The organism is Pseudomonas sp. Cab53, from assembly GCF_018325965.1.
In the GTDB taxonomy this organism is placed as follows: domain Bacteria; phylum Pseudomonadota; class Gammaproteobacteria; order Pseudomonadales; family Pseudomonadaceae; genus Aquipseudomonas; species Aquipseudomonas chlororaphis_E.
In genome coordinates this window covers 3,530,711-3,586,059 of record NZ_AP021902.1, presented here as the reverse complement: position 1 = coordinate 3,586,059, position 55,349 = coordinate 3,530,711, and the positions used below count along the sequence as shown (strand labels likewise).

The 55,349-nt window shown below is 63.5% G+C and carries 55 protein-coding genes (2 of these 55 running past the window's edge); 21 read left to right on the top strand and 34 right to left on the bottom strand.

Translation table 11 applies throughout. From position 1 onward, the window contains the following. The 4 genes from modC to KI241_RS15480 form a co-directional block, all read right to left on the bottom strand. Positions 1-458, bottom strand: the beginning of a protein-coding gene (modC, locus tag KI241_RS15495; RefSeq protein ID WP_042730356.1) for a molybdenum ABC transporter ATP-binding protein. It extends 622 nt beyond the left edge of the window; 458 of the gene's 1,080 nt are visible here — the first part of the coding sequence; the start codon lies at positions 456-458; its stop codon lies beyond the left edge, outside the window. Between the two features lie 3 nt (positions 459-461). After that, the gene (modB, locus tag KI241_RS15490) at positions 462-1,142 is read right to left on the bottom strand and encodes a molybdate ABC transporter permease subunit (RefSeq protein ID WP_042730357.1); all 681 of its coding nucleotides are present in this window, start codon (positions 1,140-1,142) and stop codon (positions 462-464) included. Then, positions 1,143-1,895 carry a molybdate ABC transporter substrate-binding protein gene (modA, locus tag KI241_RS15485; protein ID WP_042730358.1) on the bottom strand — a complete coding sequence of 251 codons (753 nt, stop codon included), beginning with the start codon at positions 1,893-1,895 and terminating at the stop codon, positions 1,143-1,145. Between the two features lie 205 nt (positions 1,896-2,100). Next, positions 2,101-3,180, bottom strand: coding sequence for a nitronate monooxygenase family protein (locus KI241_RS15480; protein ID WP_047738902.1), 1,080 nt, complete (start codon positions 3,178-3,180; stop codon positions 2,101-2,103). Positions 3,181-3,327: 147 nt separating this feature from the next. Between KI241_RS15480 and KI241_RS15475 the strand changes: the two genes are divergently transcribed. Continuing rightward, positions 3,328-3,816, top strand: a complete 489-nt coding sequence (locus KI241_RS15475) for a GyrI-like domain-containing protein (protein WP_042732069.1) — start codon at positions 3,328-3,330, stop codon at positions 3,814-3,816. On the opposite strand, the gene ada is transcribed toward KI241_RS15475, so the two are convergent. The 5 genes from ada to KI241_RS15450 form a co-directional block, all read right to left on the bottom strand. Further along, positions 3,780-4,853 carry a bifunctional DNA-binding transcriptional regulator/O6-methylguanine-DNA methyltransferase Ada gene (gene ada, locus KI241_RS15470; RefSeq protein WP_212802691.1) on the bottom strand — a complete coding sequence of 358 codons (1,074 nt, stop codon included), beginning with the start codon at positions 4,851-4,853 and terminating at the stop codon, positions 3,780-3,782. The genes KI241_RS15475 and ada overlap by 37 nt on opposite strands. Before the next feature lie 88 nt (positions 4,854-4,941). Beyond that, positions 4,942-5,622, bottom strand: coding sequence for a DNA oxidative demethylase AlkB (gene alkB, locus KI241_RS15465; protein WP_212802690.1), 681 nt, complete (start codon positions 5,620-5,622; stop codon positions 4,942-4,944). Next, positions 5,609-6,331: a 2OG-Fe(II) oxygenase gene (locus KI241_RS15460; RefSeq protein ID WP_042732072.1), complete on the bottom strand. Its 723-nt coding sequence runs from the start codon at positions 6,329-6,331 to the stop codon at positions 5,609-5,611. The genes alkB and KI241_RS15460 overlap by 14 nt, the downstream gene beginning before the upstream one ends. Positions 6,332-6,453: 122 nt before the next feature. Beyond that, positions 6,454-6,639: a hypothetical protein gene (locus KI241_RS15455; protein WP_042732066.1), complete on the bottom strand. Its 186-nt coding sequence runs from the start codon at positions 6,637-6,639 to the stop codon at positions 6,454-6,456. A gap of 16 nt (positions 6,640-6,655) precedes the next feature. After that, positions 6,656-6,958 carry a DUF1883 domain-containing protein gene (locus KI241_RS15450; RefSeq protein ID WP_030142225.1) on the bottom strand — a complete coding sequence of 101 codons (303 nt, stop codon included), beginning with the start codon at positions 6,956-6,958 and terminating at the stop codon, positions 6,656-6,658. A gap of 198 nt (positions 6,959-7,156) precedes the next feature. On the opposite strand from KI241_RS15450, the gene KI241_RS15445 reads away from it, so the two are divergent. Continuing rightward, positions 7,157-7,507: a hypothetical protein gene (locus tag KI241_RS15445; RefSeq protein WP_047738900.1), complete on the top strand. Its 351-nt coding sequence runs from the start codon at positions 7,157-7,159 to the stop codon at positions 7,505-7,507. Between the two features lies 1 nt (position 7,508). Here KI241_RS15445 and KI241_RS15440 read toward each other — a convergent pair whose 3' ends face one another. Together KI241_RS15440 and KI241_RS15435 are read right to left on the bottom strand one after the other, a co-directional pair. Next, a complete protein-coding gene (locus KI241_RS15440; protein ID WP_042732071.1) occupies positions 7,509-7,790 on the bottom strand; it encodes a hypothetical protein in 282 nt (93 codons plus the stop codon). A gap of 116 nt (positions 7,791-7,906) precedes the next feature. Continuing rightward, on the bottom strand, positions 7,907-8,119 hold the full coding sequence (locus KI241_RS15435) for a hypothetical protein (RefSeq protein WP_042732064.1): 213 nt from the start codon (positions 8,117-8,119) through the stop codon (positions 7,907-7,909). 233 nt (positions 8,120-8,352) lie between these two features. Between KI241_RS15435 and galU the strand changes: the two genes are divergently transcribed. The 4 genes from galU to ahpF all read left to right on the top strand — a co-directional run bounded on the left by galU (position 8,353) and on the right by ahpF (position 13,341). Further along, positions 8,353-9,192 carry a UTP--glucose-1-phosphate uridylyltransferase GalU gene (gene galU, locus KI241_RS15430; RefSeq protein WP_003182953.1) on the top strand — a complete coding sequence of 280 codons (840 nt, stop codon included), beginning with the start codon at positions 8,353-8,355 and terminating at the stop codon, positions 9,190-9,192. Positions 9,193-9,537: 345 nt separating this feature from the next. Then, the gene (gene gorA, locus KI241_RS15425; protein WP_042731982.1) at positions 9,538-10,893 is read left to right on the top strand and encodes a glutathione-disulfide reductase; all 1,356 of its coding nucleotides are present in this window, start codon (positions 9,538-9,540) and stop codon (positions 10,891-10,893) included. Positions 10,894-11,090: 197 nt separating this feature from the next. Then, entirely contained in the window at positions 11,091-11,654 is a 564-nt protein-coding gene (gene ahpC, locus KI241_RS15420) for an alkyl hydroperoxide reductase subunit C (protein ID WP_212802689.1), read from the top strand. Positions 11,655-11,778: 124 nt separating this feature from the next. Then, positions 11,779-13,341: an alkyl hydroperoxide reductase subunit F gene (gene ahpF / locus KI241_RS15415; RefSeq protein ID WP_212802688.1), complete on the top strand. Its 1,563-nt coding sequence runs from the start codon at positions 11,779-11,781 to the stop codon at positions 13,339-13,341. A 90-nt stretch (positions 13,342-13,431) separates the two neighbouring features. Here the strand turns inward: ahpF and gloA are convergent, their stop codons facing one another. Next, the gene (gene gloA / locus KI241_RS15410) at positions 13,432-13,953 is read right to left on the bottom strand and encodes a lactoylglutathione lyase (protein WP_042731980.1); all 522 of its coding nucleotides are present in this window, start codon (positions 13,951-13,953) and stop codon (positions 13,432-13,434) included. A 193-nt stretch (positions 13,954-14,146) separates the two neighbouring features. Here gloA and KI241_RS15405 point away from each other — a divergent pair, with 193 nt between their 5' ends. Then, positions 14,147-14,680, top strand: coding sequence for a DUF4946 domain-containing protein (locus KI241_RS15405; protein ID WP_123578936.1), 534 nt, complete (start codon positions 14,147-14,149; stop codon positions 14,678-14,680). A 91-nt stretch (positions 14,681-14,771) separates the two neighbouring features. Here KI241_RS15405 and KI241_RS15400 read toward each other — a convergent pair whose 3' ends face one another. Next, entirely contained in the window at positions 14,772-15,137 is a 366-nt protein-coding gene (locus KI241_RS15400) for a histone-like nucleoid-structuring protein, MvaT/MvaU family (protein WP_042731978.1), read from the bottom strand. A gap of 280 nt (positions 15,138-15,417) precedes the next feature. After that, positions 15,418-16,314, bottom strand: coding sequence for a LysR family transcriptional regulator (locus KI241_RS15395; RefSeq protein ID WP_212802687.1), 897 nt, complete (start codon positions 16,312-16,314; stop codon positions 15,418-15,420). Between the two features lie 124 nt (positions 16,315-16,438). On the opposite strand from KI241_RS15395, the gene KI241_RS15390 reads away from it, so the two are divergent. Both KI241_RS15390 and hppD read left to right on the top strand, forming a co-directional pair. After that, entirely contained in the window at positions 16,439-17,383 is a 945-nt protein-coding gene (locus KI241_RS15390; RefSeq protein WP_047738898.1) for a DMT family transporter, read from the top strand. A gap of 246 nt (positions 17,384-17,629) precedes the next feature. Continuing rightward, complete coding sequence (gene hppD, locus KI241_RS15385) at positions 17,630-18,706, top strand: 4-hydroxyphenylpyruvate dioxygenase (RefSeq protein WP_123578939.1); 1,077 nt, start codon at positions 17,630-17,632, stop codon at positions 18,704-18,706. 121 nt (positions 18,707-18,827) lie between these two features. Here the strand turns inward: hppD and rarD are convergent, their stop codons facing one another. The 3 genes from rarD to KI241_RS15370 all read right to left on the bottom strand — a co-directional run bounded on the left by rarD (position 18,828) and on the right by KI241_RS15370 (position 22,381). After that, complete coding sequence (gene rarD, locus KI241_RS15380; RefSeq protein WP_042729398.1) at positions 18,828-19,715, bottom strand: EamA family transporter RarD; 888 nt, start codon at positions 19,713-19,715, stop codon at positions 18,828-18,830. A gap of 152 nt (positions 19,716-19,867) precedes the next feature. After that, positions 19,868-20,881 carry an aldo/keto reductase gene (locus KI241_RS15375; RefSeq protein ID WP_042729399.1) on the bottom strand — a complete coding sequence of 338 codons (1,014 nt, stop codon included), beginning with the start codon at positions 20,879-20,881 and terminating at the stop codon, positions 19,868-19,870. Positions 20,882-21,070: 189 nt separating this feature from the next. Further along, positions 21,071-22,381: an MFS transporter gene (locus tag KI241_RS15370; protein ID WP_053143671.1), complete on the bottom strand. Its 1,311-nt coding sequence runs from the start codon at positions 22,379-22,381 to the stop codon at positions 21,071-21,073. A gap of 194 nt (positions 22,382-22,575) precedes the next feature. Between KI241_RS15370 and KI241_RS15365 the strand changes: the two genes are divergently transcribed. From KI241_RS15365 to KI241_RS15350, 4 genes are all read left to right on the top strand, one after another. Continuing rightward, positions 22,576-23,700, top strand: coding sequence for a sugar diacid recognition domain-containing protein (locus KI241_RS15365; RefSeq protein WP_212802686.1), 1,125 nt, complete (start codon positions 22,576-22,578; stop codon positions 23,698-23,700). A gap of 294 nt (positions 23,701-23,994) precedes the next feature. Further along, positions 23,995-25,131, top strand: coding sequence for a glycerate kinase (locus tag KI241_RS15360; protein WP_212802685.1), 1,137 nt, complete (start codon positions 23,995-23,997; stop codon positions 25,129-25,131). Between the two features lie 138 nt (positions 25,132-25,269). Further along, positions 25,270-26,895: a methyl-accepting chemotaxis protein gene (locus tag KI241_RS15355; RefSeq protein WP_042729403.1), complete on the top strand. Its 1,626-nt coding sequence runs from the start codon at positions 25,270-25,272 to the stop codon at positions 26,893-26,895. Between the two features lie 41 nt (positions 26,896-26,936). Next, on the top strand, positions 26,937-28,124 hold the full coding sequence (locus KI241_RS15350; protein WP_212802684.1) for an aminotransferase class I/II-fold pyridoxal phosphate-dependent enzyme: 1,188 nt from the start codon (positions 26,937-26,939) through the stop codon (positions 28,122-28,124). A gap of 151 nt (positions 28,125-28,275) precedes the next feature. Here the strand turns inward: KI241_RS15350 and KI241_RS15345 are convergent, their stop codons facing one another. Together KI241_RS15345 and KI241_RS15340 are read right to left on the bottom strand one after the other, a co-directional pair. Next, a complete protein-coding gene (locus tag KI241_RS15345) occupies positions 28,276-31,374 on the bottom strand; it encodes an efflux RND transporter permease subunit (protein ID WP_212802683.1) in 3,099 nt (1,032 codons plus the stop codon). 14 nt (positions 31,375-31,388) lie between these two features. Then, complete coding sequence (locus tag KI241_RS15340) at positions 31,389-32,546, bottom strand: efflux RND transporter periplasmic adaptor subunit (RefSeq protein ID WP_212802682.1); 1,158 nt, start codon at positions 32,544-32,546, stop codon at positions 31,389-31,391. A 271-nt stretch (positions 32,547-32,817) separates the two neighbouring features. Here KI241_RS15340 and KI241_RS15335 point away from each other — a divergent pair, with 271 nt between their 5' ends. Both KI241_RS15335 and KI241_RS15330 read left to right on the top strand, forming a co-directional pair. Then, positions 32,818-33,519, top strand: coding sequence for a response regulator transcription factor (locus tag KI241_RS15335; protein WP_042729407.1), 702 nt, complete (start codon positions 32,818-32,820; stop codon positions 33,517-33,519). A 4-nt stretch (positions 33,520-33,523) separates the two neighbouring features. Further along, on the top strand, positions 33,524-34,828 hold the full coding sequence (locus KI241_RS15330; RefSeq protein ID WP_042729408.1) for an ATP-binding protein: 1,305 nt from the start codon (positions 33,524-33,526) through the stop codon (positions 34,826-34,828). Positions 34,829-34,890: 62 nt separating this feature from the next. Here KI241_RS15330 and KI241_RS15325 read toward each other — a convergent pair whose 3' ends face one another. Next, complete coding sequence (locus tag KI241_RS15325; protein WP_042729409.1) at positions 34,891-35,532, bottom strand: DUF1345 domain-containing protein; 642 nt, start codon at positions 35,530-35,532, stop codon at positions 34,891-34,893. 258 nt (positions 35,533-35,790) lie between these two features. On the opposite strand from KI241_RS15325, the gene KI241_RS15320 reads away from it, so the two are divergent. Next, entirely contained in the window at positions 35,791-37,869 is a 2,079-nt protein-coding gene (locus KI241_RS15320; protein WP_212802681.1) for an EAL domain-containing protein, read from the top strand. A gap of 217 nt (positions 37,870-38,086) precedes the next feature. Beyond that, positions 38,087-38,395, top strand: a complete 309-nt coding sequence (locus KI241_RS15315; RefSeq protein WP_042729411.1) for an RcnB family protein — start codon at positions 38,087-38,089, stop codon at positions 38,393-38,395. Between the two features lie 4 nt (positions 38,396-38,399). On the opposite strand, the gene KI241_RS15310 is transcribed toward KI241_RS15315, so the two are convergent. Continuing rightward, positions 38,400-38,723 carry a protealysin inhibitor emfourin gene (locus KI241_RS15310; protein WP_047738894.1) on the bottom strand — a complete coding sequence of 108 codons (324 nt, stop codon included), beginning with the start codon at positions 38,721-38,723 and terminating at the stop codon, positions 38,400-38,402. Next, the gene (locus KI241_RS15305) at positions 38,723-39,784 is read right to left on the bottom strand and encodes a M4 family metallopeptidase (protein WP_042729413.1); all 1,062 of its coding nucleotides are present in this window, start codon (positions 39,782-39,784) and stop codon (positions 38,723-38,725) included. Before KI241_RS15305 ends, KI241_RS15310 begins: the two co-directional genes overlap by 1 nt. Before the next feature lie 170 nt (positions 39,785-39,954). Here KI241_RS15305 and KI241_RS15300 point away from each other — a divergent pair, with 170 nt between their 5' ends. Beyond that, complete coding sequence (locus KI241_RS15300; protein ID WP_042729414.1) at positions 39,955-40,296, top strand: FKBP-type peptidyl-prolyl cis-trans isomerase; 342 nt, start codon at positions 39,955-39,957, stop codon at positions 40,294-40,296. Between the two features lie 90 nt (positions 40,297-40,386). Further along, positions 40,387-41,139: a metalloregulator ArsR/SmtB family transcription factor gene (locus tag KI241_RS15295; RefSeq protein WP_042729415.1), complete on the top strand. Its 753-nt coding sequence runs from the start codon at positions 40,387-40,389 to the stop codon at positions 41,137-41,139. A gap of 51 nt (positions 41,140-41,190) precedes the next feature. Here the strand turns inward: KI241_RS15295 and KI241_RS15290 are convergent, their stop codons facing one another. The 5 genes from KI241_RS15290 to KI241_RS15270 form a co-directional block, all read right to left on the bottom strand. Then, complete coding sequence (locus tag KI241_RS15290) at positions 41,191-42,210, bottom strand: branched-chain amino acid aminotransferase (RefSeq protein ID WP_042729416.1); 1,020 nt, start codon at positions 42,208-42,210, stop codon at positions 41,191-41,193. Between the two features lie 286 nt (positions 42,211-42,496). Then, on the bottom strand, positions 42,497-43,882 hold the full coding sequence (gene lpdA, locus KI241_RS15285; protein WP_123578948.1) for a dihydrolipoyl dehydrogenase: 1,386 nt from the start codon (positions 43,880-43,882) through the stop codon (positions 42,497-42,499). Between the two features lie 14 nt (positions 43,883-43,896). Beyond that, positions 43,897-45,174 (bottom strand): dihydrolipoamide acetyltransferase family protein, encoded by a 1,278-nt coding sequence (locus tag KI241_RS15280; protein WP_212802680.1) that lies wholly within the window; start codon positions 45,172-45,174, stop codon positions 43,897-43,899. Then, positions 45,175-46,233 (bottom strand): alpha-ketoacid dehydrogenase subunit beta, encoded by a 1,059-nt coding sequence (locus KI241_RS15275; RefSeq protein WP_042730815.1) that lies wholly within the window; start codon positions 46,231-46,233, stop codon positions 45,175-45,177. Position 46,234: 1 nt separating this feature from the next. Continuing rightward, positions 46,235-47,470 (bottom strand): 3-methyl-2-oxobutanoate dehydrogenase (2-methylpropanoyl-transferring) subunit alpha, encoded by a 1,236-nt coding sequence (locus KI241_RS15270; RefSeq protein WP_042730814.1) that lies wholly within the window; start codon positions 47,468-47,470, stop codon positions 46,235-46,237. Between the two features lie 193 nt (positions 47,471-47,663). Here KI241_RS15270 and bkdR point away from each other — a divergent pair, with 193 nt between their 5' ends. Next, complete coding sequence (gene bkdR / locus KI241_RS15265; RefSeq protein WP_003202929.1) at positions 47,664-48,152, top strand: Bkd operon transcriptional regulator BkdR; 489 nt, start codon at positions 47,664-47,666, stop codon at positions 48,150-48,152. A 172-nt stretch (positions 48,153-48,324) separates the two neighbouring features. Here the strand turns inward: bkdR and KI241_RS15260 are convergent, their stop codons facing one another. Further along, entirely contained in the window at positions 48,325-49,188 is an 864-nt protein-coding gene (locus tag KI241_RS15260; RefSeq protein WP_212802679.1) for an MBL fold metallo-hydrolase, read from the bottom strand. Between the two features lie 137 nt (positions 49,189-49,325). Here KI241_RS15260 and KI241_RS15255 point away from each other — a divergent pair, with 137 nt between their 5' ends. Next, a complete protein-coding gene (locus KI241_RS15255; RefSeq protein ID WP_212802678.1) occupies positions 49,326-50,126 on the top strand; it encodes a sulfite exporter TauE/SafE family protein in 801 nt (266 codons plus the stop codon). A gap of 44 nt (positions 50,127-50,170) precedes the next feature. On the opposite strand, the gene KI241_RS15250 is transcribed toward KI241_RS15255, so the two are convergent. From KI241_RS15250 to KI241_RS15225, 6 genes are all read right to left on the bottom strand, one after another. Then, complete coding sequence (locus tag KI241_RS15250) at positions 50,171-51,040, bottom strand: aldose 1-epimerase (protein WP_212802677.1); 870 nt, start codon at positions 51,038-51,040, stop codon at positions 50,171-50,173. Positions 51,041-51,238: 198 nt separating this feature from the next. Continuing rightward, positions 51,239-52,519, bottom strand: a complete 1,281-nt coding sequence (locus tag KI241_RS15245; RefSeq protein WP_042730809.1) for a TRAP transporter large permease — start codon at positions 52,517-52,519, stop codon at positions 51,239-51,241. Continuing rightward, entirely contained in the window at positions 52,519-53,046 is a 528-nt protein-coding gene (locus KI241_RS15240) for a TRAP transporter small permease (RefSeq protein WP_042730808.1), read from the bottom strand. The genes KI241_RS15245 and KI241_RS15240 overlap by 1 nt, the downstream gene beginning before the upstream one ends. Before the next feature lie 76 nt (positions 53,047-53,122). Further along, positions 53,123-54,091: a TRAP transporter substrate-binding protein gene (locus KI241_RS15235; RefSeq protein WP_042730807.1), complete on the bottom strand. Its 969-nt coding sequence runs from the start codon at positions 54,089-54,091 to the stop codon at positions 53,123-53,125. 58 nt (positions 54,092-54,149) lie between these two features. Then, positions 54,150-55,055, bottom strand: a complete 906-nt coding sequence (locus KI241_RS15230) for an SMP-30/gluconolactonase/LRE family protein (RefSeq protein ID WP_123578952.1) — start codon at positions 55,053-55,055, stop codon at positions 54,150-54,152. 42 nt (positions 55,056-55,097) lie between these two features. Next, on the bottom strand, positions 55,098-55,349 hold the 3' end of the coding sequence (locus tag KI241_RS15225; RefSeq protein ID WP_047738886.1) for an NAD(P)-dependent oxidoreductase. 570 nt of this gene lie beyond the right edge of the window; only the last 252 of its 822 coding nucleotides appear in the window; its start codon lies beyond the right edge, outside the window; its stop codon occupies positions 55,098-55,100.

Genomic DNA, 55,349 nt, shown 5'->3' with positions numbered 1-55,349 from the left:
AGTTGCGGGCTGGTCAGCAGGGCGCGGGCAATGCCGACCCGCTGGCGTTCACCGCCGGACAGGTTGTGTGGCTGGCGATCGAGCAAGTGACCGATGCCCAGCAGCTCGGTTGCCTGTTCCATCACCACGCGGCGCTGGCCGGGGGCGATGCGCTTGAGGCCGAACGCCAGGTTGTGCCGCACCGACAGGTGGGGGAACAGGCTGGCTTCCTGGAACACGTAGCCCAGGGCTCGTCGATGAGGCGGCACGAACACCCGGCGTGCGGCGTCTTGCCAGACCTCGCCGTTGACCTCGATGAACCCCTGTGCCGGTCGCTCCAAACCGGCGATGCAGCGCAGGCAGGTGGTCTTGCCGGAGCCGGATTGGCCATACAGCGCAGTCACGCCACGGCCTGGCAGTTGCACATCCAGGTCGAGGGAAAAGTCCCCGCGATCGAGCTGAAAACGCGCGTGGATCATCGATCAGCTCCAACCGGCACGGCTGCGGCGGCTGGAGTACAGCGCCAGCAGCACCACGAATGAAAACACCAGCATGGCCGCGGCCAGCCAGTGGGCCTGGGCATATTCCAGGGCCTCGACATGGTCGTAGATCTGCACCGAGACCACTCGGGTCTTCTCGGGAATGTTGCCGCCGATCATCAGCACCACGCCGAACTCGCCGACGGTGTGGGCGAAGCCGAGGATCGCGGCGGTCACGAACCCGGGCCGGGCCAGCGGCAGGATGACGCTGAAAAACGTGTCCCAGGGCCCGGCCCGCAGCGTGGCGGCGACTTCCAGGGGGCGGCTGCCGATGGCGGCAAAGGCGTTTTGCAACGGCTGCACCACGAACGGCATGGAATAGATCACCGAGCCGATGACCAGCCCGGTGAAACTGAAGGTGAGGGTGCCCAGCCCGAGGGCCTGGGTGAACTGGCCGATCCAGCCGTTGGGCCCCAGCGCCAGCAGCAGGTAGAAGCCGATTACCGTGGGCGGCAGCACCAACGGCAGTGCCACCACCGCACCCACCGGCCCGCGCAGCCAGGACTGTGTCCGTGACAACCACAGGGCAATGGGTGTACCGACGAGCAACAGGATCACCGTGGTCAACGACGCCAGTTTCAGGGTCAACCAGATGGCGGCGAAGTCGGCGGTGGTCAGTGGCATTTAGCGTTGGTAACCGTAGGCTTGGATGATGGCGGCGGCTTTCGGACCCTTGAGGTAATCCACCAGCGCGGCGGCGGCGGGGTTATCCCGGCCCTTGCTGAGGATTACGGCGTCCTGTTTGATCGGGTCGTGCAACTCGGCTGGGACGATCCACGCCGAACCGCCGGTCACCTTGCCATCCTTGTAGATCTGCGACAAGGCCACGAAGCCGAGTTCGGCGTTGCCGGTGGAGACGAACTGATAGGCCTGGGTAATGTTCTGGCCTTCGACGATCTTGCCCTTGACCTGGGCGGTCAGCCCCAGCTTGTCCAGCACCTGGGTGGCAGCCAGCCCGTAGGGCGCGGCTTTCGGGTTGGCGATCGACAGGTGTTGGAACGCGTTGTCCTTGAGCACCTGGCCCTTGGCGTCGACGTAGCCGTCCTTGGCCGACCACAGCGCCAGGGTGCCAATGGCGTAGGTGAAGCGCGAGCCCTTGACGGTATCGCCTTCGCTTTCGAGTTTGGCCGGGGTGGTGTCGTCGGCGGCAAGAAAGACTTCGAACGGCGCACCGTTCTTGATCTGCGTGTAGAACTGGCCGGTTGCGCCATAGGCCGCCACCAGTTTGTGGCCGGTGTCTTTTTCGAAGTCGGCGGCCATGGCCTGGATCGGCGTGGTGAAGTTGGCGGCGACCGCCACTTGTACTTCATCGGCCTGGACGGTGCCGACGGCCAGGAAGGTGCTCAGCAACAACGGCAGTAAAGGGGTGGGACGCATTGAAGACTCCAAGGGGTGGGGTGAGTTCGCTGTATACGGAAATATATAGCGAATGCCCGACAAACGGAATGCGACTTTTTGCGACAGGTTCGTAAGCAGCGGCGCAGCTTTCGCGAGCAAGCTCGCTCCCACAGGGAGGGTGTTGGATTCAACCGGTCCCTTGTGGGAGCGAGCTCGCTCGCGAAGCAGCTCTACCCGGCGACGCTCAACCCAAGACGCGACCCGGGCCGTGGAGCCGCGCCAGCGTCTCATCGGCCAGTCGCCGGGTCAGTTCGCCCGCCGGTAACTCGCGGCCCAGGGGAAACGCCTGGCCGGCCCAGAGGTTGCTGAAATCGGCCTCATCCTTGGCGCGCAGCGGCATCAGTGCGCCACCGGCGAGGGGGAAGGCCGGGGCCAGCGGGCTCATCGGGCCCACTTCGCGCATCACCCGATTGACGATGCCCCGAGCCGGGCGGCCGGTGAACAGGTTGGTCACGGCGGTCTGGCTTTCCTTGGCGGTACGCAACGCGCGGTGATGGGACGGGCTGACCTTGGCCTCCGGCGTGAACAGGTAGGCGCTGCCCAGTTGCACCGCCGAGGCGCCCAGGGCAAACGCCGCGACGATCCCGCGCGCATCGCCAATGCCACCGGTGGCGATCACCGGCACCTTGACCGCGTCCACCACCTGCGGCAGCAAGGCGAACAGGCCAACCTGGGTGTTGAGGTCATCGCTGAGGAACATGCCGCGATGGCCGCCGGCCTCGTAGCCCATGGCGATGATCGCGTCGCAACCTTGCTGTTCCAGCCAGACCGCCTCTTCGACGGTGGTGGCCGAAGAGAGGATTTTCGCGCCGGTGGCTTTGACCCGCGCCAACAGGGATTTTTCCGGCAGGCCGAAGTGAAAGCTGACCACCTTGGGCCGCATCTGCTCCAGCACGCGGCAGGCCGCGTCGTCGAATGGCGTGCGGTTGGACACCGGCGTCGGCGCGTCGAAGTCGGCGCCCAGTTCCTGATAGTAAGGTTTGAGCCGCTGCTTCCAGGCCTCGGCGCGTTGTGCGTCGAACGCCGGCGGCTGGTGGCAGAAGAAGTTCACGTTGAACGGTTTGTCGGTCTGTTCGCCGATGCTCGTCAGCGCCTGGCGCAGTTGCTCGACGTCGAGCATCGCCGCCGGCATCGAGCCCAGGCCGCCGGCATTGCAGGTGGCGACCACCATGGCCGGCCCGGTAACCCCGGCCAGTGGCCCCTGGATGATCGGCAGCTCGATACCGAGCAGGTCAAGGATGCGAGTGTCTGGCCACTGGCTCATGGTGCGGGTCTCCGACGGCAGAAGGAAACAGCGGTTTTAACAGGTGTGAGCGGGCCAGGGCCAGTCGAGTTTTTCAATCCGGCCCTGGCGCTTGATCCCGATGGCGAGCGGGTTACCATGCAGGTTCACTTTCAAGGAGCCCGAGGCATGGACGTAAAACTCAAGACTGTCGAACCCTTCAGCGTCGCCGGCCTGCAGGTGCGCACCCGCAACGCCGACGAGCAGCAGCCCGACACCGCCAGGATCGGCCCGATGTGGCAGCGGTTCTTCACCGAAGGCTTGTTCGACGCGATCCCGGCCAGGCAGTCGGAGTCGTTCGTCTACGGCGTGTATTCCAACTATGAGTCCGACGCCACTGGCCACTTCGATGTGACGGCGGGCGTGCAGGTCGATGCGACGAGCGCCGGCTACCCCGCCGTGGACATCGAGGGCGGGGATTACCTGGTGTTCTCGGCCAAGGGGCCGATGCCCGATTGCGTGATCCAGACCTGGGGCCTGATCTGGGCGTATTTCGCCGACAACCCGCAAGCGGTACGCCGTTTCACCACCGATTTCGAGGTCTACAGCGGTCCTGAATCGGTGGCGATCTACATCGGCGTTCAATCCCCCGACGAGCGTTCGCGCGCCAGCAACTGACGCTTGCGCTCCACGCCCCAGCGATAGCCCGACAGGTTGCCGTCGCTGCGCACCACCCGGTGGCAAGGGATCGCCACCGCCAGGCTGTTGGCACCGCAGGCCTGGGCCACCGCCCGCACGGCCTTGGGCAGGCCGATGCGCTGGGCGATCTCGGCGTAGCTGGCGGTGCTGCCGGGTGGAATGTCCCGCAGGGCTTGCCAGACCCGCTCCTGGAACGCCGTGCCGCGCAGGTCCAGGGGCAGGTCCAGGCCCAACGCCGGCGCTTCGACGAAGCCCACGACCTGGGCGATCAACTGCTCGAACGCCCGGTCGGCGCCGATGAAGTTGGCGCGGCGGAATTTGTCTTGCAGGTCCCGCACCAGGGCATCCGGGTCATCGCCCAGGAGGATCGCGCACACGCCACGCTCGCTCTGTGCTACCAGGATCGCGCCAAGGGAGCATTGGCCGACGGCAAAGCGAATGTCGGTGTTCTGGCCGGCGGCGCGGTAGTCGGTGGGTTTCATGCCGAGGAGTTTGTCGGCCGCCTCATAGAAGCGGCTGTTGGAATTGAACCCGGCGTCGTACAGCGCGTCGGTGACGCTGCTGCCGTCGGCCAGGCGTTCACGCAGCTTGCGTGAGCGGTGGGCGGCGGCATACGCCTTGGGTGTCAGGCCGGTGACCGCCTTGAAGACTCGATGAAAATGAAATGGGCTCAGGCCCGCGTGCTGCGCCAGTTCGCTCAGGCTCGGCAGCGTCTCGGCCGTCTCGATCTGCCGGCACGCGCTGGCGATGCGCGCGGCGTGCTGGGCGGCGACCTGGGTCTGGTCCCGGGCGGTGCGCTTGCTCGGACGGTAGCCCGCGGCCTCGGCCTGTTGCGCGGTGTCGAAGAACTCGACGTTGCGCGGGTTGGGCCGGCGCGACAGGCTGCTGGGGTGGCAATAGATCCCGGTGGTCTTCACGCCATAGACGAATTGCCCATCGGCGCGAGGGTCGCGGGCGAGCACGGCGGCCCAGCGTGGATCCTGTTCGGCGGCGAGGTGTTTCGAAGTGCTGTTCATGGTCGTTCTGTCCATTGGCCCGTTTTGCCTACAGTAGCGAGCCTGCGAGGCGACGACACTCCGGGTCTTGCGGTCGAATTCTGCACCCTCAACCAGCGGTGCGGAAGGTCAGGTTGATCCGCTGGGCGCCCAGGGCCGGGTGCAGACCTTCCTTGAGCGCGAGCACGCCGTGATAGCGCAACCGGTCGACGCCGCCCCAGACCACGATGTCGCCATGGAGCAGGGCGATGCGCTGACACTTGTCGCCACGCTCGAACCCGCCGAACTGAAACACCGCCGGCAAGCCCAGGGAGACCGAGACGATGGGCGCATCGAGGGCACGTTCGTCCTTGTCCTGGTGCAAGGACATCCGCGCGCCGGGTACGTAGCGGTTGATCAGGCAGGCGTCCGGCTCGAAGCCTTCGAACCGGGCGTGGCGGGCGGCCGCTTGGGCCAGCTCGCGGAACACCCCCGGCATCTCGGGCCAGGGCTGGCCGCTCTGCGGGTCGTGGGCGGTGTAGCGATAGCCCCTGCGGTCGGTGGTCCAACCCAAGGCACCGCAACTGGTCAAGGCCACCGACATGGTAAAGCCACCGGGAGTGACCATCTGCCGGAAGGGCGCAGCCTGCAATACCTTTTCCAGTGCGGGCAGCAGACGCTCCAGCCATGGCAGGGCGAACCCGCGCAACACGAACGATTGCTGGCCGATCGGCTCGGTCCGCCCGGACGTGGTGGGGGCCTGGTCCGCGAACAGGTCCAGGGTGACCGGCGTGTCGTTACTGCGCATCATGAAAGATGATTCCCAAGGTGTGGCGGCGGCCGCTGTGCACGCGGCTGACGCCATGGCGCATGTTCACCCGATAATACCCGCGAACGCCCTGGACCGGTCGCTGGTGCACGGCAAACACCAGTGCATCGCCCTGTTTCAGATCGACGACCTGGGGCCGTGACTGTTGGCGCGGGCGCTGTTCGGTCAGGACGAACTCACCGCCGGTGAAGTCGCGGCCCGGCTCCGACAGCAGGATCGCCACTTGCAACGGGAACACGTGCTCGCCGTACAGATCCTGGTGCAGGCAGTTGTAGTCCTGGGGGTCGTATTGCAATAACAGCGGTGTAGGGCGCTGCTGCCCGGCGGCATGGCAGCGCTGGATGAAGTCGCCGTGGGTGGTGGGGTAGCGCACCGTCAGGCCCATGTGTTCATTCCAGCGGTTCGCCAGCGGCACCAGCAGCGGGTACAACGATTCGCGCAGTGGCTGGACGATGTCGGGCAGCGGGTAACGGAAATACTGGTATTCGCCGCGGCCGAACCCGTGACGGGCCATGATCACCCGGGAGCGGAACAGCGCGGGCTGCGCGTACAAGTCGCTGAGTTGTCGGCATTGCGTTACGGATAACAGATTGCGCACGACAGCGCTGCCGTCCTGATCGAGGCTGTCTGTCAGGGCTGGCCAGTCGATTGCGGCGAGGGAGTGGGCGAGCGAAGGGGGGAGAGGGTGCATGATGACCAACCTGAACGCGTAGGATGGGCCAGTTTGCCGAGCGTTCCATCGCCTGCCACCCCGGATCTTGCGTTGACAATCCTCGCCACACCTCTCTCCCGGACCACTAACTGCACAGGTGCCTACAGCGCCTTGCTGACCTTGACGTCGGTGATCACATCGTCGGTCTTGCCGTGCAGCGCCTGCAGAGCGGCCAGGGCTTCTTCTTGGGTGCCGGTTTCCAGTTGCGCGAATTCGAAACGACGTTCGTCGTTGAGCTTGTACTTGATGACGTATTTGGTCGTCTGGGCCACGGTTTTGCCTGTCATGAAGGTGGGGGATGCTTCAGCTCAGCTTGGAGCTGGAGCGCCGGATGATCTTGATCTTGTGGGTCAGGGTCGGCTTGCGCGTGACGCTGATGGCCCGGCGGCTGACGGTGTCGATGGTAATGTTCCAGAAACCGGTGCTCGGGGCGGTAATCCGCGCCGGGAAGGTATCGAACGCACCGCCGTGGTAGGTGTGCCGGCCGCCGTTCTTGAAGCTGCGGAAGTTGGCGTCGTTCATCAGCCGGATGTTGCACATTTGGGAGCATTCGATGACGACGATGTCGTCTTCGTTCAGGTGCTCGCGCTGGTGGATGAATTTCATGGGCGCCTCCAGAAGGGCTTTTTCTACAAAATCAAACGATAGCAAGGACAATGGTGTGCAGTTTATCAGCCTCAAGGGGTAATATCCGGCCCGCGTCCCAGGCTTTGGTCATTTATTGCAGGAAGCGCAAAAAAAGACAGTGGGCGCTGGAGAAAAACAGCGTTTGCACTGTCCGACGATCTTTATCGGAGGAAACATATGAAGCGCAGCGTGTGGGTGTTGGCATTGGCCTTGGGTGGATGTGCGTCCGTATCGGACATCAACCAGACGCCGCCCACCATGAGCGTCATCTCCGGCAAGAAACCCCACGAATACGCCAAGTGCGTTGCCGACCACCTGGCCAACAGCCGTGGCCCGTTGCAGATGGAACCGCACAAGAACGGCATGCGCCTGATCGTTCCTGGCAAGCTGTCGTCCCTGCCGGCCGCGGTGTTCGACATCGACGAGCGTTCCAGCGGCAGCAGCATCAAGTTGCACGAAAGCATGTCCAACGTGCCGGTGCGTCCTGGCGATGTGCAGGACGCGGCCAACGCCTGTATTTCCGGCTGAGTTACTTACACACCACCACGACACTGCGGCTGGTGTAGTTGCCGACATCGACCCCCAGGGTCTTTTCGCTTTCCTTTGCCTGTGGTGTGCCATCGGTGCCGACGATGCGGTAGCCGGTGCCCGCGCACGACGCATCGGCTTTTTCATAGCATGTGGCCCAGGAATTGGCTTCGCCCGAGCAGTCGATGCTAAGGCCTTGCTCGCCGTTGGCGAGGTAGGTTTTTTCCGCCGAGGCACAGCCCGCCAGGGCCAGGACTGTAAACAGCGCCAGAAGTGTTTTCATCGGGATCGTCATCGAGAGGGAAAGGGCAGTCGCGAGGTTATAGCGAATGGCCATTTCGGTACAGCTAAACCAGCCTCGTTCGATGCCCGGTAGGCATCTACTTGAGGCTGGGCTGCTTATTTCTTGCGGCGAGGGCGGGCCGGGGCGCTCTCACGCTCTTTGGCCGCGGGAGCAGGGCGCTCGTCCTGGAACACTGCGGCCACTTCCACGGCCATCGTCTTGGTCGGCAAGGGGCCGGCCACCTGTTCACCGTGGTAGTTGATAATCCACCACTGGCCGTCCTTGCCCTGGCTGACCGAATAACCGTTTGCGTTTCTTGTTGCCGACATCTAGCTGCCTCATTGGCGGGATCAAGGTCGCCATGATACGTCAAATGCTCGCAAACAGGGCTCATGAGCGTAGAGTGGAGCCCCGCAGCCATCGAAATGAAAGACGATTGAACTATCCGCCGTTTTTTATTTCTCTATGATGGCATCGGTTGGCCAGCGTGGGCATTGTAAGGTTCCCGCCGCCTGATTAGACTGCGCCGAAACTCGTACACACCGCCTTTTCAAGGACTTATATGATCAAGAAATGCTTGTTCCCAGCAGCCGGTTACGGTACTCGCTTCCTGCCAGCGACTAAAGCCATGCCTAAAGAAATGCTGCCGGTGGTGAACAAGCCACTGATCCAGTACGGCGTCGAAGAGGCCCTCGATGCGGGCCTGACGGAAATCTCCATTGTGACTGGCCGTGGCAAGCGCGCGCTGGAAGACCATTTCGACATCAGCTACGAGCTGGAAAACCAGATCAAGGGCACCGACAAGGAAAAGTACCTGGTCGGTATCCGCAAACTGCTGGACGAGTGCTCGTTCTCCTACACCCGCCAGACCGAAATGAAAGGCCTGGGCCACGCGATCCTGACCGGTCGCCCGCTGATCGGTGACGAACCGTTCGCCGTGGTCCTGGCGGACGACTTGTGCGTCAACCTCGAAGGCGACGGCGTGCTGACCCAGATGGTCAAGCTGTACAAGCAGTTCCGCTGCTCCATCGTTGCAATCCAGGAAGTCGACCCGCAGGAAACCAACAAGTACGGCGTCATCGCCGGCGAAATGATCCGCGACGACATCTACCGCGTACACAGCATGGTTGAAAAACCAAAGCCAGAAGACGCCCCGTCGAACCTGGCGATCATCGGCCGCTACATCCTGACCCCGGACATCTTCGACCTGATCGAACAGACCGAGCCAGGCAAGGGCGGCGAAATCCAGATCACCGACGCCCTGATGAAGCAGGCCCAGAACGGCTGCGTCATGGCCTACAAGTTCAAGGGCAAGCGTTTCGACTGCGGCGGCGCCGAAGGCTACATTGACGCGACCAACTTCTGCTTCGAGAACTTCTACAAGACGGGCAAGGCTTACTGATCGTCTGCGCCACGCCTTGAAAAAACGCCCCGACTGGTTCGGGGCGTTTTTTTTTGCCTGGTGAAAGGCGCTCCCCATACAAAATGTGGCGAGGGGATTTATCCCCGTTGGGCTGCGAAGCAGCCCCAGGCTGTCAACGCAATCTACCGGTTCATCTGGTTCAGGGCCGCTTCGCGCCCCAACGGGGATAAATCCCCTCGCCACAATTGATTCGGGATTGCTACCTGAGCGGTGGGCCTCGTCTGCTCGGGCTGGCATTTTTTATTTTCCATCCCCATAACTATCGAAACGCAACGCTGGCCAGTAACAGCAGGTATGCTGATGGCCTGCCGAAGGAGATAGAAAATGGCCTACGATTTTGACTTGTACGTGATTGGCGCCGGTTCCGGTGGGGTGCGGGCCGCGCGGTTCGCCGCCGGTTTTGGCGCCAAGGTGGCCGTGGCGGAGAGCCGTTACCTGGGCGGGACCTGTGTGAACGTCGGCTGTGTGCCGAAGAAGCTGCTGGTCTACGGCGCACACTTTGCCGAGGACTTCGAACAGGCTTCGGCCTATGGCTGGACCGCCGGCGAGGCAAGCTTCGATTGGGCCACGTTGATCGCCAACAAGAACCGCGAAATCAGCCGTCTGAACGGCATCTACCGCAATTTGCTGGTCAACAGCGGCGTGGTGCTGCACGAAGGCCATGCACGGCTGACCGGGCCCAATGAAGTCGAGATCAATGGCCAGCGCTACACCGCCAGGCACATCCTGATTGCCACGGGCGGCTGGCCGATGATCCCGGACATTCCCGGGCGCGAGCATGCCATCAGTTCCAACGAGGCCTTCTTCCTCAAGGAACTGCCCAAGCGGGTCATCGTGGTCGGCGGTGGCTACATTGCGGTGGAGTTCGCCGGGATTTTCCATGGCATGGGCGCGCAAGCGTCGCTGCTCTATCGCGGCGAGCTGTTCCTGCGCGGCTTTGACGGCGCGGTGCGCAAGCACCTGGCCGAAGAGCTGACGCGCCGCGGCCTGGACCTGCAGTTCAACGCCGATATCGAGCGCATCGACAAGCTGGATGACGGCAGCCTCAAGGTCACGCTCAAGGACGGTCGTACCTTGCTCACCGATTGCGTGTTCTACGCCACCGGTCGACGTCCGATGCTCGACAACCTCGGCCTGGAAAACACCGGCGTGACCCTGGACGACAAAGGCTTTGTGCAGGTGAACGAACAGTACGAAACCGCCGAGCCTTCGATTCTGGCCATTGGCGATGTGATCGGTCGCGTCCAGCTCACGCCGGTCGCCCTGGCCGAGGGCATGGCCGTGGCGCGGCGGCTGTTCAAGCCTGAGCAGTATCGCCGGGTGGACTACCGGATGATCCCCACGGCCGTGTTCAGCCTGCCGAACATCGGCACGGTGGGCCTGACCGAGGAACAGGCCCGAGAGGCAGGCCACCCGGTGCAGATTTTCGAAAGCCGTTTCCGGCCGATGAAGCTGACCCTGACCGACTGTCAGGAACGCACCCTGATGAAACTGGTGGTCGATGCCCACACCGACAAGGTGCTGGGCTGCCACATGGTCGGCCCGGATGCTGGCGAGATCGTCCAGGGCCTGGCCATCGCGCTCAAGGCCGGCGCCACCAAGCGTGATTTTGACGAAACCATTGGCGTGCATCCGACGGCCGCCGAAGAGTTCGTTACCCTGCGTACGCCCACCGCCTGATGCGCCAACAAGGCTGCGATCTTTCGTGCAAGCACGTCGGATCGCAGCCTTCGCCGTCGCCCACAGATTTCTTCTATCTATAGCGTTTCCTGATAGCCAAAACCAATCATTCGCATGAGCTTTGCCAATGAGCCAGGCCGGGAATGAGTGGGTAAGATTCTCTCCATCAACTTTTCAACCCTGACGGAGAAACATCGATGCCTATCATCAACAGCCAAGTTAAACCGTTCAAAGCTACCGCCTTCAAAAACGGCGCATTCGTTGAAGTCTCGGACGCTGACCTGAAAGGCAAGTGGTCTGTCGTATTTTTCTACCCAGCCGACTTCACCTTCGTTTGCCCAACCGAACTGGAAGACCTGGCCGACAACTACGCCGAGTTCCAGAAACTGGGCGTCGAGATCTACAGCGTGTCCACCGACACTCACTTTGCCCACGCAGCCTGGCACAACACCTCGCCAGCCATCGGCAAGATCCAGTACACCATGATCGGCGACCCGACCCTGGCCATCTCCCGCAACTTCGACGTGCTGATCGAAGACGCTGGCCTGGCTGACCGCGGTACCTTCGTGATCAACCCGGAAGGCCAGATCAAGATTGTTGAAATCAACGACGGCGGCGTAGGCCGTGACGCTTCCGAGCTGCTGCGCAAGATCAAGGCTGCCCAGTACGTTGCCGCTCACCCGGGCGAAGTCTGCCCAGCCAAGTGGAAAGAAGGCGAGGCCACCCTGGCTCCGTCCCTGGACCTGGTCGGCAAGATCTAAGTCCATGCATCATCCGAGGGCGAACCAGCTCTTGATCTAAGTAAGCCGCTTCGCCCCCAAAAACGCCCGGGCGAGATTCGCTCGGGCGTTTTTTTTCTGAATTCAAAACATGGAAATCGCCCGTATGTTGGACGCCAATCTTAAAGCTCAGTTGAAGTCATACCTGGAACGGGTCACCCAGCCGATCGAGATCGTCGCATCCCTCGACGACGGTGCGAAATCCCAGGAAATGCTCGCCTTACTCAAAGACGTTGCCAGTCTTTCCGACAAGATTACCTTGCTCGACAACGGCACCGATGCGCGCAAGCCATCGTTCTCGTTGAATCGCCCGGGAGCCGAGATCAGCCTGCGCTTTGCCGGTATCCCCATGGGCCATGAATTCACTTCGCTGGTACTGGCCTTGCTGCAAGTCGGCGGCCACCCGTCGAAGGCCAGTGCTGAAGTCATCGAACAGATTCGCGCACTCAAGGGCGAATTCAACTTCGAGACGTATTTCTCGCTGTCGTGCCAGAACTGCCCGGACGTGGTCCAGGCGCTGAACCTGATGGCGGTGCTGAACCCGAATATCCGCCACGTGGCCATCGACGGTGCGCTGTTCCAGGCTGAGGTTGATGAGCGTCAGATCATGGCCGTGCCGAGCGTGTACCTCAACGGCGTGAACTTCGGCCAGGGCCGCATGGGCCTGGAAGAAATCCTGGCCAAGATCGACACCAGCGGCATCGAACGCCAGGCTGAGAAAATCAGCGCCAAGGACGCTTTCGATGTATTGGTGGTCGGCGGTGGGCCGGCTGGCGCTTCGGCGGCGATCTACGCGGCTCGCAAAGGCATCCGCACGGGTGTGGCGGCCGAGCGCTTCGGCGGCCAGGTGCTCGACACCATGGCGATCGAGAATTTCATCTCGGTCCAGGAAACCGAAGGGCCGAAACTGGCGGTCGCCCTGGAGGAGCACGTCAAGCAATACGACGTGGACATCATGAACCTGCAACGCGCCGAGGCGCTGGTGCCGGGGCAGGACGGCGCGCTGCACGAAGTCAGGTTCGCCAGTGGCGCGAGCCTCAAGGCCAAGACGGTGATCCTGGCGACCGGTGCCCGCTGGCGCGAAATGAACGTGCCGGGCGAGCAGCAGTACCGCAACAAGGGCGTGGCGTACTGCCCGCATTGCGACGGTCCGCTGTTCAAGGGCAAGCGTGTGGCGGTGATCGGCGGCGGTAACTCCGGTGTCGAAGCGGCCATCGACCTGGCCGGTATCGTCGCCCACGTCACCTTGCTGGAGTTCGATGTGCAATTGCGGGCCGACGCGGTGTTGCAGCGTAAACTGCACAGCCTGCCGAACGTGACCGTGATCACCAACGCCCAGACCACTGAAGTGACGGGCGACGGCCAGAAGGTCAACGGCCTGCGCTACAAAGATCGTCCAAGTGGTGACGTGCGGGACGTGGCGCTGGAAGGGATCTTCGTGCAGATCGGCCTGTTGCCTAACACCGACTGGCTCAAAGGCACTGTGGAGCTGTCCCCGCGTGGCGAGATCATCGTCGATGCCCGAGGGGAAACCTCGATCCCGGGCGTGTTCGCCGCCGGTGATGTGACCACCGTGCCGTACAAGCAGATCGTGATCGCGGTGGGCGAGGGCGCCAAGGCCTCGCTGAGTGCCTTCGACCACCTGATCCGTACCTCTGCGCCGGCGTAGGTTGTCGCTGGAAAAAACAAAACCCCATGGGCCTGGCCCATGGGGTTTTGTTTTGGATCATGCATCACCCAGTGGGAGCGGTGGTGAGGTTCACAGCGGCGCCGGCTGGATGATTTCGACCCAGTAGCCATCCGGGTCCTTGATGAACGCGAGGCTTTTCATGCGACCATCGCTCAGGCGCTTCTGGAAGTCGCAGCCCAGTGCTTCAAAACGCTCGCAAGCCGCGACGACGTCCGGCACCGAGATGCAGATATGGCCGAACCCGCGAGGGTCGGTGTTGCCATTGTGGTAGGCGAACGCCGGGTCGTTTTCGGTGCCATGGTTGTGGGTCAGTTCGAGGATGCCAGGGATCGACTTCATCCATTCGGTGCGCGCCGCGGCATCTGCCGGGATCTGTTTCTTGTCCACCAGGGCCAGGAAGTACAGGCTGAATTCGGCCTCCGGGAAGTCGCGTTTCTCCACCAGGGAAAAACCCAGCACACGGGTGTAGAAGTCCAGGGACCTGGTGATGTCCTTGACTCGCAGCATGGTGTGGTTGAAGACGAATTGGGCCGTGGCGGCGTCCGGTTGGGCGGTGACGCCAGGGAAAGTATCGAGTTCGTGCAGGCTCATGGGCCCTCCGGAAAATAAGTGGGGCAAACGCCGTCGCAGCAGGCCGCGACGGTTCCTGGGCTTGCGTAAAACGGCTTCCTTGCAGGCGTGCCCATGATACGCAAGGGGCGCGGCATCGCCAAACCGCGCGTGGCTATTGCCTGGTCCGGCGGCGGGCTTCAGACTTTACGCTTCGTCCTTGAGTGCCAACGCAATGATTCGACCGTTCCTTTCGCTGTTTGTCCTGCTCATTGCCACCGTTGCGGGCACCGGCGTCCAGGCGGACGAGCCGCAGGTGGCGTGGCCCCAGGGCTGGGTCGTCGAACCGCTGCCCGCCGCCACCGATGCTCCGGCAGCAGTGGGCACCCTGCGCCAGCGAGCCACTAAAAACGATTCGGCCGGCAATGCAGTGATGGTTATGGAACTGACCACGACCCCCGTCGAGCTTGATCATCAGGTCAACTTGCAAGGCGTGTTGCTGGAAATGCGCAAGTCCATCCAGAAGGATTTTTTCCAGGGCGGTTACCAAAGTGTCTGCAATAAGATCCATGCCGCCATGTTGGGTGGAGTAACAGCATTGGAAACCACTTGCACCATCACCCAGAACGGACGACACGTATTGTCCCAGGCTCTCGTTGCGGCACTAAATGGGGGTAAGGCTTATGTGCTGTCCTATGCGGGACAGGCACAGGTATTTGTTGAAAGCCAGGATGAAGTGCAGTCGGTACGAAACAGCCTGAAACTATAAGGCGTTCAGCGCAATGTGCCGGTGTTAAACAAAAGTGTGCTCCATAAAAAAGCCCTGAATGATTCAGGGCTTTTTTGCAGGCCGTTTGCTGTCAGCCACGCAACCAGGAATCGACAGTGGCCGCGCCATACTGTTCTTTCCAGGCTTTCAGGCCGCGGTGGTTGCCGCCCTTGGTCTCGATCAGTTCGCCCGTGTGCGGGTTCTGGTAGACCTTCACCACTCGCGCACGGCGGGTCTTGGTGGGTTTGTTCGATTGCAGGCTGGCCTTGGACGGGTTCGGGTCGAGGATCGCGACGATGTCGCGCAGGCTCTTGCCGTAGGTTTTCATCAGTCCCTGGAGCTTTTCTTCGAATTCGATTTCTTTCTTGAGCCCGGCGTCGTTCTTCAGTGATTCCAGCTGCTTGAGCTGTTCTTGAAGGGCCTTTTCGGCTGCACGAAATTCAGCGAGTCTGGACAAAATCGTTACTCCAATCAGAATGTTTGGCTGATATCAACCGCAAACAAAGCCACAAGCCAAGCGCTTGAAGCGACTCGGTGATAAATGACTCTCCTGCTATCTAGCACAGGTAAAAAAATTGTAGTAGTTAATCCCGAAAGTGTAAATCGTAACTTTTTCTCCATGTAACAATAGCGCCGGTATTTATGAATGAAACGCTGGCGTCAATGTCTCGACGGTGGGCAGTTAGCCTTATGCCGGGTGCTTCAAGTAGTCTTGATGGCTAATCAATTGCAAGTAGTTAAGGTTGTGGAAGTTGCCCGCGCGGACCGCGCAATGATTGCCTCGCCAGTTCGATGAACGCCAGGGTGGCCGGTGACGCCTGGCGACTGTCCAGGACCGCCAGGCCAATCTGGCGGGGGATCGGCGGTGCCAGGGGGCGAGCGACAAAACCCGGGTTTCCGCTCGCCGGCAGCGAGCCTTCGGATACCACGCTCAGCGCTTCGCCCCGTCGTACCACGTCCAGGGTGCTGAGCAATTGCGAGCAGCGAAAGCGCACGTTCGGCGTGAGCCGGGCGGCATTGAACAGCCGCATGACCAGTTCCGACGAGCCAGCCTCGGTGAGCACGAACGGGTCGTTGCACAAATCCTTGAGGCTCAGGCTGGCATGGGCGGCCAAGGGATGCTGCGTGGGCAGCAGCGCGACCATCTGGTCTTCCAGCAATTGAACGGTGTCGAAGCGGTCTTCGGGAAGCACCACGAAGCCGACGTCGATCCGCCGCTCGTCCAGCCATTGAATGACCTGGCGGTCCGACCCTTCGTCGATGTGTACTTCGATCCCCGGATGCAAGGCACGGTAGCGCTGCAGGAGGGCGGGCAGCAGTTTCATGGACGACGTCGGCCCGAACGAGCCGATGCGCAACGTGCCACGGCGCATGCCCCGGGCATCGGCGGCTTCCTGGCGCAATGTGTTGGCCAACCCGAGCATGGCCCGTGCCCGCGGCAGTAACTGCTGACCGATGTCGCTGAGCTCCACCGGGGCCTGGTGACGTCGGAGCAGTTCCACCCCCAACTCCTGCTCCAGCGCCTTGATGGCGTGGGATACCGCCGACTGGCTGATGCCCAGGCGGGTAGCCGCAGCGGTAAACCCCCTCAGCTCGGCGACCACGGAGAAGATTTCCAGTTGGGTGAGGGTCATGAGTGAATGCTCATTTTACGATGATCAGGCATGAGGCAAACAATACGGCATCCCAGCCCCGTCCGATACCGTGGTGAGGAAGCAAGCGCCCCTCGACACGGTTCGATTGACCTCCAGGTGAACCATGAACGCGTTGGAACAAACCGTCTCAACCCCCTCCGACCTGCCGGTCTACTTCAAGCTCGCCATGGTCACCATGATCTGGGGCGGCACGTTCGTGGCTGGCCGGATCCTCTCTGATGCATTGGCGCCGCTGTTCGCGGCCAGCTTGCGTTTCCTGCTCGCCAGCCTCGCGCTGCTGTCGTTTCTCGCCTTGGCGCGGATTCCCCTGGCCAGGCCCAGCTTCAAGCAAGGGCTGCAATTGGCCGCGCTGGGCTTTTTTGGCATCTTCTTCTACAACCTGTGTTTCTTCTACGGCTTGCAGTCCATCAGCGCATCGCGGGCCTCGTTGATCGTCGCCCTGAACCCGGCGGTGATCGGGTTGGCGTCCTGGGGCCTGTTCAAGGAACGCCTTGGGGCGCTGAAAGTCGCAGGCATCGTGCTGTGCATCGGTGGGGCGGGGCTGGTGATTGTGAGCCGTGACCCTGCCCTGTTACAGGGGGCGACGCAAAGCTGGCTGGGCGACGGGCTGATTTTTGGCTGTGTGCTGGGGTGGGGCATCTATTCGCTGTTTTCCAGGGACCTGAATGAGCGCCTGGGGCCGCTGCAAACCGTGACCTGGTCGATTCTGCTGGGCACGTTGATGCTGTGGCTGGCCTGCGCCATCGGCGGGGAGGTTCGCCTCGACACCCTGCGCGCGCTGGACCTGAAGCAGTGGTTGAGCCTGTTGTACCTGGGCGTGTTGGGCTCGGCCCTGGCCTACATTGCCTGGTACGACGGCATCCGGCGGATTGGTGCGACCCGTTCCGGGGTGTTCATCGCCCTCAATCCGCTCACGGCGGTGCTGCTCGGAGCACTGCTACTGGACGAGCGGTTCACCGCCATGATGAGCCTGGGCGGCGGGTTGATCCTGGGCGGCATTTTCCTGTGCAACAAACCTCTTGCGCGGTCGAGGAAAAAGGCGATTTGATACGGAAGGCGGACAAATCTGGTTACGCTGTGTAGAATCGATTTACGCATATAAGAATAACGTCTTCTGGCAGCAGAAGCCTCGCCCGCAAAAGCCTTGGGTCGACAATGAAGATACTTGGGTTTCAACTGATCTACGGCGATTTCCTCGCCCGCAGCGTTCGCGGCATTTCCTGCGCGCCACCGCGTGCCCTCGCATGACTGGCAACTAACGTTTGTTAATTGATAAGCATGATGAGGCGCCGACATGGCAGATCTATACGAAAACCCAATGGGCCTGATGGGCTTTGAGTTCATCGAGTTCGCATCACCGACCCCCAACACCCTGGAGCCGATCTTCGAGATCATGGGCTTCACCAAGGTGGCGACCCACCGGTCCAAGGACGTGCACCTGTATCGCCAGGGCGCGATCAACCTGATCCTCAACAATGAACCCCACAGCGTGGCGTCGTACTTCGCGGCCGAGCATGGCCCGTCGGTGTGCGGCATGGCGTTCCGGGTCAAGGATTCGCAGCAGGCGTACAAGCGGGCCCTGTCGCTCGGCGCCCAGCCGATCCACATCGAGACCGGCCCGATGGAGTTGAACCTGCCGGCGATCAAGGGCATTGGCGGTGCGCCGCTGTACCTGATCGACCGTTTCGGCGAAGGCAGCTCGATCTATGACATCGACTTCGTGTTCCTCGAAGGCGTCGACCGCAATCCGGTGGGCGCCGGCCTGAAGATCATCGACCACCTGACCCACAACGTGTATCGCGGGCGCATGGCTTATTGGGCCGGCTTCTACGAGAAGCTGTTCAACTTCCGCGAGATCCGCTACTTCGACATCAAGGGCGAGTACACCGGCCTGACCTCCAAGGCCATGACGGCCCCGGACGGCATGATCCGCATCCCGCTGAACGAAGAGTCGTCCAAGGGCGCTGGGCAGATCGAAGAGTTCCTGATGCAGTTCAACGGCGAAGGCATCCAGCACGTGGCATTCCTGACCGACGACCTGATCAAGACCTGGGACCGGCTCAAGAGTATCGGCATGCGCTTCATGACCGCGCCGCCAGACACCTACTACGAGATGCTCGAAGGCCGCCTGCCCAACCACGGTGAGCCGGTCGAGGCGCTGCAATCGCGGGGCATCCTGCTGGACGGCGCGTCCGAGCAGGGCGACAAGCGCCTGTTGCTGCAGATCTTTTCGGAAACTCTGATGGGGCCGGTGTTCTTCGAATTCATCCAGCGCAAGGGCGATGATGGCTTCGGCGAGGGCAACTTCAAGGCGCTGTTCGAGTCCATCGAGCGTGACCAGGTGCGGCGTGGGGTGTTGGCCACGGAGTAATCCGCGAGCCACACGGTTGTGGGCGCGAGCTTGCTCGCGATGGCGGCCCGTCATTCAATGCCTGTTGACTGACATACCGCTATCGCGAGCAAGCTCGCTTCCACGAGGTCCTATTTATACTTCAAGCTTTACGCCGATGATGTCGCGTCAGGTGCTTGAAGCCTTCGAACACCAGCACTGCCACGGCCATCCAGATCGAGAGGTAGGTCAGCCATTCGCCGGCCTTGATGCTCTCGCCCAGCAACAGCGCGACGCCCAGCAACAGTACCGGCTCTACGTAGCTCAACAGCCCGAACAGGCTGAACGGCAGCAGCCGGCTGGCAATGATGTAGGACACCAGCGCCGAGGCGCTGATCACCCCAAGCACCGGGATCAGCAGCGACAACCAGGGGTGTTGGTCGAACACGTTGAAGCCTTGCTCGCCGCTCTGCACGAACCAGAGCGCCACCGGCAGCATCAGCGTCATGTCCAGCCAGAGCCCACCCAGGTTGTCGGTCTTGATGCGTTTTCGCAGGATGAAGTAGATCGGATAGCCGATCACCACCAGCAAGGTCGCCCAGGAAAAACCACCGGCCTGGTACAGCTCGTTGAACACCCCGAGCGTGGCGAAGAACACGGCGATTTTCTGCAGGTACGACAGGCGTTCGCCATAGACGATGCGCCCGGTCAGGACCATCGACAGCGGCAGCAGGAAGTACCCCAGCGACACATCCAGGCTGTAGCCGTTGAGCGGCGCCCACATGAACAGCCACAACTGCGCCCCCATCAGGGCCGAAGACGCGATCGCCCCGATCAACAGCCGTGGGGTGTCGACCAGGCGCCGCAGCAGCGCCGTGACCAGTTTCCATTCCCGAGCCACCAGCATGAACACGGTCATGCAGGGCATGGTCAGCAACATGCGCCAACCAAAAATCTCCACGCCGGTCAGTGGCGTGAGCAGCGAGGTGTAGTAGTACATGACGGCGAACAGCGCGGACGCCGAGACCGATAGAGCGATACCTTTGGACACGGAGGCCTCTTGTTAGCGGGGTGGCGGCGTGTGTGACGGACCCTTGTTGTGGCGAGGGAGCGAGCTCCCGCCCGGCCGCGCAGCGGTGGGGTCCGTTGCGCGGCCGAGCGGGAGCACGCTCCCTCGCCGCAAGGGCTTGTTGCGTATCAGGCCTATGACGTCAGCGGTACGCGCCCCGACACGAAATGCCCGACGTCGTTGAAGCCTGGCGTCGAGGCATGCCCCGGCGTCACCAGCGAATCGATGAAGGCTTCGTCATCCGCCGTGATCCTGACCGCCTGCGCCTTGGCATAGGCGTCCCATTGCGCTTCGGTGCGAGGCCCGACGATGGCCGAGGTGACCGCGCGGTTGTTCAGCACCCAGGCGATGGCGAACTCGACGATGCCCACGCCCCGCCCCTGGGTGTACTGCTGGATCTGCTGGGCGATGCGCAGGGACTCGACCCGCCACTCGGTTTCCAGGATGCGTTTGTCCTGGCGACCGGCGCGGCTGTTGGCATCTGGCGCGGCGTCCGGCGCGTACTTGCCGCTGAGCACGCCACGGGCGAGGGGGCTGAAGGGCACCACGCCGAGGCCGTAGTTCTGGGCGGCGGTGATCTGCTCGGTTTCCGCCTGGCGGTTGACGATGTTGTACAGCGGTTGGCTGATCACCGGTCGGTCGATGCCCAGGCTGTCGGCAATCCGGATCACCTCGGCGATGCGCCAGCCGCGGTAGTTCGACAGGCCCCAATAGCGGATCTTGCCCTGGCGAATCAGGTCGCCGATGGCCGAGACGGTGACGTGCAGCGGGGTGTTGTGGTCTTCACGGTGCAGGTAGTAGATGTCCAGGTAGTCGGTGCCCAGGCGGTTCAGGCTGGCCTCGATGCCGTTGAACAGATGCTTGCGGCTCAGGCCGCTGCGATTGGGCACGCCGTCCGCCGGGCCGAAGCCGACCTTGGTGGCGAGCACCCACTCGTGGCGGTGGCGGGCGATCGCCTCGCCGACGATCTCTTCGGAGCGGCCGTTGGTGTAGACGTCCGCCGTGTCGATGAAGTTGATGCCCTGGTCCCAGGCCTTGTCGATGATCCGCAGCGAGTCCTCGGTGCTGGTCTGTTCGCCGAACATCATGGTGCCCAGGGTCAGCGTGGACACCTGCAACCCGGAATGGCCTAGCGTGCGGTAGCTCATGACAAAATCCTTCATCCATGGGAAAGGTCCAATCAAACCCCAGAACAGGCGCATGGATCAAACAGATTTATCGAACACCCCCCCATTCACTGTGGGAGCAGGCTTGTTCGCGAAGAGGGCGTGTCAGTTGACATAGCTGCCATTGATCCACTGCTTTCGCGAGCAAGCCGGCTCCCACAGAGGCAATGCTCAGGCCCTGAGCGTACGCGTCATGCGCAACGCCAGCAGGCTGCCGGCCACGATCACCCCGGCCAACACGTACAGCGCGGCATCGGTGGAGCCGGTGGCATCCTTGACCCAACCCACCAGGTAAGGGCTCAGGAAACCGGCCATCTGGCCCATGGAGTTGATCAGCGCCAGGCCGCCCGCCGCCGCGCCGGCGCTGAGCAGGGCGGTAGGCACCGGCCAGAACATCGGCAGGCCGGTGAGGGCGCCCATGGTGGCGATGGACAGGCCGAGGATGGCGATGGCCGGCGTGGTAGCGAAGTTGACGGCGATCAGCAGCCCGGCCGCGCCCATCAGCATCGGCACCACCAGGTGCCAGCGACGTTCCTTGCGCAGGTCCGCCGAGCGGCCCACCAGCAGCATGAACACCGCCGCCAGCAGATAGGGGATCGCGCTCAACCAGCCGATCACCAGGTTATCGCTGAAACCCAGGCTCTTGATGATCGACGGCAGCCAGAAGTTGATCGCATACACACCGCTCTGGATGCAGAAGTACACCAGGCCAAAGGCCCAGATCGCCGGGTTCTTGAACACGGCCAGCAGGGAGTCGCTGCTGGTGTTCGGTTTGTTCGCCAGGTCCTGGGCATGGTCGGCGGTGAGCACGGCGCGCTCCTGGTCGGTCAGCCACTTGGCGTTGGCGAAGGTGTCGCTGAGCAAAAAGAACGCCAGCGCACCGAGGATCACCGTCGGGATGCCTTGCAGCAGGAACATCCACTGCCAGCCGGCCAGGCCGCCTTGGCCGGCGGCGAAGTGGTTGAGGATCCAGCCGGAAAACGGGCTGCCCAACAGGCCCGACACCGGAATGGCGGACATGAACAACGCCATGATCCGGCCGCGTCGGAAGGTCGGGAACCACTGCGAGAGGTATAGCACCACACCCGGGAAGAACCCGGCTTCGGCCGCGCCGGTGAACAGCCGCAAGGTGTAGAAGCCGGTGGGCGTGGTGACGAACAGCAGGCAGGTCGACAACGTGCCCCAGGTGATCATCATCAGCGCGATCCAGCGCCGGGGGCCGAACTTGCTCAGGGCCAGGTTGCTGGGTACGCCGCACAGGACGTAGCCGATGAAGAAGATCCCGGCACCGAGGCCGTAGACGGTTTCGCTGAACTTCAGCGCATCGAGCATCTGCAACTTGGCGAAGCCAACGTTGACCCGGTCGAGGTAGTTGAACAGGTAGCAGATGAAAATGAAGGGGATCAAGCGCAGGGTGATGCGCTTGTAGACGCTGTTTTTCTCGTCGTGCGTAGCCAGGAGGGCCGTTGCGCTCTGGGACATGGCGGGTCTCTCTTTATTATGATTTGTACGAGCCAAGGGGTAACGTTGACTGCCCTTGAGTCTCGGCCAGCCCGGGGGCCGTGTCTTTGTGCCTGAGCACAGGGTTTGGAGCAGGACCCTGTGCGCCTGACCAATCGCCCTGGCGCCCTGCGCTCCAAACCTTCACCCACGCCGCTTGCAAGGAACACCGTCCCATGTTCGAACTGGATCATGACCTGGCGCAGGACATCGTCGACCGGGCGATGGCGATCCTGCCATACAACGTCAATGTCATGGACAACCAGGGCCTGATCCTCGGCAGCGGTGAGCCCGGGCGCGTCAATACCCGCCACGAGGGCGCGCAATTGGTCCTGGCCAATGGCCGGGTGGTGGAAATCGACGCGCACACGGCGAGGCACCTCAAGGGCGTGCAGCCAGGCATCAACCTGCCGCTGATGCTCGATCAGCGCCTGATCGGCGTGCTGGGCATCACCGGCGAGCCCGAGCAGTTGCGCACCTACGCCGAACTGGTACGCATGACCGCCGAGATGCTGGTGGGCCAGCGCAACCAGCAGGCCGAGCAGCAATGGCGCCGGCAACGGTGTGACGACTTGCTGGCTTTGCTGCTGGGGGACGCCGGGGATTCGCCGCGGTTGTTGGACGAAGCCCGCCAGATGGGCCTCAAGCCGCAACTGTCACGGGTGCCGTATCTGTTCGAGCTGGGCCCGGAGCATGGGCCAGGGCAGAGCGTCGAGACGTTGAGCGCCTGGTTGATGTCACGCTACCCGGACAGTTGGTGCCTGACCTCGTCCAAGTCCTCGTTGCTCTGGTGCCGGCCGGTCACCGCGTCGGTGGAAAACGAGCGGCTGCTGGGCAAGCTCGACGGGCTGGGCTGGTGCATCTTGCGAGTGGCGGTGGGTGGCCAGGCCGAAGGGCTGGCGGGACTGCGTCGGTGCTACCGTCGGGTCGCGGACCTGCTGGCCTACGGTCGCGATGTGTTGCCGCAATTGCGGCTGCTGAGCCTTGCCCGTTATCGCCTGCCGGTGATGCTCTGGCGTCATCGCAGCGACGATGCCCTCGACGAATTGCTGGCACCGCTGCGCAAGGTGATCGCCAAGGACAGCAACGGCCAGTTGCTCACGACCTTGCGCAGCTGGTGCGAACACGACGGCCAGAGCCAGGCTTGCGCCGAGGCCCTGGGGATCCACCGCAACAGCTTGCGCTACCGCATGGAACGCATCGCCGAGCTCAGTGGGGTCGATCCGTTGCGGCTGGATGGCATGTTGGCGTTGTACCTGGGGGTGCAGTTGTTGCCGCAGACCGAAAGCCCACCGCTGTAACCCTGTGCTCGCGAGGGTGGTTGTACTGGGGAAATTATGTCGCCTGTGCCGCCATCTTCGCGGGCAAGCCCGCTCCCACAAATGATTTGTGGTGTACATGGATTCGGTATTCACGCTGATTAACTGTGGGAGCGGGCTTGCCCGCGAAGAGGCCCTTCCATCCAACAACCATCCCCCTACCAACCCCACCCTTTGTAAAATTGAACAATAATCCCCCCTGTCTTTTGTGCGGCAGACCGGCGTCACGGTTGCGGTCAGCTGGCAGCATGCTGGGCATCGGAACCGGAGAATAATATGAAAATAGTCATCGCCCCCGACTCGTTCAAGGACAGCCTCAGTGCCCAGGGCGTCGCCGACGCCATCGCCGCCGGGCTGGCCCAGGTCTGGCCGGCTGCACAGTTGATCAAGTGTCCGATGGCCGATGGCGGGGAGGGGACGGTGGCGTCGGTGCTGGCGGCGTGCAACGGACAATGGCGTCGCAACCGGGTTCGAGGGCCGTTGGGTAGCGCGGTCGAGGCAAGCTGGGGCTGGTTGCCCGAGAGCCGCACCGCGATCATCGAAATGGCCGAGGCCAGCGGCCTGCAATTGGTCGCGCCGGGGCAGCGCGATGCCTGCTCCAGCAGCACCTATGGCACTGGCGAACTGATTCGCGCCGCCCTGGATGAAGGGGCCGGGCGGGTGATCCTGGCCATCGGCGGCAGTGCCACCAATGACGGCGGTGCCGGTGCGATGCAAGCCCTGGGCGTGGCGTTGCTGGATGAACACGGCCAGGTGCTTGCTCCGGGCGGCCTGGCCCTGAAGAACCTGTCGCGCATCGACCTCAGCGGACTGGACCCGCGCCTGGCCCAGGTCGATTTCGAGATTGCCGCCGACGTCGACAACCCACTGTGCGGCCCCCAGGGGGCTTCCGCCATTTTCGGCCCGCAAAAAGGTGCTTCCGCCCAGCAAGTGCGGTGGCTGGACGCAGCCCTGGGACACTTCGCCGAACACTGTGCCCAGGCCCTGCACAAGGATGTGCGCGACGAACCGGGCAGCGGTGCCGCCGGCGGCCTCGGGTTCGCCGCCAAGGCGTTCCTCGGCGCGCGGTTTCGCACGGGCGTGGAGGTGGTCGCCCAACTGGTGGGGCTGGCCGCTGCGGTACAGGGCGCTGACTTGGTGATCACTGGCGAAGGCCGTTTCGACGCGCAGACCCTGCGCGGCAAGACGCCCTTCGGCGTGGCCCGCATCGCCCGCCAGCACGGCGTGCCGGTGCTGGTTATCGCCGGTACGTTGGGGGAGGGCTACCCGGCGCTGTATGAGCACGGTGTCGATGCCGCCTTCGCCCTGGCCAGCGGCCCGATGACGCTGCAAGAGGCCTGTGCCGATGCGGCGCGCCTGCTGGGCGAGCGGGCCCGGGATATTGCCCGGCTGTGGCAGGTCGCCAGCCGATAAGTGCTCCTGAAATATTTTTTTACATCCCCCTGTAAAAAGCCTACAGCCCAGCCGATAAAGGGGTTAAGCGTACCCATCAGCACCCCACCCTACACTGACTGGCATGGATGCTCGACCCCATTGCCCCGAGGTCTTTACATGTCCCTTCGTAGCCTGAACATCGCGCCCCGAGCCTTCCTTGGCTTCGCTTTCATTGCTCTGCTTGTCATTGGCCTGGGCTTATTCGCTGCCAATCGCATGTCGGTGATCCGCCAGGCCTCGGTGGACATGGAGCAAAACCAGGTGCCCAGCGTCGCGTACCTGGCCAACGTGCTGGAGAACGTGCTGCGCATGCGCATCCTGTCGTTCCGCATCCTGGTCAACCGCGAGCCGGCCAGCCTGGCAGAGGCCGAAACCCGCATCGGTGTGCTGGTGGAGAAACTGCACAAGGCCGACACCAGTTACGCGGCGTTGCCAGCCGAAGCCGAGGAAAAAGAGCTATACAAGACTTTTTCCGTGACCCTTGGCAACTACCTGCAAGCCCAGAAAGAGATGCTCGACCTGTCGCGACAGAACAAGGTCGATGAGCTGCGCGCCCTGATCAATAGCCGAATCAAGGAAGGCACCGACCTGATGGGCGAGCAGCTCAACAAGCTTATCGCGATCAACGTGTCCGGCTCTGTAGAGGCGTCGGCCGAGGCGGGCGCGCACTTTGACAACGCGCTGGCGGGCATCATCATCGTGTCGCTCGTCGCTGCGTTGGCCACCGTGCTGCTCGCGCTGGCGTTGACTCGCAGCATTGTGTTGCCGCTCAACCGAGCGCTGGAGGCGGCGCGAGTCATTGCTGGCGGGAACCTGGTGCAGGTGATCACGGACGACGGCAAGGACGAACCCGCTCGGTTGCTCAAGGCCCTGGCCGACATGCAAGCCAGCCTGCGCAAGACCATCGAGCAGATCGCCGGCTCCGCCACCCAGTTGGGCGCCGCCGCCGAAGAGTTGAGCGCGGTGACCCAGGAATCTTCCCGTGGCCTGCAACAGCAACACAATGAAATCGAACAGGCCGCCACGGCGGTCAACGAAATGACCACCGCAGTGGAAGAGGTCGCGCGTAATGCGGTGTCCACGTCCGAGGCGTCGAACCAATCGACCCAGGCGGCCCGGGAAGGTCGCTCGCGGGTGGTGGAAACCGTCGAGGCGATCCAGACCATGACCCACGACGTGCAAAGCACCGCGGCGATGATCGAAGGCCTGGCGGTGCAGGGGCGCGATATCGGCAAGGTCCTGGACGTGATCCGCGCCATCGCCGAACAGACCAACCTGCTGGCCCTCAACGCCGCCATCGAAGCCGCCCGCGCCGGGGAGGCCGGACGCGGTTTCGCGGTGGTGGCCGACGAGGTCCGGGCCTTGGCCCACCGCACTGCGCAATCAACCCAGGAAATCGAGAAAATGGTCGCCGGTATCCAGAACGGCACCGGTGAGGCCGTGCAGTCGATGCAGCAAAGCAACCAGCGTACCCAGAGCACCCTGGAAATGGCCCGCGCCGCCGGCGTGGCCCTGGAACAGATCACCCAATCGATCCACCAGATCAACGAGCGCAACCTGGTCATCGCCAGCGCTTCGGAGGAACAGGCCCAGGTGTCCCGCGAAGTGGACCGCAACCTGGTCAACATTCGCGACCTCGCCACCCAGTCGGCCAGCGGTGCGAAACAGACCAGCGACGCGTCCCACGAACTGTCGCGCCTGGCGGTGACGTTGAACGCGATGGTGGCGCGGTTTGTGATTTGAGATAGGGTTGAGGCTGGACACCGCGCAATCAGGAGATATGCATGCGCTTTTCAGCCTTGACCCAACGCATCACCGGCGATGGCGCCGCCGCCTGGCACATTCACGATCGGGCGCTGGCCATGCGCGAACAGGGCATGGACGTGCTGCTGTTGTCGGTGGGCGATCCGGATTTCGACACACCGCGCGCCATCGTCGATGCCGCGGTGGGCAGCCTGCGGGCCGGGGATACGCATTACTCGGACATCCGTGGCCTGTACACCTTGCGCAGCCGCATTGCCCGGCGTCACCAGCGGCGCTGCGGCCAGCCGGTCGACGCCGGGCATGTCACCGTGTTGCCCGGTGCGCAGTGCGCGGTGTATGCAGTCGCGCAGTGCCTGCTCGACCCGGGCGACGAGGTGATCGTCGCCGAGCCGATGTATGTCACCTACGAGGCGGTGTTCGGTGCCTGCGGGGCGACAGTGGTGCCGGTGCCAGTGCGTCCGGAGAACGGGTTCAGGGTCGAACCGGCCGATGTGGCCGGCCTGATCACCGGGCGGACCCGGGCGATGCTGCTCAACAGCCCCAACAACCCATCAGGCGCCAGCCTGCCGCTCGCGACCTGGCGAGGACTGGCGCAGTTGTGCATCGAGCATGACCTGTGGCTGATCAGTGACGAGGTCTACAGCGACCTGTTGTACGAAGGTGAGCACATCAGCCCGGCCAGTCTGCCAGGCATGGCCGAACGCACGGCGACCATCAACAGCCTGTCCAAATCCCATGCCATGACCGGTTGGCGCATTGGCTGGGTACTTGGGCCCGAGCCCCTGGCCGAACACTTGGCGAACCTGTCGTTGTGCATGCTCTTCGGCCTGCCGGATTTCGTGCAGCGGGCGGCCCAGGTGGCCCTCGAAGAAGATTTGCCTGAAGTGGCGCACATGCGCGAAGAGTATCGCCAGCGCCGCGACCTGGTGTGCGCCATGCTTGGCAACTGTCCGGGCCTCAAGCCGGTGCGACCCGATGGCGGCATGTTCGTCATGGTCGACATCCGCCAGACCGGTCTCGACGCCCAAGGCTTTGCCGAACACCTGCTGGACGGCTATGGCGTCTCGGTGCTCGCCGGCGAGGCCTTCGGCCCGAGCGCGGCGGGGCATATCCGCATCGGGCTGGTGGTCGACCGGCTGAAACTGGCCCAGGCCTGCGAGCGCATCGCGGCCTGTGCGGCGGGGCTGCTGCTAGCACGGCGGGCCTGAGACTCGCCGTGCGTCGCGACCGCTTTCGCGAGCAAGCTCGCTCCCACAGGTTTCCCAAGTGTCCGAGGGGCCCTTTGTGAGAGCGAGCTTGCTCGCGAAGGCGGCCGCCCATCCAGCCTCGCCATCCCAGGCAAGCCGCCCCCCCGGCCGATCAGTGGCTGTCAGGACGCTTGCGCACCAGATTCATCACCCCGACAAAGAACACCGGGACAAACACCACCGCCAGGGTCGCGGTGATCATCCCGCCGATCACCCCGGTCCCGATGGCCTGCTGGCTCGCCGAACTGGCGCCGGTGGCGATGGCCAGAGGCACGACGCCGAGGATGAAGGCCAGGGAGGTCATGATGATCGGTCGCAGGCGCAGGCGCGCCGCCTGGAGCGTGGCGTCGATCAGATCATGGCCCTGGTCGTACAGGCTCTTGGCGAACTCGATGATCAGGATCGCATTCTTCGCCGACAACCCGATGATGGTCACCAGCCCGACCTTGAAGAACACATCGTTGGGCAGGCCGCGCATCGACACCGCGAGCACCGCGCCGAGCACCCCCAGTGGCACCACCAGCAGCACCGACGTCGGGATCGACCAACTCTCGTACAGCGCCGCCAGGCACAGGAACACCACCAGCAACGACAGCCCGAGCAACAGCGGCGCCTGGCTGCCGGACAAGCGTTCCTGCAGGGACAGCCCGGTCCATTCCTGCCCCAGGCCGGCCGGCCCCTGGGCCACCAGCCGCTCGATCTCGGCCATGGCTTCGCCGGTGCTGTGGCCGGGCGCCGGTTCGCCGGAAATGCTGATGGCCGGGTAGCCGTTGTAGCGGGTCAATTGTGTCGGGCCCTGGGTCCATCTGGCCTGGACGAACGCCGACAGCGGCACCATCTTCCCGGCGTTGTTGCGCACATGGATCTTCAGCAGGTCGGCCACCTGGCCGCGCTGGTCGCCTTGTGCCTGGACCACCACCCGCTGCATCCGCCCCTGGTTGGGGAAGTCATTGACGTAGGCCGAGCCCACCGCCGTGGACAGCACGTTACCCACGTCGGCGAAGGAAACGCCCAGGGCATTGGCCTGCTTGCGGTCGACCTCCAGTTGGACCTGCGGCGCTTCGGCCAGGGCGCTTTCACGCACGTTCATCAACACCGGGCTTTTTCCGGCCGCGGCGAGCAATTCGTCGCGGGCCTGCATCAGCGTGGCGTGGCCAAGGCCGCCGCGATCCTGCAGGCGGAACTCGAAGCCACTGGAGGTGCCCAGGCCATCCACTGGTGGCGGCAGCACCGCAAAGGCCATAGCGTCCTTGATCGCGCCGAACGCCTGGTTGGCTCGGTCGGCAATCGAGCTGGCCGAATCGTCGCGTGCCCGCTGCGACCAGTCCTTCAGGGTGGTGAACGCCAGGGCCGCATTCTGCCCGCTGCCGGAAAAACTGAAACCGAGGATCACCGTGCTGTCGCTCACGCCCGGCTCGCCGGCGTTGTGAGCTTCGATCTGCTCCACCACCTGCACCGTGCGGTTCTTGCTCGCGCCGGGCGGCAACTGGATGTCGGTGATGGTGTAGCCCTGGTCCTCCACCGGCAGGAACGAGGAGGGCAGGCGCGTGAACAGCAGGCCCATGCCCACCAGCAGCACCCCGTAGATCAGCAGGTAGCGGCCGGTGCGCTTGAGTGCGTAGGCGACCCAGCCCTGGTAGCGATCGCCCAATTGGTCGAAGCGGCGATTGAACCAGCCGAAGAAACCGCCCTTGGCGTGATGCTCGCCCTGGTCGATGGGCTTGAGCAAGGTCGCGCACAGCGCCGGCGTGAGGCTCAGGGCCAGGAACGCCGAGAACAGGATCGAGGTCGCCATGGACAGCGAGAATTGCCGGTAGATCACGCCCACCGATCCGGGCATGAACGCCATGGGAATGAACACCGCCACCAGCACCAGGGTGATGCCGATGATCGCGCCGGTGATCTGCCGCATCGCCTTGCGCGTCGCTTCCTTGGGCGACAGCCCTTCGCTGGCCATGATCCGCTCGACGTTCTCCACCACGACGATGGCGTCGTCCACCAGGATGCCGATCGCCAGGACCATACCGAACATGGTCAACACGTTGATGGAAAAACCCAGGGCGAGCATGGTCGCGAACGTGCCCATCAGCGCCACGGGCACCACCAGCGTCGGGATCAGGGTGTAGCGGATGTTCTGCAGGAACAGGAACATCACGGCGAACACCAGCAGCATGGCCTCGCCCAGGGTGTACACCACCTTGGTGATCGAGACCTTGACGAACGGCGAGGTGTCGTAGGGGATCTTGTACTCGACGCCCGCGGGGAAGTAGCGCGACAGCTCATCCATCTTCGTGCGCACCAGCGTCGCGGTGTTGAGGGCATTGGCCCCCGGCGACAGTTGTACGCCAACGGCGGTGGAAGGCTTGCCATTGAGCCGCGTGGAAAACTGGTATTCCTGGCTGCCGACTTCCACCCGCGCCACATCGCCAATGCGCACGGTGGAGCCGTCGGGGTTGGCCTTGAGTACGATGTCGGCGAACTCTTCGGGCGTCGACAACTGCCCCTTGACCAGTACCGTCGCGGTCATCTCCTGGGTGGTGCGTGCCGGCAGGTCGCCGATGCTGCCCGCCGACACCTGGGCGTTCTGCGCCACGATGGCGGCATTGACGTCGGCCGGCGTCAGGTTGAAGGCGAGCAGTTTCTGCGGGTCGATCCAGATCCGCATCGCCCGCTCGGCGCCGTACAGTTGCGCCTTGCCGACGCCGTCCAGGCGCTTGATCTCGTTCATCACGTTGCGCGCCAGGTAGTCGCTGAGCGCCACATCGTCGAGCTTGCCGTCGCTGGAGGTGAGCGTGATCAGCAGCAGGAAACCGGCCGACACCTTGTCCACCTGCAAGCCCTGCTGGGTGACGGCCTGGGGCAGGCGTGATTCCACGGCCTTGAGCCGGTTCTGCACATCGACCTGGGCCAGCTCCGGGTTGGTGCCCGGCTGGAACGTCGCGGTGATGGTGGCGCTGCCCAGGCTGCTCTGGGAACCGAAGTACAGCAGGTGATCGGCGCCGTTGAGCTCTTCCTCGATCAGGCTGACCACGCTCTGGTCCACGGTTTGCGCCGACGCACCGGGGTACACCGCGTAGATTTCGATTTGCGGCGGCGCGACGTCGGGGTACTGCGCCACCGGCAACTGCGGGATTGCCAGCACACCGGCCAGCAGAATGAACAACGCCACCACCCAGGCGAACACCGGGCGGTCGATAAAGAACTGCGGCATGGCAAACGTCCTGCTTACTGGCCAGGGACCTGGGCAAGTGGAAGAGGGGAGTCATCGACCCGGACTTTTTCACCGGGGCGTGCGTGTTGCAGGCCTTCGACGACAATGCGGTCGCCCGGCTTCAAGCCATGGGTGACGATCCAGCGGTCATCCTGCACGGCGCCCAGCGTCACCGGTTGCAGGCTGACGGTCTGCTGGGCATCGACCAGCAATACCTGGGCGATGCCGGCGCTGTCGCGCAGGATGGCCCGCTGCGGCACGCTGATGCCCTGGCGATCGACCGCCTGCTCCAGGCGCACGCGCACGAAGCTGCCCGGCAACAGGTCCAGGTCGGGGTTGGGGAATTCGCTGCGCAGGGTGATCTGGCCGGTGCCCGGGTCGACGCTGATGTCGGCGAACAACAGTTTGCCCGGCAGCGGGTACAGGCTGCCGTCGTCCTGAACCAGCGTGGCCTTGGCCTGGCCCGGCTCGACCTGCTGCAACTGGCCGGCGCGCAGGGCGCGGCGCAGTTCGTTGAGCTCGCGGGTCGATTGGGTGAGGTCGGCGTGGATCGGGTCCAACTGCTGGATGAGGGCCAGCGGCGTGGTTTCGTTCTGGCCGACCAGCGCACCCTCGGTTACCAGCGCCCGGCCGATGCGTCCGGCGATGGGCGCGGTGACCGTGGCATAACCGAGGTTCAGCCGGGCCCGTTCCACGGCGGCCTTACTGGCGGCGACATCGGCGGCGCTCTGGCGATCAGCGGCCCGGGCGTTGTCGTAGTCCTGGCCGCTGATGGCGTTGTCCTCGATCAGGCGCGCGTAGCGTTGCGCTTGCAGGCGTGCCTGGAAGGCGTTGGCCTGGGCCTTGCGCAATGCCGCTTCGGCGCTGTCCAGGTCGGCCTTGAACGGCGCCGGGTCGATGCGAAACAGCACATCGCCTTTTTTCACATCGCTGCCTTCGCGATACACCCGCTGCAACACCACGCCGGGCACCCGTGCGCGCACTTCGGCGGTGCGTGGCGCGGCAATGCGTCCGCTCAATTCGCTGCTGATGGACAGTGGCCGGGCTTCGATGGTTTCGACGGCCACGGTGGGCAGCGGCGCTTCGTCCGTGGGCGGCGCGGCGCTGTCGCAGGCGCTCAACGACAGCGCACCGAGCAGCAGACCCAGCGTGGCGAAAGAATTCTTTGGCATGGTGCATCCCCAATAATGAGCGGTGCCATGCTACGGCGGGCGAGCCTGGGCGTTGGTAAAGCTTTGTTGGGGGTGTGTGAAATTGTGTAAGGGTTTTGCGTCGGGTTGGGCGAGGGCGTATATCCTTGGCAACTTGAGATCATCGGTGTCTTGCCGGGCCTCATCGCGAGCAAGCTCGCTCCCACAATGATTATGCGAACGCCTGTGGGAGCGAGCTTGCTCGCGATAGATAAAGGCCTGCCAGGCACCCCAGCACTTTCTGGAACACCCCATGCCCAACATCCTCCTGGTCGAAGACGACTGCGCGTTGTCCGAGCTGATCGCCAGTTACCTGGAACGCAACGGCTATCAAGTCAACGTGCTGGCCCGCGGCGACCACGTGCGGGAGCGGGCGCGGGTCAATCCGCCGGACCTGGTGATCCTCGACCTGATGCTGCCGGGCCTGGACGGCTTGCAGGTGTGTCGCCTGCTGCGGGCCGATTCGGCGACCTTGCCGATCCTGATGCTCACCGCCCGGGACGACAGTCACGACCAGGTCCTGGGCCTGGAAATGGGCGCCGACGACTACGTCACCAAACCGTGCGAGCCGCGGGTCTTGCTGGCGCGGGTGCGGACCTTGCTGCGGCGCAGCAGCCTCGCCGAACCGCAGACGGCCAACGACCGCATTCTGATGGGCAACCTGTGCATCGACCTGTCCGAACGCACCGTGACCTGGCGCGGCCAGCCGGTGGAGCTGTCCAGCGGCGAGTACAACCTGCTGGTGGTGCTGGCCCGGCATTCCGGCGAGGTGCTGAGCCGCGACCAGATCCTGCAACGCCTGCGCGGCATCGAGTTCAACGGCACCGACCGCTCGGTGGACGTGGCGATTTCCAAGCTGCGGCGTAAATTCGACGACAACGCCGGCGAAGCTCGCAAGATCAAGACCGTCTGGGGCAAAGGCTACCTGTTCAGCCGTTCCGAGTGGGAATGCTGAGCCGATGTGGAAACTGCTGATTCGCCTGTACCTGGTCACCATCGTCTCCTACAGCGCGGCCATCTACCTGATGCCGGAACTGGTGGTCCGCCTGTTCCATGAGCGCTTCGTGAGCTACAACCTCGACCATTCCCGAGGCTTGCAGACCCTGATGGTCAAACAGTTCCACGCCGTGCCCCGCGAGCAGTGGCCGGCGCTGGCGGCGCAGATGGACAAGGACTTCGAGCCGCTGCGCATCGAACTGGCGAGCCTCGATGACCCGGGCTTCAGCGAAGCCGAGCGGGCGCAGCTCAGCCGTGGCGAAAACATCGTGCGCCTCGGTGACTGGGCCTGGCGCACCCTGGCGGTGGCACCGCTGGGTGAGCGCATGGCGGTCAAGATGATCGTTCCGCCGGATCCGACCGACGTCAACTGGCTGTACTGGAGCATCAACGTGCTGATCGGCGCGACCATGCTCGCGTGCCTGTTGCTCTGGCTGCGGCCGCACTGGCGTGACCTGGAGCGCCTCAGGCGCACCGCCGAGCGTTTCGGCAAGGGCCACTTGGGTGAGCGTACGCAGATTGCCTCCAGTTCGAACATCGGCAGCCTGGCCCATGTGTTCGACACTATGGCCGGTGACATCGAGAAGCTGCTCAACCAGCAGCGCGACCTGCTCAACGCGGTGTCCCACGAATTGCGCACGCCACTGACCCGGCTCGACTTCGGCCTGGCCCTGGCGCTGTCCGAGGATTTGCCGCCCGCCAGTCGCGAGCGCCTGCAAGGGTTGGTGGCGCACATTCGCGAGCTGGATGAACTGGTGCTCGAACTGCTGTCCTACAGCCGTCTGCAGAACCCCGAACGCTTGCCCGAGCGGGTCGAAGTGCCGCTGGACGAATTCATCGACAGCATCCTGGGCAGTGTCGACGAAGACCTGGCGGCCCCGGACGTGGTGATCGACGTGTTGCTGCACGGAGCGCTGGAGCGCTTCGAACTCGACCCGCGCCTGACCGCCAGGGCCTTGCAGAACCTGCTGCGCAATGCGATGCGTTACTGCGAGAAGCACATCCAGGTCGGTGTGTTGGTGGGCGACCAGGGTTGTGAGATCTGGGTCGACGATGACGGCATCGGCATCCCGGATGACGAGCGTGAGCGTGTGTTCGAGCCGTTCTACCGCCTGGACCGCAGCCGCGACCGCGCCACCGGCGGGTTCGGCCTAGGCCTGGCCATCAGCCGCCGTGCCTTGCAAGCCCAGGGCGGCACCTTGACCGTCGAGACTTCACCGCTGGGCGGGGCTCGGTTCAGGTTGTGGTTGCCCGCCCCATCGTCCTGATCCAGGTGGTTCCCTGGGCGAGGGAGCGTGCTCCTGTTGGGGTGCGCAGCGGCCCTTCAGCCTCAGCCGAACAACCCCGCCGCGATATTGATCGAAAACCCCAAGATTGCCGTGTTGAATACGAACCCGATCAGTGATTGCGCCAGTACGATCTTGCGCAACTGGCGGGTGGCGACACCCACGTCCGACGTCTGCACCGCGACCCCGATGGTGAAGGAGAAATACAGGAAATCCCAATAATTGGGCGTGGTCAGGCCTTCGGCAAAGCGCAGCGCCGGCTCGGTGCCCTCCCAGGTGTAATAGAGCCGCGCATAGTGGACGCTGAAGATCACGCCGATCAGCAACCATGAGCCGATCACCGTCATGGCCGTGAAGCCGTAGTGCAGCAGCTTGCCTGCGGCGTGCAGGTCGCGGCTGCCGGCCAGTTCGACGGTGATGGTGGCCAGGCTGGCCAAGGCGGCGATGCAAACCATCAGCAAGACCAGCCCGGCGTTTTCGTCTTCGATCTCGGCAATGCGCCTGACGTCGGGGGCCTTGGCGCGTACGGTCAGCCACAACATCAGCACCAGGTAGGTCCAGACCCCGGCATTCCAGCCGATCAGGACCTTGCTGATGAGGCTGTCCGCAGGCGCCAGGACGCCCACTGCCAGGCCGACGGCCATGGCGCTGGACAGACGCGGGTGGGTACGGGCGAGGAAGGGCATGGGGCTCACTGTCCGGAAAAGAGACGCCTAGTATGCTCAGGCGACCCCAGGTAGCCAACCTGTAGGAGCGAGCCCGCATTTCTTTGTTGGCGGGGCAAGATTTAGATTGACCGCCGCTTGTCTGGCAGCAGAATGTCTTTCGTCGCAAATCTCCAAGAGTGATGGCTTTTTGATACCTGCTTGCGTCGCGATTGAGTACAATCGCGGCGTACAATCGGGCATGGAGGCAGTCCGGCTCTTTCGTTACGAGAACACTCCATGTTGATCGGTACGTATTCCCCCGCGCTCGTTTCCATTTCCCTGTTCGTTGCTGTCCTGGCTTCCTACACCGCACTCGACCTGACCGGGCGTATCGCCACCGCCCAGGGCCGCGCCGCGCAGCTGTGGATGGCCGGCGGCGCACTGGCCATGGGCGTGGGCGTCTGGTCCATGCACTTCATCGGCATGCTGGCGTTCTCCTTGCCGGTGCGGCTTGGCTACGACACTTCCATCACCGCGCTGTCGTTGCTGATCGCCATTTTGTCCTGCGGCTTTGCCTTGTGGCTGGTCAGCCAGCCGCGCCTGCCGGCGTGTCAACTGGCGTTCGGTGCGCTGGTCATGGGGGCCGGCATCAGTGCCATGCATTACACCGGCATGGCGGCGTTGCGGATGCAGCCGGGCATCGACTACGAGCCCACGCTGTTCGGCGCCTCACTGGTGATTGCCGTCGGTGCTTCTGCGGCGGCCCTGTGGATCGCCTTCCGCCTGCGCCAGAACACCCCTCACGTGCGCCTGGCCCGGGCCGGCGCCGCGGTGATCATGGGCGTCGCCATTGTCGGCATGCACTACACCGGCATGGCCGGGGCGCAGTTTCGCGACGGCAGCTTTTGCGGCGCCCTGGACGGCCTGAGCGGCAAGGGCCTGGACAACGTGGTGCTGATCACCACCCTGGCGGTGCTGGCCATCGCGTTGCTGACCTCGATTCTCGATGCGCGCCTGGAGGCCCGCACCGCCGAACTGGCCCAATCCTTGACCGTGGCCAATCGCGAACTGACGCAGCTGGCCCTGCACGACCCGCTCACCGGGTTGCCCAACCGGGTGTTGCTGGCCGACCGTATCGGCCAGGCCATGCACCGGGTGCAAGAGCAGGGCGGCTGCTTTGCCCTGATGTTCATCGACCTCGATGGCTTCAAGCCGGTCAACGATGCCTTCGGGCACCACATGGGCGATCTGTTGCTGCGCGACGTGGCCCTGCGCCTGCGCGAGGATTTGCGCAGCCAGGACACCCTGGCGCGGATCGGCGGCGATGAGTTCGTGCTGATGGTGCAACTGGCCGAGCCGGACGACGCCTTGCGCCTGGCTGCCCGCCAGGTCGGGTTGGTGGGCCAGACGTTTCGGGTGGCCGAGCACGATTTGCAGATCTCCGCCAGCGTCGGCATTTCCGTGTACCCCGGCAACGGCAGCAGCGCCGAAGAGCTGTTGATGAATGCCGACGCGGCGATGTACCACGCCAAGGGGGCGGGGAAGAACGGCTACAGCTTTTTCGACGCGTCGATGAACAGCAACGCCCGCAAGCAATTGCAGTTGCTGCAGGATTTGCGCATCGCCGTCGAACAGCGCCAGTTCAGCCTGCATTACCAACCCAAGTTCGACGCCGCCAATGGGCGTCCGGTGGGGGCCGAGGCGTTGTTGCGCTGGACCCATCCGACCCAGGGCCTGTTGATGCCCGCCACGTTCATCGACCTGGCGGAAAAGACCGGGCTGATCATCCCCATCGGCGAATGGGTGCTCAACGAAGCCTGCCGCCAGATGCGCGAATGGTACGTGCTCGGCTACACCGACTGGCGCATCGCGGTGAACCTCTCGGCCTTGCAGTTCTGCCACACCGGGTTGGTACAGAGCGTCGCCAAGGCCTTGGAAACCCATTGCCTGGCGGCCAACAGCCTGACGCTGGAAATCACTGAAACCACTGCCATGAGCGATGCGGATGCGAGCATGACGGTGCTGCAGCAGCTGTCCGACATGGGCGTGGACTTGTCCATCGATGACTTCGGCACCGGCTATTCGAGCCTGATGTACCTCAAGCGCCTGCCGGCCAATGAACTGAAGATCGACCGCGGCTTCGTGCGCGACCTGGAGCACGACAGCGATGACGCGGCCATCGTCTCCGCCATCGTCGCCCTTGGCCAGGCCCTGGGGCTGCGGATCGTTGCCGAAGGGGTCGAGACCGACCTGCAGCAAGACTTCCTGACCCGGTTGGGTTGCGATTCCCTGCAAGGTTACCTGCTGGGCCATCCACTCCCGGCCGAGCGCTTTTTGCACGACCTGCGCCAGGTCAAACGCGCCGCCATGGCCTGACACACGGTCGTCATCCTGTGGGAGCGGCTTGCTCGCGAAGGCGGCGTGTCAAACGACAATCATGTTGGCTGGCCCACCGCTTTCGCGGGCAAGCCCGCTCCCACAGTTGCCCGCTTGCACAATGGGCGCGCGGCAGGCACCTGTCTTCACAGTAAAAGGAATGATTCGCCGCCGTTGAAGTCCCAGTTCCAGTACCCCGAATAACTGGAGCTTTTCTATGCGCAAATCCCCCCTGATCGCCAGCCTGGTCCTGATCGCCGGTCTCGGAGCCCTCGGCCCCGTGGCGCAAGCGGCGCAAGCCACCGGAGATGCGGTGGAGCACTCGCCCAACAATGGTCGCCGGCTGGTGGAGGCCGACCGGACGCCGGCGGAGTATCAGCGCCCGGAAAAAGCCATCAAGAACTGGAAAGAGAAGGGCCTCGAAGCCCCCGACGAGGGTTCGCAATGGGTGCAGATCAATGACAAGTACGTGATGGTGGTGATCGCGTCTGGCCGGATCCTCAAGATCACCCCCGCCACGCGCTAGGCCATCAGAGCAATTCGCCTTTGTCCCACAGATGAACCAGCTCGCCGGGTGCCTGATCCTCGGGCACCTTGAGCACCATTTCATCGTCCTGGTCGTTGGTGCGGTAACGCACCTCGATCTGGAAGAAGCGCTGGTCGCCGCGCCCGGGTGCGGGCGAGGCCAGCGGCAGGCAGCCCTCCAGTACCGAACAGATGCGGCTGCGCTGGTCGATGTCGCATTGGGCGAATTCGATTTCCCGTGGCCGGGTCAGGGCATGGATGGCCGCCACGCCACCCTGGCGTGACAGCCGTACCACGGCGTTGTCGTCGAGCTCTGGAAGGGTTTTCATCAACGCTCCTGTGTCAGGTCGACGCCGACCTGGCGCCAGCCGTCTTGCACCGCTTGCACTTCCCGCGCACCGAAGCGCTGGCGGGCATGCTCGACGGTCAGGCGGGCGAAGTCGCTGAAGGACGCGTCGTTGGCCAGTTTTCTGTCGCACAAGGTGTCATACCAGATCCGGCCGGCTTTTTCCCAGGCAAATCCGCCCAGCGTGGTCGCCACCAGATAAAAGGCGCGGTTGGGGATGCCGGAGTTGATGTGCACGCCGCCGTTGTCCTCGCGGGTAATGACGAATTCACGCATGTGCGACGGTTGTGGGTCCTTGCCCAGCAGCGGGTCGTTGTAGGCGGTGCCGGGGTTGGACATGCTGCGCAGGCCATCGCCGTTGATCTTATCGGTGAGCAGGTCGGCACCGATCAACCAGTCGGCCTGGTCGGCGGTCTGTTCCAGCACGTACTGCTTGACCAGCACGCCGAACACATCGGAGATGGACTCGTTCAGTGCACCGGACTGGTTGGCGTAGACCAGCCCGGCTTCGCTTTCGGTGACGCCGTGGGCCAGCTCGTGGGCGACCACGTCGAGGGAGCGGGTGAAGCGCTGGAAAATTTCCCCGTCACCGTCGCCGAACACCATTTGCGCGCCGTTCCAGAAGGCGTTTTCGTAGCCTTGTCCATAATGCACGCTGCCCACCAGGGCGAAGCCCTTGTTGTCGATGGAGTCGCGGCCGAGGATTTTCCAGAAAAAATCGTAGGTGGCGCCGAGGGCATCGTAGGCTTCGTCCACGGCCGGGTCGCCGCTGGCCGGCTGGCCTTCCAGGCGTACCGGCTGGCCGGGCAGTTCCATGGTGTTCTGTGCGTCGTGCACGCTGCGCTGCGGGTGGCCGGCCTTGCCCGGCCTGGGCAGTTTCGCCGCGGCGGGCGGCTGGTCCGGCGGGCCGGGGTTGTGCCGCAGGCTGCGCACGTGGGTCAGGGTGCCAAGGGCGCTGGAACGTTGCTGTTCGGAGCCGTGGGCAATGATGCGATTGAGAATGTACGGAGGAATGAAACCGTAGAGCGGGCGAGAGTCAAACATCAGAAAATCCTTATCTGAAATGCAGGGCGATACCCATGTGAACCGAAGTGGCTTGAGCGGTTCCCTACTGCTGACCCGCTCGATGCGCCACAGTTGCATATGGATACGGACACGGACCTGTGGCCAGGGGATAATCCCTGCGCCACAAAAACACAACACGGACAGACTCCATGAACGAAGAACTGCACATCACCGACCTGCAACAGGGCGACGGCAAAAGCGTAGTCAAAGGCGCGCTGATCACCACCCAATACCGCGGTACGCTCGAAGACGGCACTGAATTCGATTCGTCCTACAGCCGTGGCAAGCCGTTCCAGTGCGTGATCGGCACCGGTCGCGTCATCAAGGGCTGGGACGTGGGGCTGATGGGCATGAAGGTGGGCGGCAAGCGCAAGCTGTGGGTACCGGCCCACCTGGCCTACGGCGAGCGCTCCATGGGCGCGCACATCAAGCCCAACGCCAACCTCGTTTTCGAGATCGAGCTGCTGGAAGTGCTGACCCGGGACGATTGAGCGGCGTCGACTGCGGGCCGGCAACCTCCAGTTGAAAGTGTTGCTACTCTTTGCAGATGATGCATGGCTTTATTCGTCAGGGAGCGAAATATGGAAGCGGAACTGCATGACCTGGGAGTCTCCCAGGTGGCTGCGGCCATTGCCGAGCCGGCCCGGACCCGCATGTTGTGCGCGTTGATGGACGGCCACGCCCGGACCAGCACCGAGCTGGCCAGCATTGCCGACGTCAGTGCTTCCACCGCCAGTGCCCATTTGGCGAAGCTCAAGGACCTGGTCTTGGTGCGCGTGCATGTGCAGGGGCGTCATCGTTACTACAGCCTGGCGGACAAGCGCGTCGCCCAGGCCCTTGAAGCGTTGATGGTGATCGGCCAGAGCGCCGCGCCGACTTTCATCCCGCGCACCCCGGATCGCCTGCAATTTGCCCGCACCTGCTACGACCACATGGCCGGCACCCTGGCGGTGCGGCTGCATGATCGCCTGCTTGAGGCCGGGTGGCTGGTGGAGGCAGGGCAGGGCTATGGGCTGAGCGAGTCGGGCGAGCAAATATTCGCGGAGTTGGGCATTGATGTTCAGGTGCTCGCCGCGCAACGACGTCGGTTCGCCTGCCCCTGCCTGGACTGGAGCATGCGCCGTCCGCACCTGGGCGGCGCCTTGGGAGCGGCGTTGTTGCAAGTGGCGATCAAGCGCAAATGGGTGCTCCAGGACCTGGACAGCCGGGCACTGGGGCTGACCGCCAGCGGGCGCAAGGAAATGGCCGCGCGGTTTGGCGTGGATGTCGAGCAAGCGGTTGCACCGGCCGATGCCGTCGCGAGCAGGCTCACGCCCACCGTGGAACTGCGCTGAAGCAAGGCTTGTGCATGTGGCGAGGGAGCTTGCTCCCTCGCCACAAGTGGATCAGACCTTGACGATCCAACCCGCTGGCGCTTCGACGTCACCGGTCTGCACGCCGGTCAGCTCTTTGTAGAGCTTCTGGGTGATCGGGCCGACTTCGGTTTCGCTGTGGAACACGTGCAGCTTGTCCTTGTAGTGGATGCCGCCGATCGGCGTGATCACCGCCGCGGTACCGCAAGCACCGGCTTCCTTGAAGTCCGACAGCTTGTCGATCAGCACGTCGCCTTCGACCACTTCCAGCCCCAGGCGCGATTTGGCCAGTTCGATCAGCGACAGGCGAGTGATGCCTGGCAGGACCGATGGGGAGTTGGGGGTGACGAATTTGCCGTCGTGGGTGATGCCGAAGAAGTTGGCCGAACCGACTTCCTCGATCTTGGTGTGGGTCAGCGGATCGAGATAGATGCAGTCGGCGAAGCTGGCCTTCTTGGCCTGGGAACCCGGCATCAGGCTGGCGGCGTAGTTGCCACCGACCTTGGCCGCGCCGGTGCCTTGTGGGGCGGCGCGGTCGAAGGTGGAGATCAGGAAGTTGTGCGGGGTCAGGCCGCCCTTGAAGTAGGCGCCGACCGGGATGCAGAAGATCGAGAAGATGAACTCGGGCGCGGTGCGCACGCCGATGTTGTCACCCACGCCGATCACGAACGGGCGCAGGTACAGCGCGCCGCCGGTGCCGTAGGGCGGGATGAAGCGTTCGTTGGCGCGGACCACTTGCTTGCAGGCTTCGACGAACTGTTCGGTGTCGACGTGCGGCATCAGCAGGCGGGCGCAACTGCGCTGCATGCGGGCGGCGTTCTGGTCCGGGCGGAACAGGTTGATCGAGCCGTCCTTGCAGCGATAGGCCTTCAGGCCCTCGAAGCATTGCTGGCCGTAGTGCAGGGCGGTGGAGCCTTCGCTGATGTGCAGCACATTGTCGTCGGTCAGGGTGCCGGCGTCCCAGGCGCCATCGCGCCAGTGCGACAGGTAGCGCTTGTCGGTCTTGATGTAGTCAAAGCCCAGTTTGTCCCAATTGATGCTCTCGTTACCCATGACACCCTCTATTGCTTAACAACCGTCGAAACGGTTCAAGGCTTCTGACGTTTTTTGGATGGGGACAACAATACTTCATTCCGGTGTTGTTTCGCAGCCTGTAAGGGCGAAAACCCGACTGTTTGGCGCTCCGCAAACCCTGTGGCGAGGGGATTCATCCCCGTTGGGCTGCGAAGCAGCCCCTTAGCCCTGATTCCTCGATTTACTTGACACTCTGTTTTGGGGCTGCTGCGCAGCCCAACGGGGATGAATCCCCTCGCCACAGGTGCTCATCAACCTCGGGGGGTCACACATGCAACGCATGCCCCAACGCCCGCAGCGCCGCTTCCTGAACCGCCTCACCCAGCGTCGGGTGGGCGTGGATGGTGCCGGCGATGTCTTCCAGGCGCGCGCCCATTTCCAGCGACTGGCCGAACGCGGTGGCCAGTTCCGAGACGCCCACGCCGACGGCTTGCCAGCCGACGATCAGGTGGTTGTCCCGGCGCGCCACGACCCGCACGAAACCGCTTTTCGATTCCAGGGTCATGGCGCGGCCGTTGGCGGCGAACGGGAAGCTGGACACGATGCAGTCCAGCCCGGCCGCCTTGGCCTCGTCCGGTGTCTTGCCCACCACCACCAGCTCCGGGTCGGTGAAGCACACCGCGGCGATGGCCGCCGGGTTGAATTCCCGCTGCCGACCGGCGATCAGTTCGGCGACCATTTCGCCCTGGGCCATGGCCCGGTGGGCGAGCATCGGTTCGCCGCTCAGGTCCCCGATGGCCCAGACATTGCGCATGCTGGTCTGGCAACGCTGGTCGATTTTTACCGCCGCGCCGTTCATCGCCAGATCCAGCGCTTCGAGGTTCCAGCCCTGGGTGTTAGGCCTGCGCCCCACGGCCACCAGAACCCGGTCGGTCTCAAGGTTCAGGCTGTCGCCAGCCGGGTCACGGACTTGCAATGTGCTGGCCTGTGCATCGAACCCTTCGACACTGTGCTTGAGGTACAGCTTCACACCCAGTTGCTTGAGCGCCTCGTGCACCGGCTGGGTCAGTTCGCCGTCGTAGGCCGGCAGGATCCGTTCCTGGGCTTCGACCACACTGACCTCGGCGCCGAGCTTGCGGTAGGCGATGCCCAGCTCCAGGCCGATGTAGCCGCCCCCGACCACCACCAGGTGCCTGGGCACCGAGGTCGGCGCGAGGGCTTCAGTGGAGGACACGATCGGCCCGCCCAGCGGCAACATCGGCAGGTTGACGCTGGTCGAACCGGTGGCCAGCAGCAGGTGTTCGCACTGGATGCGGGTGTCGCCGACTTCGACGGTCTTGCCGTCGACAACCTTGGCCCAGCCCTGGATGACCTGGACCTTGTGCTTCTTGAGCAGCGCTGCGACGCCGGTGGTCAGGCGATCGACGATGCCGTCTTTCCATTCGACGCTCTTGCCGATGTCCAGGCTCGGCGTCGACACCGTGATGCCCAAGGCCGAACCCTGGCTGTGGTGCCGCGTCTGGTGAAACTGCTCGGCCACATGGATGAGCGCCTTGGACGGGATGCAGCCGATGTTCAGGCAGGTTCCGCCCAGCGCCTGGCCTTCCACCAGGATGGTCGGGATGCCCAGTTGCCCGGCACGGATCGCCGCCACATAACCGCCAGGGCCGCCGCCGATGATCAGCAAGGTGGTGTTCAAAGTCTGTTGCATGCCAGCTCCCATGATTAATCGACGAACAAGGTGGCGGGTTGTTCGAGCAAGCCGCGCAGGGCCTGAATGAATTGCGCCGCGTCCATGCCATCGACCACTCGGTGATCGAAGGAACTGGAGAGGTTCATCATTTTGCGGACGACGATCTGGCCCTTGATGACCATGGGTCGCTCGACGATCTTGTTCACGCCGACGATGGCCACTTCCGGCAGGTTCAGCACCGGCGTGCTGACGATGCCGCCGAGGGCGCCCAGGCTGGTCAGGGTGATGGTCGAGCCGGACAGTTCATCGCGGCTGGCCTTGCCGTTGCGGGCGGCCGTGGCGAGGCGGCTGATCTCGGCCGCGCTGTCCCACAGGCTGCGGGCCTCGGCATGGCGCACCACCGGCACCATCAGGCCGACGTCGCTCTGGGTGGCCACGCCAACGTGCACCGCGCCAGAACGATGGATGACTTGGGCTTCGTCGTCGTAGCGCGCGTTCATCTGCGGGAAGTCCCGCAGGGCCATCACCAGAGCCCGTAACAGGAATGGCAGCAGGGTCAGCTTGCCGCGACTGGCGCCGTGTTTTTCATTCAAGTGCACCCGCAGCTCTTCCAGGGCGGTGACGTCGACTTCCTCGACGTAGCTGAAATGGGCGGCGCGCTGGGTCGCTTCCTGCATGCGCTGGGCGATCTTGCGACGCATGCCGATCACCGGGATCTGCTGCTCGTCGTGGCGTTCGGCGTAGCCGGAACCGCCCTTGGCCTGCGTCGAAGGACCTTGGGCCAGGTACGCTTCCAGGTCTTCGTGCAGCACCCGCCCGGCGGGGCCGCTGCCCTGGACCAGGCGCAACTGGATGCCCAGGTCCAAGGCGTGCTTGCGCACCGCAGGGGATGCCAACGGACGTTCATTGGGTTCACGGGCCACCGGTGCCTGGGCGGCCGGGGGTGGGGTGGCAGGTTTTGGTGCCGCGGGTTGCGCGGCTGCCACCGGCTCGGGCGTCGGCGCCGACGCCGGTTTCGCGGCCTGCACCTCGGCGGCCGGCTGTGCCGATTCCTTGAGGTTACCGGCGCCTTCCACTTCAATGCGGATCAGTTCGCTGCCCACCGCCATGACCTCGCCCGGCTCGCCGCCCAGGGCAATGACCCGGCCGTGTACCGGCGAGGGGATGTCCACCATGGCCTTGTCGGTCATGACATCGGCCAGCACCTGGTCCTCGACCACCAGGTCGCCGACCTTGACGTGCCACACCGACAGTTCCACTTCGGCGATGCCTTCGCCAATGTCCGGCATCTTGATAACGTGCGTGCCCATTCAGACCTCCATGACCCGTTTCAACGCCGCACCCACACGGGACGGCCCTGGGAAATACGCCCACTCCTGCGCATGCGGGTAGGGCGTATCCCAACCGGTGACGCGCTCGATGGGCGCTTCCAGGTAGTGGAAGCAATGTTCCTGGACCAACGACACCAGCTCGGCGCCGAAGCCGCAGGTGCGGGTGGCTTCGTGGACGATCACGCAGCGGCCGGTCTTTTTCACCGACTTGACGATGGTTTCCAGGTCCAGCGGCCACAGGCTGCGCAGGTCGATGACCTCGGCGTCGACGCCGCTTTCCTCGGCGGCCACCTGGGACACGTACACGGTGGTGCCGTAGGTGAGGATGGTCACCTCATTGCCGGGGCGGGTGATGGCGGCCACGTCCAGCGGCACGGTGTAGTAACCGTCCGGGACTTGCGCGCTGGGGTGTTTCGACCACGGCGTTACCGGGCGGTCGTGGTGCCCGTCGAACGGGCCGTTATACAGGCGCTTGGGTTCGAGGAAAATCACCGGGTCATCGTTTTCGATGGAGGCGATCAGCAGGCCCTTGGCGTCGTAGGGGTTCGATGGCATCACCGTGCGCAACCCGCAGACCTGGGTGAACATCGCCTCGATGCTCTGGCTGTGGGTCTGGCCGCCGTAGATGCCACCGCCGCAAGGCATGCGCAGGGTCATCGGCGCGGTGAACTCGCCGGCCGAGCGATAGCGCAGGCGCGCCGCTTCGGAAATGATCTGGTCCGAGGCCGGGTAGACGTAGTCGGCGAACTGGATTTCAGCCACGGGCCGCAAGCCGTAGGCGCCCATGCCCACCGCCACGCCGACGATGCCGCTTTCGGAAATCGGCGCGTCGAACACCCGCGAGGTGCCGTACTTGTTCTGCAGGCCTTCGGTGCAGCGGAACACGCCGCCGAAGTAGCCCACGTCCTGGCCGAACACCACGACGTTGTCGTCGCGTTCGAGCATCACGTCCATGGCCGAGCGCAAAGCCTGGATCATGGTCATGGTGGTAGTGGTCATGGCGGTATCCAGCGCAATAGTGTTGTTGTGATCGTTCATGTCAGATCCCCAACTGCTGACGCTGGCGCTTCAAGTGCTCCGGCATCTCTTTGTAGACGTCTTCGAACATCGTCGCGGCGCTCGGCACCTGGCCGCCGGCGAGCGTGCCGTACTGCTCGGCTTCTTTCTGGGCGGCGATGATCTGCGCTTCCAGCTCGGCGCTGACGGCGGCGTGTTCCTCTTCCGACCAGACGCCCTCGCGGATCATGTGTTGCTTGAGGCGGGCAATCGGGTCGCCCAGCGGGAAGTGGCTCCAGTCGTCGGCGGGGCGGTACTTGGAAGGATCGTCGGAGGTGGAGTGCGGGCCGGCGCGGTAGGTGACCCATTCGATCAGCGCCGGGCCGAGGTTGCGACGGGCGCGTTCGGCGGCCCAGCGCGAGGCGGCGTAGACGGCCATGAAGTCGTTGCCATCGACCCGCAGCGAAGCGATGCCGCAACCGACGCCGCGTCCGGCGAAGGTCGTGGCTTCACCGCCGGCGATGGCCTGGAAGGTGGAGATCGCCCACTGGTTGTTGACCACGTTGAGGATCACCGGTGCGCGGTAGACGTGGGCGAAGGTGAGGGCGGTGTGGAAGTCCGATTCGGCGGTGGCGCCGTCACCGATCCAGGCCGAGGCGATCTTGGTGTCGCCCTTGATCGCCGAGGCCATGCCCCAGCCCACGCCTTGGATGAATTGCGTGGCCAGGTTACCGGAAATGGTGAAGAAACCAGCGTCCTTGACCGAGTACATGATCGGCAACTGCCGGCCCTTGAGCGGATCGCGCTCGTTGGACAGCAGTTGGCAGATCAGGTCGACCAGCGGCACGTCGCGGGCCATCAGGATGCTTTGCTGGCGGTACGTGGGGAAGCACATGTCGTCGATGTTCAACGCCAGGGCCTGGGCGCTGCCGATGGCTTCCTCGCCAAGGCTCTGCATGTAGAACGACATCTTTTTCTGGCGCTGGGCGACCACCATGCGGTTGTCGTAGATCCGCGTCTTGAGCATGGCACGCATGCCTTTGCGCAGGATGTCGACGGGGATGTCCTTGGCCCATTCACCCAAGGCGTTGCCCTGGTCGTCGAGCACGCGGATCAGGCTGCGGGCCAGGTCGATGGTGTCGGCCGGCTCCACGTCGATGGGCGGCTTGCGCACCGTGCCGGCGTCGCTCAGATGCAGGTAGGAGAAGTCGGTCTTGCAGCCGGGACGGCCCGAGGGTTCGGGAACGTGCAGGCGTAGCGGTTCGTACGCTGGGTTCATGGCTTTCTACGCTCGATCTTGTGAATTTCTTGTAGTGGGCGCGCTAGCTGACGAATTCCCCGTGGTACGGGGAAATTGTCCTACAACAATCATAGGCTCGACGAGGAAGAATATTTTTCTCTGTTGGCTTGCTGTTCAGATCATTTGCAGATAAAAAATCTGCACAACGATAAAAAACAGGATTATTTGTCTCATGCGTAAATTGGATCGCACCGACATCGGCATTCTGAACAGCCTTCAGGAGAACGCCCGCATCACCAACGCCGACCTCGCCCGCTCGGTGAACCTTTCGCCCACGCCGTGCTTCAACCGGGTGCGGGCCATGGAAGAGCTGGGGGTAATCCGCGAGCAGGTCACGTTGCTGGACGCCGACCTGCTGGGGCTGCACGTGAACGTGTTCATCCACGTCAGCCTGGAGAAACAGGTGGAAGAGGCGCTGCAGCACTTCGAGGAGGCGATCTCCGACCGGCCTGAGGTGATGGAGTGCTACCTGATGGCGGGCGACCCGGACTACCTGATCCGCGTGCTGGTGCCGACGATCCAGTCGCTGGAGCGTTTCATGATGGACTTTTTGACCAAGGTCCCGGGCGTGGCGAACATCCGCTCCAGCTTCGCCCTCAAGCAGGTGCGCTACAAGACGGCGTTGCCGTTGCCGGCCAATGGGTTGACGTTGGGTACCTGACCAAGCGATCGCCCCCGATTCCCTGTGGGAGCGGGCTTGCCCGCGAAGGCGTCAGCACATCCAGCAACGTTGCAAGCTGGCTAGCCGCCTTCGCGAGCAAGCCCGCTCCCACAAGGGACTGTGCAATGACGGTGAGATCCCGGCTGAACAAAATTCGAGCAGGGTTTTGCCCTTAAAGCTGATTGATCGGAATCTTCAGGTACGTCACGCCATTGTCTTCGGCCGGCGGCAGATGCCCGGCCCGCACGTTCACCTGCACCGCAGGCAACAACAGCGTGGGCATGCCCAGCGTGCCGTCGCGCTGGGTACGCATGGCCACGAACGTGGCTTCGTCGATGCCGTCGTGAATGTGGATGTTGTGTTGGCGTTGTTCGCCCACGGTGCTCATGCACTGGGGTTCGCGGTGCTCTGGCGGGTAGTCGTGGCACACGTAGAGCCGCACGCCGGCGGGGAATGCCAGCAGCTTGCGGATCGACGCGTAGAGCTGGTGGGCGTCGCCGCCGGGGAAGTCGCAGCGAGCGGTGCCGACGTCGGGCATAAACAGCGTGTCCCCCACCAGAATCACGTCCCCATCGATCAGGTAGGCCATGTCCGCCGGAGTATGGCCGGGCACATGCAGGGCGGTGGCCTTGAGGTTGCCGATGGCGAAGGATTCGTCGGCGGCGAACAGGTGGTCGAACTGCGAGCCGTCCACGGCAAATTGCGGTTCAAGGTTGAACAGCGTCTTGAACACCCGCTGGACCCGGTCGATGGCCTGGCCGATGGCGATCCGGCCACCCAATACGCGGCGCAGGTAGGGTGCGGCGGACAGATGGTCGGCATGGGCGTGGGTTTCCAGCAGCCATTGCACGGTCAAGCGGTGTTCGGTCACGAACGCGACGATACGGTCGGCCTGTGTCGTTGCGCTGCGCCCCGAAGCCGGATCGTAGTCGAGTACCGGATCGACCACTGCGCATTGCCCGCCGTCGTGCTCATACACGACATAGGTGTAGGTCTTGGATGCGGGGTCGAGAAAGCCTTGGATCTGCGCGGGCATGACAGCGAACCTGTAGGGGAAGAACCGGTTGCAACCCGTAAGGTTTACAACATATGGTCCGCAGCTTAGTGAGGGCCACGGCGTCCTGCAAATGCGATCGCACCTGCCAACAGGTGTGCGCGGCGTGAGAGAGACTTATGTTACTGGCGAGTTTTTTCGGCGTGGCCATGGGCCTGGTCCTGGGTTTGACGGGAGCGGGTGGTGGGATCCTCGCGGTTCCGGCGTTGGTGCTGGGGCTGGGCTTGACCATGACCCAAGCCGCCCCCGTGGCGTTGTTCGCCGTGGGCAGCGCGGCGGCGGTGGGCGCCATCGATGGCCTGCGCCATGGCCTGGTGCGCTATCGCGCGGCGTTGCTGATCGCGCTGCTGGGGGCGGTGTTTTCGCCGCTGGGCATCTTCCTGGCCCATCAGCTCTCGGAAAAGATTCTGATGATCCTGTTCAGCCTGCTGATGGTGCTGGTAGCGGCGCGCATGTTGCGCCGGGAAACCCCGCAGTCCGGGCCAAGCGACCACGGCGCGGCCAGTTGGGGCCAGAAGAATTGCATGCTCGACCGCCAGACCGGGCGCCTGGCCTGGACCCCGCGCTGCACCGCCACGCTGGCAACGCTCGGCGCGGTGACCGGCGTGGTGTCCGGCCTGCTGGGCGTGGGCGGCGGTTTCCTGATCGTGCCGGCGTTCAAGCAACTGACCGACGTGCAGATGCGCGGGATCGTCGCCACCTCGCTGATGGTCATCAGCCTGATTTCGCTGATCAGCGTGGTGGGGGCCTTTCATGCCGGGGTGCGTATCGACCAGGTCGGCGCGGTGTTCATCGTGGCCAGCATCGTTGGCATGGTGCTGGGCCGGCGCCTGGCGGCTCGCGTCCCGGCCCGGGTGCTGCAAGTGGGGTTTGCCGCGATCTGCCTGGGAGTGGCGGTGTACATGTGGGTTCGGGCGTAACTGCATGCGCTTTTTTGTGAGAACCCAGTCCAGGCGAGGAGGGGTTATAGCGGCCTGCACTGCATCGAAAACCCCAGCGCCACCGACTGCCCTTGCTCCAGCAAGCGCAACCCCGGCCGTCCTGGCAGGTGGTGGGCGTTGACCGGGTGGCTGACCGGTTCGATGCAAAAGAACCCCAGGTCCACCGGGCAGTAGAGCAGGAAATAATCGCTGCCGCTGGCCCGGCACTCCAGTTCATAGCCCAAGTCCGGTTGCTGGATCAGGCAGTGCCCGTTCCAACCTCCGAAGCCATTGTCGACCAGGGTGTCCGGCAGCGGGCGGGGTTGCTGGAAGTTCCAGTCGGCCGGCACGTCCGTGCGTTCGGTCGGCATTTTCGTGCTGTCGCACAACCACACTTCGCTGGCGCGGGTTTGCAGGCGTGTACCGGCCGTGCGCGGAAAGTACGGGTGCAGGCCCAACCCATGCCACGCCGCCTGTTCGGCCAGGTGAGTGACGTGCAAAGCGATTTGCAACTGGCCGCCGTCCAAGCGAATCCGCAGGCTGGCGCAGTAGGCGAACGGGGTGCGGCTGTCCAGTTGCAGCAACGCTTCCTGTTCGCTGTGTTCGGTCACTTGCCAGGGTTGCTGCCAGGCACTGCCATGGATCGGAAACGGGTCGTTGGCACTGTTGGCGTCCAGGGCCAGCCAGCCGGACGGGCAGTCGAAACCGCCTTGGGCGATACGGTTCGACCACGGGATCAGCGGAAAGCCGCCGAGCTTGCCGGGCAGGCCGTTGTCCACGGCGTCGGGGACACTCGGGCGTAGCAGCGGGGCGCCGTTGCCGAGCAGGGTCCAGTCCACGAGGCTGGCGCCCAGGTGCGGGGCCAGGGTGAGGTGGGTGAGTTCGTCTTTGAGGTGCAATAGGGGGGGCGTCATGATGATCTTGCCTACTGAGCAGAAATTCTGATGCGAACGCTGTTGTGGCGAGGGGATTTATCCCCGTAGGGCTGCGCAGCAGCCCCAAGACCTGCCGACTCGCTGTGTCAGGCAGATTGAGTCTGCTGTGATGGGGCTGCTGCGCAGCCCTACGGGGATGAATCCCCTCGCCACAAGGGGATTTTTTGTTGACTGTGGTTACAACACCAAATGCGGCAACCAGAGTGAAATGGCGGGGACATAAGTCACCAGCATCAGCACCAGGAACAGCATGGCGTAGAACGGCAGCAGGGCCTTGACCGTGCTTTCGATGCTGACCTTGCCGATGGCGGAACCCACGAACAACACCGCGCCCACCGGTGGCGTGATCAGGCCGATACCCAGGTTCACCAGCATGATCATGCCGAACTGCACCGGATCCACGCCGATACCCATGATCACCGGCATCAGGATCGGCGTCAGGATCAGGATCAGCGGCGCCATGTCCATCACGGTGCCCAGCAGCAGCAACATCACGTTGATGCACATCAGGATCACGTAGCGGTTGTCCGATAGCGTCAGGAATGCGGTGGTGATCTTCGCCGGAATTTCCATCAGCGTCATGATGTAGCCGAAGCTGGCGGCGAAGCCGATCAGGATCATCACGATGGAGATGGTGCGTACCGTACGGTGCATCAGTTTCGGCAGCTCGCTCCACTTGTAGTCGCGATAGATGCACATGGTCACGAAGAAAGCCCACACCACGGCAATGGCGGCCGATTCGGTGGCCGTGAAAACACCCGAGAGGATGCCGCCAAGGATGATGAACAGCGTCATCATGCCCCACATGGCTTCCTTGCAGATCTTCAACGCTTGTTTGAGCGGAATGACCTCGCCCTTGGGGTAGTTGCGCTTTCTCGCAAAGACCAGGCACAGCGCCATCAGGCAGAGGTTCATCATGATGCCGGGGACGATGCCGGCCATGAACAGCGAGCCGATGGAAACGGTGCCGCCAGCGGCGAGGGAGTACAGCACCGCGTTGTGGCTGGGAGGTGTCAGCAACGCTTGCACCGAACCACTGACGGTGACGGCGGTGGCGAACTCACGCGGATAGCCGCGGCGTTCCATTTCCGGAATCAGCACCGAACCGACCGAGGCGGTATCGGCTACGGAGGAGCCGGAGATCGCGCCAAAAAAACTTGAAGCCACCAGGTTGACCAATGACAGGCCACCGCGCACGAAGCCTACCAACACGCTGGCAAATGCCACCAGTCGGCGGGACATGCCGCCCTCGGCCATGATCGCGCCCGCCAGGACGAAGAAGGGAATAGCCAACAACGAGAACTTGTTCACGCCGCCGGTTATCTGAATCATCATGGCCTGGAACGGAATATCGATCCACCACGCCCCGATCAGGGCGGCGGCGCCCAGCGCATAGGCGACCGGCATGCCGATCATGATCAACAACAAAAAACTGCCCAGCAGAATCAGAGCGTCCATTAAGCGGCACCTTCGTTTTCTTCGACCAGGTCGAACTGCACGACCCGACGCTTGCTTTGATCACCCAGCAAGAGTTTTTCCAGGACAAAAATCAGTGTCAGGAAACCCCCGATCGGGATCGGCATGTAGGTGATGCCGACGCGCAAGGTGGGGATTGCGCTCATGAATTGATTCCAGGTGGTCATGCACAGCTTGGTGCCCCAGATAGTCATGAAAATGCACACCGCCGCCATCAGGAGCTGGGTGAAAACCGAAGCCAGGGTTTGCCAGTGCGGGGGCAGGCGGCTGGTGACCATGTCCACGGCCATGTGCGAGCCGGAGCGGTAGCTGGCGGCTGCACCGATGAACGTAAATACGATCATCAGCAAGATGGCGGTGGGCTCCGGCCAGCTTGAGCCGGTACCGAGTACGTAGCGGGCAAACACCCCCCACGGAATCATCAGCGCAACGGCGAGGACAGAAAGGCCGGCCACCCAGATGCACGTCATGTAAATCGTGTCGTTGATACGCAGCAGTAAATTCTTCATCGGGTTCCACCGTAACCGGGCGCGCCCTTTAACCACGGCACGCCCAGCCTTGTCATGAGTTCAGATCCAGAGGGGGTTACTGGACCGCTTCGATACGCTTGATCAGATCGGCATACGGCGCGCCGTATTTGGCCCGGATCGGTGCGGTGGCGTCGTAGAAAGGTTTCTTGTCGACGGTGATGAACTCGACGCCGGCGGCCTTGAGTTTTTCTTCACTGGCGGCGGACTTCTTGTCCCACAGCACGCGCTCTTCTGCCTGGGCTGCCTTGGCCGCCTTTTTCACCATGTCCTGCTGCTCTGGGGTGAGCTTGTTCCAGGTGATCTTCGACATCACGATCGGCTCGGGCAGGATCAGGTGGCCGGTGAGGCTGTAGAACTTCGCGTTCTGGTAGTGGTTGTGTTCAAGCATGGTCGGTGGGTTGTTTTCCGCGCCGTCGATCACGCCGGTCTGCAAGGCGCTGAAGATTTCGCCGGTGTCCATGGCGATGCCGTTGCCGCCCATGGCGTTGATGGTCTCGATGAACATCGGGTTGCCTTGCACGCGAATCTTCATGCCTTTGAGGTCTTCGAGCTTGCGCACTGGCTTCTTGGTGTAGAGGTTGCGCGTGCCGCCATCCATCCAGGCCAGGGCCACCAGGCCGAACTCGGAGTTGGTGATCCGGTCGAGGATCGCATCGCCCACTTCACCGTCGATGACAGCACGCATGTGCGCCTGGTCACGGAAGATGAATGGCATGTTGAAGACGTTCACGTCCGGGACCACAGGGCCGACGATCCCCAGGCTGACGCGAGACATCTGGATCGCGCCGGCTTGCATCTGCTCGATGACTTCTTTCTCAGAGCCCAGGACGCCACCTGGGAAATACTTGAACTTCAGCTCGCCGTTGCTCTCTTTCTCCAGAGTTTTACCCATGGATTCCTCGGCGACCACGGTCGGGTAGCCCTTGGGGTGGATGTCGGCGATCTTGATATCGAGGGCGTGAGCCGCCTGCGCCAGAAAGGCCAGGGGCAATGCTGCGATCAGAAGCGTGCGTTTGAAATTCATGGTCAATCTCCAGTCTTGTTTTTTTTATGGGGCTCATCCAGTGAAGCGGCACTGCAGGTCAGCTCGCGGAGTGGTTCAACCCTCCGAAAGCCGGTTCAGCCAGGCCCTTGACGCCGGGGTTGAGGGCGAACACGCCCCCGGCCAGGGACTGTGGGTCGGTGTCGTCACCGGGGCGGATCGAGGTGACGAACAAGGTGTCCAGGCGACTGCCGCCAAAGGCGCACATCGTCGGTTTCTTCACCGGCACGGACAGCGAGCGGTCGAGCCGGCCGTCCGGAGTGAAGCGATGGATCAGGCCGGCATCGTTGGCGCAGATCCAGTAGCAACCGTCTGCATCCACTGCCGCGCCATCCGGGCGGCCGGGCAACGGTTGCATGTCGACGAACAGCCGTCGGTTCGAGGGGGTGCCGCTGTCGATGTCATAGTCGAAGGCCCAGATGCGCTGGACCAGGGGGTGTGAATCCGAGAGGTACATCGTGCGGCCGTCCGGGCTGAACCCCAGGCCGTTGGGCACGATGAAACCGCTCAACTGCGCCTCCACCGGGCTGCGCTGCCCACGCTCATAGCGGTACAGCCGGCCCTGTTCGGCGTTGGCGCCCATGTTGAGCACCATGCTGCCGGCCCAGAAGCGTCCCTGGCGATCGCAGCGACCGTCGTTCAGGCGCATGTCGGGGCGGCTGTGCTCGACGCTGGCGCACAGTTCGCTGTCCAGGCTGCCGTCGTCATGGGGATGCAGGCGGAAGAATCCGCTTTCCATGCCCGCGACCCAACCACCGTCCTGATGCCGGGCGAGGCAGGCGAGCATTTCCGGGGCCTGCCAGCCCTTGAACTGGCCGGTCTCGGCGTTCCAGCACTGCAGGCCGCCGCTGGGAATATCGACCCAGTACAGGGCGTTTTCCTCGGCCACCCACACCGGGCTTTCCCCGACGGCGTTGCGTGCATCGACAATCAATTCGGCTTGCATGGTGCTTCCCTTGTGCATTCGTATCCCATGAAAACAGTCGGATCAGTCGTCGAACGGGCCGGCCGCGACGAAGGCCCCACCCTGGTAGACCATGGCCGGGTCATCGGCGGCCGGCATGGGCTGTGCCTCGATCTTGGCGCGGAAGATTTCCGAACTGTCCTTGGGCTGGTAGCCCAGGTGCGCGGCGTGGCTGTTGTCCCACCACACGTCGCGGTTGGCCGACACGCCATAGACCACGGTGTGGCCGACGTCGGGGGTGTAGAGCGAGCATTCGATCAGTTGGGTCAGGTCGTC

Coding starts and splice junctions, on each gene's coding strand:
- KI241_RS15305 (WP_042729413.1), bottom strand. CDS start 39,784: ATGTTTGACTCTCGCCCGCTCTACGGTTTCATTCCTCCGTACATTCTC.
- KI241_RS15240 (WP_042730808.1), bottom strand. CDS start 53,046: ATGAAGAATTTACTGCTGCGTATCAACGACACGATTTACATGACGTGC.
- KI241_RS15280 (WP_212802680.1), bottom strand. CDS start 45,174: ATGGGCACGCACGTTATCAAGATGCCGGACATTGGCGAAGGCATCGCC.
- ahpC (WP_212802689.1), top strand. CDS start 11,091: ATGCCTATCATCAACAGCCAAGTTAAACCGTTCAAAGCTACCGCCTTC.
- KI241_RS15360 (WP_212802685.1), top strand. CDS start 23,995: ATGAAAATAGTCATCGCCCCCGACTCGTTCAAGGACAGCCTCAGTGCC.
- KI241_RS15295 (WP_042729415.1), top strand. CDS start 40,387: ATGGAAGCGGAACTGCATGACCTGGGAGTCTCCCAGGTGGCTGCGGCC.
- KI241_RS15340 (WP_212802682.1), bottom strand. CDS start 32,546: ATGCCAAAGAATTCTTTCGCCACGCTGGGTCTGCTGCTCGGTGCGCTG.
- KI241_RS15330 (WP_042729408.1), top strand. CDS start 33,524: ATGTGGAAACTGCTGATTCGCCTGTACCTGGTCACCATCGTCTCCTAC.
- KI241_RS15390 (WP_047738898.1), top strand. CDS start 16,439: ATGAACGCGTTGGAACAAACCGTCTCAACCCCCTCCGACCTGCCGGTC.
- KI241_RS15350 (WP_212802684.1), top strand. CDS start 26,937: ATGCGCTTTTCAGCCTTGACCCAACGCATCACCGGCGATGGCGCCGCC.
- KI241_RS15445 (WP_047738900.1), top strand. CDS start 7,157: ATGAAGCGCAGCGTGTGGGTGTTGGCATTGGCCTTGGGTGGATGTGCG.
- KI241_RS15310 (WP_047738894.1), bottom strand. CDS start 38,723: ATGAAAACCCTTCCAGAGCTCGACGACAACGCCGTGGTACGGCTGTCA.
- KI241_RS15325 (WP_042729409.1), bottom strand. CDS start 35,532: ATGCCCTTCCTCGCCCGTACCCACCCGCGTCTGTCCAGCGCCATGGCC.
- KI241_RS15365 (WP_212802686.1), top strand. CDS start 22,576: ATGTTCGAACTGGATCATGACCTGGCGCAGGACATCGTCGACCGGGCG.
- KI241_RS15475 (WP_042732069.1), top strand. CDS start 3,328: ATGGACGTAAAACTCAAGACTGTCGAACCCTTCAGCGTCGCCGGCCTG.
- KI241_RS15405 (WP_123578936.1), top strand. CDS start 14,147: ATGATTCGACCGTTCCTTTCGCTGTTTGTCCTGCTCATTGCCACCGTT.
- hppD (WP_123578939.1), top strand. CDS start 17,630: ATGGCAGATCTATACGAAAACCCAATGGGCCTGATGGGCTTTGAGTTC.
- KI241_RS15375 (WP_042729399.1), bottom strand. CDS start 20,881: ATGAGCTACCGCACGCTAGGCCATTCCGGGTTGCAGGTGTCCACGCTG.
- ahpF (WP_212802688.1), top strand. CDS start 11,779: ATGTTGGACGCCAATCTTAAAGCTCAGTTGAAGTCATACCTGGAACGG.
- lpdA (WP_123578948.1), bottom strand. CDS start 43,882: ATGCAACAGACTTTGAACACCACCTTGCTGATCATCGGCGGCGGCCCT.
- KI241_RS15480 (WP_047738902.1), bottom strand. CDS start 3,180: ATGAGCCAGTGGCCAGACACTCGCATCCTTGACCTGCTCGGTATCGAG.
- KI241_RS15255 (WP_212802678.1), top strand. CDS start 49,326: ATGTTACTGGCGAGTTTTTTCGGCGTGGCCATGGGCCTGGTCCTGGGT.
- KI241_RS15270 (WP_042730814.1), bottom strand. CDS start 47,470: ATGAACCCAGCGTACGAACCGCTACGCCTGCACGTTCCCGAACCCTCG.
- KI241_RS15235 (WP_042730807.1), bottom strand. CDS start 54,091: ATGAATTTCAAACGCACGCTTCTGATCGCAGCATTGCCCCTGGCCTTT.
- KI241_RS15290 (WP_042729416.1), bottom strand. CDS start 42,210: ATGGGTAACGAGAGCATCAATTGGGACAAACTGGGCTTTGACTACATC.
- KI241_RS15245 (WP_042730809.1), bottom strand. CDS start 52,519: ATGGACGCTCTGATTCTGCTGGGCAGTTTTTTGTTGTTGATCATGATC.
- KI241_RS15450 (WP_030142225.1), bottom strand. CDS start 6,958: ATGAAATTCATCCACCAGCGCGAGCACCTGAACGAAGACGACATCGTC.
- KI241_RS15455 (WP_042732066.1), bottom strand. CDS start 6,639: ATGACAGGCAAAACCGTGGCCCAGACGACCAAATACGTCATCAAGTAC.
- alkB (WP_212802690.1), bottom strand. CDS start 5,622: ATGATGCGCAGTAACGACACGCCGGTCACCCTGGACCTGTTCGCGGAC.
- KI241_RS15345 (WP_212802683.1), bottom strand. CDS start 31,374: ATGCCGCAGTTCTTTATCGACCGCCCGGTGTTCGCCTGGGTGGTGGCG.
- KI241_RS15260 (WP_212802679.1), bottom strand. CDS start 49,188: ATGCCCGCGCAGATCCAAGGCTTTCTCGACCCCGCATCCAAGACCTAC.
- KI241_RS15440 (WP_042732071.1), bottom strand. CDS start 7,790: ATGAAAACACTTCTGGCGCTGTTTACAGTCCTGGCCCTGGCGGGCTGT.
- gloA (WP_042731980.1), bottom strand. CDS start 13,953: ATGAGCCTGCACGAACTCGATACTTTCCCTGGCGTCACCGCCCAACCG.
- ada (WP_212802691.1), bottom strand. CDS start 4,853: ATGAACAGCACTTCGAAACACCTCGCCGCCGAACAGGATCCACGCTGG.
- KI241_RS15250 (WP_212802677.1), bottom strand. CDS start 51,040: ATGACGCCCCCCCTATTGCACCTCAAAGACGAACTCACCCACCTCACC.
- KI241_RS15275 (WP_042730815.1), bottom strand. CDS start 46,233: ATGAACGATCACAACAACACTATTGCGCTGGATACCGCCATGACCACT.
- gorA (WP_042731982.1), top strand. CDS start 9,538: ATGGCCTACGATTTTGACTTGTACGTGATTGGCGCCGGTTCCGGTGGG.
- KI241_RS15230 (WP_123578952.1), bottom strand. CDS start 55,055: ATGCAAGCCGAATTGATTGTCGATGCACGCAACGCCGTCGGGGAAAGC.
- KI241_RS15315 (WP_042729411.1), top strand. CDS start 38,087: ATGCGCAAATCCCCCCTGATCGCCAGCCTGGTCCTGATCGCCGGTCTC.
- galU (WP_003182953.1), top strand. CDS start 8,353: ATGATCAAGAAATGCTTGTTCCCAGCAGCCGGTTACGGTACTCGCTTC.
- KI241_RS15370 (WP_053143671.1), bottom strand. CDS start 22,381: ATGTCCCAGAGCGCAACGGCCCTCCTGGCTACGCACGACGAGAAAAAC.
- KI241_RS15355 (WP_042729403.1), top strand. CDS start 25,270: ATGTCCCTTCGTAGCCTGAACATCGCGCCCCGAGCCTTCCTTGGCTTC.
- modB (WP_042730357.1), bottom strand. CDS start 1,142: ATGCCACTGACCACCGCCGACTTCGCCGCCATCTGGTTGACCCTGAAA.
- KI241_RS15300 (WP_042729414.1), top strand. CDS start 39,955: ATGAACGAAGAACTGCACATCACCGACCTGCAACAGGGCGACGGCAAA.
- KI241_RS15435 (WP_042732064.1), bottom strand. CDS start 8,119: ATGTCGGCAACAAGAAACGCAAACGGTTATTCGGTCAGCCAGGGCAAG.
- KI241_RS15335 (WP_042729407.1), top strand. CDS start 32,818: ATGCCCAACATCCTCCTGGTCGAAGACGACTGCGCGTTGTCCGAGCTG.
- modA (WP_042730358.1), bottom strand. CDS start 1,895: ATGCGTCCCACCCCTTTACTGCCGTTGTTGCTGAGCACCTTCCTGGCC.
- bkdR (WP_003202929.1), top strand. CDS start 47,664: ATGCGTAAATTGGATCGCACCGACATCGGCATTCTGAACAGCCTTCAG.
- KI241_RS15395 (WP_212802687.1), bottom strand. CDS start 16,314: ATGACCCTCACCCAACTGGAAATCTTCTCCGTGGTCGCCGAGCTGAGG.
- KI241_RS15320 (WP_212802681.1), top strand. CDS start 35,791: ATGTTGATCGGTACGTATTCCCCCGCGCTCGTTTCCATTTCCCTGTTC.
- KI241_RS15460 (WP_042732072.1), bottom strand. CDS start 6,331: ATGCACCCTCTCCCCCCTTCGCTCGCCCACTCCCTCGCCGCAATCGAC.